Genomic DNA, 56,516 nt, shown 5'->3' with positions numbered 1-56,516 from the left:
GGACAATCCGGGTATTGAGCAGCAACGGCGTGTTGTTATACACCAGCTGAACGCCTACCCCACCGGCGACGTTTTGCGATCCCTGGCCCGTAAGCGCCAGTACGCTGGCGTTGCCGCTGACGTCCGGATTCTGCACGCCTTTCAGCTCGATATTGATGTTGGCGTTCGGGTCGCAGTTCAGCCCCAGGCTCTGCGTATCCGAGCGCGCGGGGATATAGCCCGCCGCCGCGCCAAACTCAGAGGCGCTGACGCTACCGAGATCAAAATTCATCGCCTGGGCCGATAGCGAACAGCTCAGCACGTTGATTTGGGAATTCGCATCCAGCGATATCTGGGTGAAGTAGCTGCCTGGGCTTCCGAACCATGCCTGGGCAATCAGGCCTGGCGCTAATATTCCCGAGGTCATGCGCCCGGTTTTCACCAGCGAGACGGTGTAATAGCCCAGGTTATAAATGCCCCCCGAAGACACGTAGACTGGCAGGGTAAAATCGCCCGGCATCCCCGAAACCTTAATGCCCACGCCGTCCAGGTTGGTCTGGAAAACGCCGCTCATTGAGGACTCCACGCCTCCTGAATAAACCATGGCGTAATTTCCCGGGCACACCTCACCGGTGCTGGAGATCGTTTGCACCTGCGCATAGCCCGGCGATACAGTGGTAGCGAGGGTCGCCCCCACGGGCGTATCGCGCTGGACGCTGACGACGCCAAAGCCGACGGTATTAAATTTTGCCGTGACAATATTGCAGGTGACCGCCCGGCAGCCCAGCGAAATAACGCCTAAAAGCAGGCACAGATATTGCGTAAAATTAAGCATATAACACTCTCATTCAGTGAGCTGACATCGCGAAACGTCAGCGGCAGGAGTAGTTCGCCAGAGAAATCCCGTTGACGACCGCCGCGCTGTCGAGCGCGTACCGCACCTGGCACCGCTGGCCGCCCGCATTTCCCCAGACCACGTTCAGTTGGCCCTGCGCGGCCAGCCCAGATAAATACACCTGCCCCCCTTCATCGACGATGGCGCTGCGTCCTTCGCCGCCGGGCGCGCTGACCAGCGCGCCGAACGGTACCGGCTGGCGATTCGTCTGCTCCAGGGTCAGCAGCGCCCGCAGGCCGACGCTGGCGCTATAGCTGGCGCGCACCACCGCTCCGCGGGTCGGGACGACCGTTTTGTTGGTCAGATCCAGCTCGACGTCATCGGCAAGGGTTGCGGCATTCAGGCCGATATCGTTCTTACGGTACGGCGAGACGTTGCTGGTTACGGTGTAGCCGCGAAAATCGGTTTTCACGCCGTTTTGATTGTTCACGCCAACCCCGGCGGCGCCCGGCGCTTTCACCAGAACGTTAGTTTCACCGAGCGGCTGCGACAGCGTCACGCCGTCCGCATGGGCGAGGATGCCGCCCGCCAGACCGTAGTTCAGCCGCTCGCTGCGCCTGTCGTAGCTGTATCCGCCGCTGGCTTGCGCATAGGTACCCCGGTAGTCGACATTAGCGCTGCCGGTATAGCCGACGCCGTCGCTACCGTACCCTTGCTGCACGCTCCAGTTCAGGGCGCTGCCGTCCAGCGCCATCCCATTGAGCCCCAGCGTCTGTGTGGCGCCGCCGCGGCCGGCGTTCAGCGCATAGCTCGCCCAGCTGTTGCTCAGAAAGCGCTGCAGAGGAATGCTGACGGTGACGGAGATCAGCTGTTCGGCCTCCTGCGTCGGACCGCTGTTCACACCGGCGCCGCCGCCGTTTTTACTCCATGTCCAGCTGATGCCGCCGCTGACGCCTTCCCACGAATTGCTGTAGCTGGCGCCGATCGACGAGGCCGGGCCGCCGCCCTGCCAGTAATCCTCCCTTACCGTGCTCATCATCAGCGATCCCATCCGCGCGCCCAGCGACTGGCTTAGCGTCAGCTCCATGCGGTTGCGCCGCTGCGCGTTCAGCGCGGAGCTGTCTCCCCAGGAGTCGAGCACTTCCTGCATGCCGTAGTAGCCGCGAGTGGCGTAGCGATAGCCGGCGATGGCGAAATGAGTGCCGGTTTCCACGATATTTTTGCTGTAGCGTACGCGCCATGACTGCCCTGACTGCGTCGCCTGCCCCTCGGGATGCGACCAGGCTTCGGTGATATCCGTGGAGATAGCCCCCACGTCCCCGAGGTTTTTACCGCCGCCGACGGCGACCGCCCGGTATTTCGCGGATTCCTGAACACCGCCGTACAGGGTAAATCCGCCAGGCAGCCCGAAGATGCCCGTCATCTGCCCGAAGGGCGTCTTGTCCACGCGGCCGTCGTAAGAACGGTACTGCCCGCCGGTCACCGCGTATTTCAGCCGCCCTTCGCGCTGCAGCACTGGCAACGACGCATAGGGGACGGTAAAGTTCTGCTCGCTGCCGTCCGCCTCTTTGATGGTGACGTCCAGATCGCCTGAACCGCCGGTAGAGTACATATCGTTGATTTCAAAGGCGCCGGGAGCCACGTAGCGCTCGTAGATGGTGTAGCCGTTTTGCCGGATAACCACCTGAGCATGCGTGCGGGCGATACCGCGAACCACCGGGGCGTAACCTTTCATCGATTCCGGCAGCATATTGTCGTCGGAGGCCAGCTGGCCGCCGCGAAACGGCATACTGTCGAACACATCGGCGGGCGCGGAGCTGTCGCCGAGCGTCAGCTGCGCCTTCAGCGGAATAATATTGCGCTGGACGTAGGTATAGACGGTATCCCAGCTGTCCTGGCCGCGGCTGTCGCGGTTCCAGGTCGTGTAGTTGCGCAGACGCCAGGGGCCGACATTAATGCCTGGCCGCAGGTTGGCGTACTGGCCGTTGCTGTTGCCCCCATCGCCGCGCCCCCAGCTGCTGGCGCCGCTCAGCATGTAGTTGAGCATCGCGGCGTTAATGCCTTCATCCCAGAGCTCAGGCGAAACATAGCCCCTGGCGGCAGGCGACAGCGCGGCCTGGGGGATACTGAGGCGCAGCTTTTGCGTATTAAACAAAAACGTCGCTGAGGCCTGGGGGATAGCCGCAAAATTCGCGCAGTCTCCGGCGACGCTGAGCCCGGGAAACTGCGCGGTTTTGACGCCATAGCTTTGCAGCAGCGCGACGGATAAGCAGGGCGCCAGCTGCGGCTCTCCGGCGTCGTCCTTAACGACGTAAAAGGCGATATCCCGTGTATCCACCAGCTGTTCATCAATGATGATATCGACGTGGTAAATTCCCGGCGCCTGCGCGCCGCGTTCAAAAGCGGAGAGATCGGCCCCTTTCATCGCCGGATTATCCAGCTCCAGTAATGCAGGGTTAAAGAAATCCCGACCTTCGGCCTCTGGGATCGGCGGCGATATGGCCAGGGCAATACCCAGGGCAAGCCTGGACTGGCGAAAACGGGCGGTTCGCTTCAATGCTCTCATTCACTGTAAACTCCATGTCGATAGCCGCTATTATTGTTGGTTCGCTATCGCGGCTGCTGCTTTATCTACAACCTGGCGTCATGCGCGTCCCCTATTCCGCCATAGTCATTGATGATTTTAAAATTCAGGCTGCCAGGCGATATTCCCGGCGGTAATAAAAAGGAAGCCGAAGACCGCGGGGCCACAAAGGTGACATCGTCCAGTTTTTTCCCCGACACGCGTATTTCGCTGAAGTTAATATAATAAGCTGAAGGGTTCATAACCTGCAGGCGATTACCGACACGCTGCCATTTCAGCAGACCAGCCTGCTCTTCCGGCCCGGTATTACGCAGCGTCTGCGGACGGTAAATAAGCTTAATGCGTGTTTTCACCGCTATTTGCAGCGTATTATCGCGTGGCGCCACCGAAGGAATAGACTTAATGCTCAGCCAGAATAATGATTCTTTATCCTCGGGCAGCTGCCCGGTTTTTACTATACGCATGACATTCTGCTGGCCTTTATCCAGCCGGTAGAGCGGCGGCGTAATAATAAACGGCGCTTTACGTCCTCCAGGCTCAGGCGTTTCGATCCACGACTGAATAAGATAAGGCAGCGTGTCCGGGTTGCTGATGCTTAAGGCCGCCTCCTTTTTATCACCTTCATAAATTACGCGCGTACCGCCAATAATCACGCCAGCGCGAGCCGCAGAGAGCGTCGCGAGAATCAGCAGCGCGCCTGCTGTCGCGCCGGAAAAAACCTTCATTGCATCCTCCTGGTCAAGGGGCCGGGCGGCGGCCCCGTTCTGCTGCCCGGCCCACGGCTTAGTTGTAATTGACCGTAAAGCTGGCTACCGAATTCGCCAGACCGGCGGTAACGGCGGTCTGGGTAGATTTATAGGCCGCGTAGAAATCGAGATTGTTGTCAGCGGCGCTCACCAGCGGGTAGCTGTAGCTATTGACCTGGTTGAGACCCAGCAGCGTTTTATCCGCCGTCATCAGCTTAATCGCCACGCCGTCGGCCGAGCTGGCGCCCTGGGTGATGGCCAGCAGATCGCTATTGTTCTGGTCGTTCGCGCCATCGAACTTAACCTTCGCCGACGTCACCGTCGCCGGGCAGTTAATCAGTTTGATGGTGAATTTCGTCGAGTCAGATTCATCGCCGGCGCTCTGAAAAGAGGTACGGGCAATGCGGCCCATATCAACCGACATCGTGTTATTGCTGCCAATATCCACCGCGCATGCCTGATCGATAATCTCACCGGTGAAATTAATCGTTCCGTCGGCGGCATTCGCAGTTGTCAGGCACAGCACCGCACTGGCCACAATAGTAGCCGTAATCATATTATTATTTATCATACCATTTCCTTAGTTCTTATTCCCCCACAGGCAGTCGACACGATAAGTATTATTTAATCGTATTTACTTATGGAGGGTTTTCGCTTCATCATCAGAAACTCGGCGTAATAACAATACTACGCATAATACACCTGCAGCTTATGCAGTATTGTTTCTACTGAAATGAATTTTCATATGAATACACACATAATCTCAAGTGATTTTTCGGTGTAATTTTACACCGCTTGTTGTGCTCACTGTTTGAGAATAAATGGTCGATAATCACGGCATTGAACAGACTGAATTATAGATAGTTTATTTTCCTGTAGAAGTGAGATATTTATGCCTGAAGTAAAAAACATCGTGCAAACAAGAATGTATGATGCTCTTGCACATAAACCTATACCGCATATAGAAAATTTAATCTCGCACCTTGAATCTAAATGCAACATTTTTGAAACAAACAACCGACAGATTATCAACTACGAAAAAGATAATTCTCGTAAATGCTATTTACTCCTTGCAGGGACTGTCGCCCTGTTTCGCACTCATGATGGTCTGATGATGAATTCCGAAACCGCCCCCTTCGCTTTTGGGCTGAGCAACCAGTTCGCCACCGCCGATAATATTCATATGCGCACGCTGGAGCGTTCACGCATCGCCAGCCTGCCCCTGAAGACGGCCAACGCAATTATCGCCGGGCAAAATCTGTGGGAGAGCCTGGCGCACCTGCTTATCTATACCGCGGGAAGAGTCTACGATCACTGCACGCGCATCACCGCCGCCAGCTCATATGACATTATTCGCTCCCAGCTGTATGAGCTGATGCAGGAGACGCCCGAGCTGCGCCAGAACATCACGGCGGCGGCCTATATCCAGACCCGAACGTTTCTGTCGCGCAGCAGCATTATGAAGATCCTCGCCGAGCTGAGAAAAGGCGGCTATATCACTACCGAACGCGGTCTTCTGCTGCAGATACAGCGCGGGATCCCGTTACGATATTAAATAACGCGCCATCTTATCTCCGCCGGGGTATCAGCGATCAGAGCCTGTCCATGTCGTCGCTCCACGAAAGCGTATCCTCCACCCAACAAGAGAAGCGGCGCTCGTTGCGCGGCATATCTGGCGCGCCGCCGTTGTCCGGCGTCAAATCGAGCACATACAATGCCCGGCCTACGCCGCGCCGACGGTATTTTCGTTTCAGGGCAGTGACAATTTGATCGCGCCAGGCGCCGAAATTGATGTAGCTGTAGATTTTACCGCTCGCGCGCTTTTTCTCCCCGCGGAAATAGAGCTCCTCTTGCAGAGGAAAATGCGTATGGCCCTCACAATGAAGCCGAAAGCCATAATCCCGGTAATCTTGCAGGAATGCAGGGAAACGGCGCATTTCTCGGTAAGTGGGCGCATCGTCCTGCAACAGCGCCAGTACACGCATCAGGCAGTACATAAAACCCAGCTCTACCCGCACGTCAAAAGGCCGCAAAAGCCGCACCAGCAGCCTGGCGGCCTTCAGTAAGGCTCGCACGGCCGGCCGGGCGCTTTCCAGCGTGAAATCCCAGAACAGCCACTGATAGAGCGAATCGCGCAGCGCTTTCTCCACCGCCTCTCTGGCCCCCTGGGGAGAGGATTCCATCGCTCGCAAGCGCCAGGTTTCTTCGATAACCCGAGTGAATGCCGCGCAGGTCGGGCGATAGAGATCCAGTTCGTCGAGTATTCTCTCCAGCCGCCGCATAATCTGCGCTTCCTCAGGCGTAAGGTCCTGAATCTGGTGTAGCCCTTGCTTTGCGCGATAGATAAACCCGGACAATGCGCCAGCGGCAACAGTATCGCCAAAACAAGGGCCGGTGAACGGCGAATAATTCAGGGACCGCCATGTCATGGGGCGCCAGCCGTCGCTGACTTTCCATCCGCGGTTCGCCTTAGCGGCCTGCGGAGGAATACGCCGACAGTTGTCGGCGTCCCGCCATTGACCATGGGTGACAAACAGCCGGAATCCCCGGTCTCCCCAATAAAATGGCAGCCAGGGCATAGCGTCCGCATCGCGGTAGCGGTCCTTATCAGCAAAATACATTTCGCCCACCCAGCGGCGGTATTCCGCCGACATCGGGTAGACCTGCTGCCCCAGGCAGCGCGTGTAAAACAGCCTCAGCGTTTCGGCATCGGCCAAAATTTCCTTGTCGTGATTCCCGAGCAAAACGACCGTCTGGATATGGGTCACCTGACTGGTTTTCCCTTTGCACCGACAGTGCGGTAAATCGGCATACAGCTGCTGCAGCCAATAGAAAAATCCGCCCGGCTCATGGTGACCGGGTTTTATTGCATGTTTGTCGATAATGCCCTGCATGATGTTTCTCAGGGTCACGCTGAATTCTGGCCTGCTGCGCTCCCACGGATAGACGCCGTTGATGGTCCATTGCGCAGAGCGGATCATATCCACCACGTCGCCGCCTAAGATCAGGTACAGTTCTTTGATGTCGTGCTGTACGCAGGCCTCTTTGATTCGATTAAACAAGCTCTCCCACACGACGGCTTCGCCGCTTTGGTTGCCTGCCGTGCCGTCCGTGCAATGTATATCGCTAAAGCAGACGCACATCCTGTCGGGCCGGCCTTCATCATCCGGGTCGGAGAAACTCGTCTCCTGCAGGCTCAGGAAACCCGGCGGCAGAGCGCCCCGCCCGTTAGCCTCCGCGTTTTGTTCCTTGGGGTCCATAGCCGCTCCTCTTTCAGACAGTCACGAAAGCCAGATACCGGATGAGACAATGAACAACAGTATAGACGCTGATTGTCCACGCCCTGCCCGCTGTATCCTGCCGTCATTTTCCCCTATACTGTGACGAACCCCACACTTCAAACCACGCAGGTGACTGATGGATATTGATCTCGAGAATCTGGTGTTTGCCGGACTGGAAGAAGCGCAAGAGCGCAATGCGGAACGTCTGGACGAGGCCGACAAAAAGGCGCAGGCCGTTGTCGCTGATGATGACTGCGGCGACGCCTGCAAAATCTGACGACGAAAACCGGCCTCGCGCCGGTTTTTTTGTTATGCATAGAAAACCCCCAGCTAGGCTGGGGGTTCAGTAAAGCTTTCAGCTTTGGAGTGGTTCTAAAAACCCCTTTTGATTTGTTAAAACAGGTTGCGGTCTGGCAACTGCAAGCGTTCAACAAGAAATCAAAAGGGGGTCCCAATGAGGGACGAAAAGAGCTTAGCGCACACGCGATGGAACTGTAAATATCACATAGTTTTTGCGCCGAAATACCGAAGGCAGGTGTTCTATGGGGAGAAACACAGAGCGATAGGCAACATCTTAAGGAAGCTATGTGAGTGGAAGAACGTGCGAATTCTGGAAGCGGAATGCTGTGCAGATCATATCCATATGCTTCTGGAAATCCCGCCAAAGATGAGCGTATCGGGCTTCATGGGTTACCTGAAAGGGAAAAGCAGCCTGATGCTCTATGAACAGTTTGGCGATCTGAAATTCAAGTACAGAAACAGAGAGTTCTGGTGCCGTGGTTACTACGTCGATACGGTGGGCAAGAACACGGCGAAGATACAGGAATACATAAAGCACCAGCTTGAAGAGGATAAAATGGGAGAGCAGCTATCGATCCCATATCCGGGCAGCCCGTTTACGGGCCGTAAGTAATCCATGAATGCAAATGTCAGATTGCGATGCGCCTGTTAGGGCGCGGCTGGTAACAGAGCCTTACAGGCGCATTTGAAAAACCTCCGGCTATGCCGGAGGATATTTATTCTGATCTATGCCGGATGCGCGTCGTCGTCCCGCAGCTTATCCAGCTGGGATACCAGCACCGCCAGGCTGGCGGCCGCCATTTTGTCCATCACCCTGGCGCGATGGACCTCAACGGTGCGCAGGGAAACACTGAGCTTATCGGCGATGTCCTTGTTCATCGACCCGCTCACCACCAGCCCCGCCACCTGCTTTTCTTTTGCCGTCAGCGACGCGTAGCGCTGCCTTACCTGTGCGGTTTCCAGCCGTTGCCGCGAGTGCTGGTAGCCCCGCGCGATGGCCGCGCGCAGCGGCTCCTGCGCCACCGGTTTTTGCAGAAAATCCACCGCGCCCAGCTTCATCTCCTCTACCGCCATCCCCACATCGCCATGGCCGGTCAGGAAGACTACCGCAAGGGTGCTGCGCTCACGGCGCAGGTGCGCAAAGATGGCATGCCCGTCCGGCGGCGGCATACGCATATCGAGCAGAGCAACGCCCTCCTGATGCAGCCCGGCCTGCGCCAGAAACGCGCCGCTGTTGTTCCAGCACTGCACCTCGTAGCCCATTGCGGCCAGTAAAAAGCGGCACGCGTCGGTCACCGCCTCGTCATCGTCCACCAGGTGAATCATTGTTCCTCCGTCGGCCGTCGCGGCAACGCCAGCGTGACCCGTAATCCCTGCCGTCCATCCGGCGCTATATGATTTTCCAGCTGAATATCGCCTTTAACGTTGCGCAGCAGACGCTGGCTTATGACCAGCCCCAGCCCCATACCGTCCCGGCGCGTGCTGCGAAAAGGCTGGAAAATCGCCGCCATCTGCGCAGGCGCAATGCCGCCCGCATTATCCGCAAGGGTCAGCGTCAGATGCGCCTCCTCGCGGATAAGCGTGACCCACAGCGACGTTGCTCCGGCCTGCACGGCGTTCAACACCACATTTGCCAGCACCTGCTCCAGCAGCACCGGCGGTAAAGTCACCGTCAGCGCCCGGTCGCCGTCGACGTTCAGCGATACGCCAGGGCAGGTCTGGGTCATCCGCAGCAGCGCCCAGACGCGCGACAGCGTGTCGATAACGCTCGCCGTCACCCACGTCGTCGGCGCGCTATCCGCGCCATTTTCGCCGCTGGCCCACTGGCGCAGGTTGCGAATAATATCGCCGCCGCGCCCGGCCTGTTTTTCTATCTGGTCTATCGCCTCCCGCACCGGCTGCGGCTCCCCGTTATCAGGCAGGCGCAACAGGCAGCCCTGCGCATACATGCGGATCGCCGACAGCGGCTGGTTAAGCTCATGGGCGAAGCCTGACGCCATCTCCCCCAGCAGGCTCATGCGCCGCGCCTGCTCCAGCGCCTGCTGCTGGCTGCGCAGTGCGTCGTTGGCCTTCTCTAATGCCCGCCCGCGACGGTTGACCAGAATCATCACCCAGATGTAGTTGGCCAGCGCGAGCAGCAGGACCGCCAGCAGGATACCCAGCGTCAGCTGATGCTGAATCAGCCAGCTTTTGACCGTCAGGCCCAGCCGCTGCTGCTCCGGATGCTGGTTCAGCTCGCGCAGCAGCGATTCCACCTCGCTGGTGGAGGTCGGCGCGCCCCAGCGGTAAGCATCCCCGGCATGACGGGCGAGCAGCGCCCGCGTGACGGCATCCGCCACCGCGTCGTTCACCCCCGGCAGCGCGCCAAAGGACCAGTCAGGATACAGCGCCGTGCTGACGAGGCACGGCTGCGCGGAAGGCTTCGCCAGCAGCGCGCGAAACCGCCGTTTATCCACCAGCCCCTCTTTATCCATGCTTTCCAGCAGACATACCGGCACGATCGCCGCCGAAATCGCCTCTTCGCGCAGCAGATAAATCAGGGCATCCGCCGGGAATCCGCTAAAGCGCAGGCGAAAATCGTCGCCGGGGCGCAGCCCGGCGTCATGCAGCGCCTTGAACCCCAGCAGATAGCCGCCAAACGCCAGCGGGTCCACCGCGCCGACCGTCGTACCGATAAGATCGTGCGCAGCGGTAATCGCGCTGTCGCGGCGCACCAGAATTACGCTGCCGGTGGCTTTGCTGGTTTCTTCGCCGGCGCTTGCCCCACGCAGCGACGCCAGCCAGCGCAGATGATAGTTGCTGTTGAGCTGCACAAACTGCGCCGGATTGGTGAGCACAAACTGAATGCGCTGCTGGTTGACCGCCTCCCGCATTCCCGCCAGGTCGAGCGGCTGCAGCTGAAAATGTTCGCCGGGGACTGCACGATTGAGCGCGTCCACCAGCGGCTGCCACTGCGTCTGCGTGACAGTGTCACCGCGCAGGGCCAGAATGCCGATCGTCCACTGCGCCGCCGCAAGCGCGGGAGAGAGCAGTAAACAGAGCGTCAGCAGGATGATGTTTTTCATGACGCATTCATACCAGACATGAAACCTCGGCATTTGTTTTAGATCAATCCCCGTCCGTATATGTGGTTAACCACAATAGAGGCTGACCAGAGAGAGTTTTTACACTGTAAATCATAGCGTTTGATTATGCGTTGCCGAGCTTCACCTTTCTCTTAACCGCGAACGCAGCGGAGGTGCCATGGACATCAGTAAACGACAATTTTTACAACAGCTGGGCGTAATTACCGCCGGCGCATCGCTGGTCCCCCTCGCGCAGGCGTCGATTGCCCTGCGGCCCGAACGTCGGGAAGGATCGGAGCAGCATCGCTATGCGATGCTCATCGACCTGCGCCGCTGCATCGGCTGCCAGTCCTGCACCGTCAGCTGCGCCATCGAAAACCAGACGCCGCAGGGCGCGTTTCGCACCACCGTCAACCAGTATCAGGTCAGGCTGGCCGGGCGCGACGAGGTGACGAACGTGCTGCTGCCCCGGCTGTGCAACCACTGCGATTCTCCGCCGTGCGTGCCGGTGTGTCCGGTGCAGGCCACCTTTCAGCGCAAAGACGGGATTGTGGTTATCGACAACACCCGCTGCGTCGGCTGCGCCTACTGCGTACAGGCGTGCCCGTACGATGCGCGCTTTATCAACCACGACACCCAGACCGCGGACAAATGCACCTTTTGCGCGCACCGGCTGGAGGTGGGGCTGCTGCCCGCCTGCGTGGAGTCCTGCGTAGGCGGCGCAAGGATTATCGGCGACCTCAAAGACCCGGACAGCGCCATCAGCAGGCTGCTGGCCCAGCACCACGCGGAGGTAAAGGTGCTCAAGCCGGAGAATAACACGCGGCCGCAGGTGTTTTATCTGGGACTGGACGATGCCTTTGTCACCCCGCTTCAGGGGCATGCCCAGCCGTCGCTCTGGCAGGAGGTGGAACTATGTCACGGATAATGATCGACGAAGTGCTGGCGCAGCCCCAGGCCATTACCTGGCTGCCCTGGGCGGTGCAGTACTTTTTCTTTATCGGTATCGCCGCCTGCGCCGCTCTGCTGGCGGCAGGCGCCCGCTGGATAGCGCGCGACCACAGCCCGCAGCTGCAGCGCCTGTGCCTGTTTATCGCCCTGACCTGCGCCATTACCGCCCCGCTGGCCCTGACGGCGGACCTGCACCAGACCGCCCGCTTCTGGCACTTCTACGCCTGGCCGACGCCGTGGTCATGGATGCCGTGGGGGGCGCTGTTTTTACCCTTGTTTACCCTGCTGCTGGGGATAGAGTTCGTCGGCTTCCACCTCAACGCCCTGACCGGACGGCGCCTGCCGCTGAGCGGCGCCGTCGCGGCAGGCGCGTCGCTCACCGCTATTGGTCTGCTGCTGTATACCGGCCGGGAAGTCTCCGTGGTACTGGCGCGGCCGCTGTGGTTTAGCTACGGGTTCCCGCTCGCCATGTTCGTGAGCGCCCTGCAGGCGCTGCTGGCGATCCTCGCCGCGCTGCTGCGCCAGCATACCGCCCTCGCCAGAACGCTGGCGCGAAGCCACCTTTTCACTCTGGCGCTGCTGGCAGCCGTGATGACGGCATGGATGGCGGGCGACACGCTCTCCGGGCAGAGCCTGCGTCAGTGGTGGCAGCTGAGCGGCGAAGCGCGCACCTACATGACGACGACCGTCGCGCTGTGGCTGCTGGCGACCGGCGGCGCGCTGTATGCAAGTTTCCGCCCCATCGGCGGCGCGACCGCCCTGCTTCTGGCGCTCAGCGCCATGGGGCTGTGCTGGCTGCTGCGCTGGGCTTTTCTTATCGGCGGCCAAACTATCCCCAAATACAGCGCGCTGGCAAACCCGTACCACCTGCCGCCCGGCACAGATGGCCTGCTGGCCATCGTCGGCACCTTCGGTCTGTGGATAGCATTGATGATTACCGTTCACGAGGGCCTGAGCTGGCTCTCAGGGAGACGACAACATGGCTAAATTATCACGTCGGCAGTGGCTGAAAATCGGTCTGGCCGCAGGCGGCTTTGCGGCTTTCGGGCTGAGCTACCGCGATATCGCGAAACGCGCGGTCGAGGGGCTGGTGAACGGCACCTCGGGGAAAATCACCCGCGACCGTATTTTCGGCAACGCGCTGGCGCCTGAGGCGACCGCCCTCGGCCCGTGGCGCGCCAGTCCCGATCAGAGCCTGTCGATGACCCAGTGCTTCGGCTGCTGGACCCAGTGCGGTCTGCGGGTGCGGGTGGACCGTAAAACCAATACCGTGCTGCGCATCGCCGGAAACCCGTGGCACCCGCTCTCCCAGGAGCATCCGTTCGACGCCGCCCTGCCGTTTGCGCAGGCCATGGCGAAACTCGCCGGAGAAAGCGGCCTGGAATCCCGTTCGACGGCCTGCGCCCGCGGCGCGACGCTGCTGGAAAGCCTCTACAGCCCGCACCGCATCCTGACGCCGATGAAGCGGGCGGGAAAACGCGGCGAAGGCAAATGGCGGAGCATCAGCTTTGAGCAGCTGATCGACGAGGTGACGGAAGGCGGTAATCTGTTTGGCGAGGGGCATGTGGACGGTCTGCGCGCTATTCGCGACCTGCAAACGCCGATCGACCCGGCGCACCCGGCGTTTGGTCCGAAGGCCAACCAGCTGCTGGTGACCAACACCAGCGACGAGGGACGCGACGGCTTTCTGCGACGCTTTGCGATCAACAGCTTCGGGTCGAAAAACTTCGGCGCCCACGGCGCGTACTGCGGCCTGTCGTGGCGTGCCGGCTCCGGCGCCACGCTTGGCGATCTGGACAAAAACCCGCACGTTAAGCCCGACTGGGAGCACGTCGAGTTTGCGCTGTTCATCGGCACGTCGCCCGCCCAGTCCGGCAACCCCTTCAAACGTCAGGCGCGACAGCTCGCCAGCGCCAGGCTGCGGGAAAGCTTCAACTACGTGGTGGTCGCCCCGGCGCTTCCGCTGACCACCGTACTGGCGGACGATCGCGGCCACTGGCTGCCGGTGAAGCCCGGCACCGATTCGGCGCTGACGATGGCGATGATCCGCTGGATTATCGAAAACCGCCGCTATCAGGAAAGCTATCTGCGGATACCGCACCCGCAGGCGATGCAGCGCCGCGGCGAGAAGAGCTGGACCAACGCCAGCTGGCTGGTTATCACCGACGACCACCACCCGCTGGCGGGGCAGCACCTCAGGGCCGCGCATCTCGCAGAGATGGACGCCGATGCCGACGACGCGCTGGTGGTTGATATGGACGGCAACCTCGTTCCGGCCAGCCGCTGCGAGCAGGCCATGCTGGAGGTTAATCGCCCGCTGACGCTGAAAGACGGTTCGTCGGTGACGGTAAAAAGCAGCTTTCAGTGCCTGAAGGAGGCGGCGGAAACCTTAACCTACGCCCAGTACAGCGCCCATTGCGGCATCGCGCAGACGCAGATCGTCGCGCTGGCGCAGGCGTTCACCGCCCACGGGCGCAAGGCTGCGGCCATCGCCCACGGCGGAATGATGTCCGGTAACGGCTTCTATAACGCCTGGTCGGTGATGATGCTCAACGTGCTGCTGGGCAATCTGAGCCTGGAAGGCGGCGTTTTTGTCGGCGGCGGGAAGTTCAACGGCCTGACCGACGGTCCCTGCTATAACATGACGCAGTTTCCCGGCAAGGTCGCCCCCAAGGGTCTGAGCATCGCCCGCAGCAAAACCGCCTATGAAACCTCAGAGGAGTTTCGCGAGAAGCAGGCCAGCGGCCGCTCTCCGTGGCCGGCAAAAGCGCCCTGGTACCCGTTCGTCGCCGGGCAGCTCACGGAGCTGCTGCCCTCGGCGCTGGACGGGTATCCCTATCCGCTGAAGGCGTGGATTTCGAACATGACGAACCCGCTGTACGGCGTCCCCGGCCTGAGCCAGACCATCGGCGAGCGGCTGAAAGACCCGCAGCGTCTGCCGCTGTTTATCGCGATCGACGCGTTTATGAACGAAACCACCGCCCTTGCGGACTATCTGATCCCCGATACCCACAACTTTGAGAGCTGGGGGTTTACCGCCCCGTGGGCGGGCGTCGCCAGCAAAACCACCACCGCCCGCTGGCCGATTGTCGCGCCAGCGACGTCCAGGACGGCCAGCGGCGAAGCGGTCTCGATGGAGGCATTCTGCATTGCGGTGGCAAAACGCCTGCAGCTGCCGGGCTTCGGCGATCGGGGGCTGAGCGACAGCCAGGGCAATCCGCAGCCGCTAAACCGGGCGGAGGACTACTATCTGCGGATGGCGGCAAACATCGCGTTCGCCGGGCAAAAACCGCTGCCTGAGGCCAGCCCGCAGGATATCGCGTTCTCCGGCGTCGACCACATCTGGCCGGAGATCGCCCGTACGCTCAAGCGTGAAGAGGCCCTGCGGGTGGCGTTCCTCTACAGCCGCGGCGGACGGTTCGCGCCGGAGGCCGCCGGGCGCCAGGACGGAACGGTGGGCGCGCCCTGGGCGGCGCCGCTGCAAATCTGGAACAGCGAGGTCGCCGTACATCGCTATGCCATGACCGGTGAACGCTACAGCGGCTGTCCGAAATGGTATCCGCCGCGGCTATCCGACGGGCGCGCGCTGGACGAGGTGTACCCGCCCTCTGACTGGCCGATGCAGCTGATGTCGTTTAAATCAAACCTGATGAGCAGCTCAACCACCATGATTGCGCGGCTGCACCACGTTAAACCGTCGAACCTGGTCGCCATCAATCCGGCCGACGGCGCGCGTTTACACCTCCGCCACGGCGATAAGGTGAAGATAACCACGCCCGGCGGCAGCGTCGAGGCGCAGGTAAGCCTGCTGATGGGCGTGATGCCCGGCGTTATCGCCGTTGAACACGGGTACGGACATAAAGAGATGGGCGCGCGCCAGCACTGGCTGGACGGCGAACCGCTGCCCCATCAGCCGCAGATTGCCTCAGGAATCAATATTAACGATCTCGGCTTCCAGGACCCGACCCGGACGGTCGCCGGTACCTGGCTTGACTGGGTCACCGGCGCCTCCGTGCGTCAGGGACTGCCGGCAAAAATAAGCAAATCAGGCTGACCTGCCACGCGCAAATGCGTACCTTTATTTGCCAAAGGTACGCATTATACGTAACGTATTGCGGGTTGCGCCGGGCAAATAAACTTACATTCATCAATGAATAAATAATTATCCGCAGCCATTTACGCCTGCTTAATCATTTACCCGCGACTTCCCTGCTGTAATTCATTACTCTTCTCGCACAGGTTTATTTTCCCTGTTAATGCTTACTTGGTAAAAAAACAATCATCGGGATAGTGAAATGAAAAAGGTCACACTGTTAATTGCTGCATGCACATTTATGGTTTGCGGTATGGCGAACGCGGCGAATGGCCAGGCCGTCGCAAATGCAAAAGCCGCATGCCAGAGCAACCCAACGCAGTGCGCAAACGCAAAATCGCAGGCGAAAAAAGAAGCGCAGGCGGCAAAAGAGGCCTGTTCTAAAAACCAGACCGCCTGTAACAACGCGAAGTCCAAAGCGAAAAAAGCCGTGAGCCAGTAAATAATAAAGGCAGCAGAGCCCCCCTCTACTGCCTTTATTAATAGCCTATCAGGCCGCCAGCTATAGGGTTATTTCCTGCACCTGCAGCTTTCGTTTCAGCGCCAGGTCGTCGGTCACGCCAAATTTGCGCATAATATTACGCTTATGCGAGCTGATCGTTTTTTGGCTGCGAAACAGCGAGCGCGATATTTCCACTCCGCTTTTCCCGTCGCGAAGAAATGCCAGAATTTTTGATTCGGTTTCCGTTAGCGAAACGGGTGCCGGGTCCGGCGTCTGCCCGTCCTTTATCCCCCGCACGAAGGCGCTTAAAAAACGCCTGTGGCGGTGGCTGCATTCAACGATTTCACTCATCGCCAGCTGATGCTCATCGACGCACAGCAGCGAACAGCGGCTTTGCCTCAGCAGATCGGCTATCAGGCGCTTTTGCGTCGCGCGCACCAGCGCCAGCAGCGGGCCCTGAGCGGCGGCCAGCGCGACGATATCAGCGTCCTGCCCGCCGGTCAAATCGATAACCGACAGGTTCGGCGCCGCGTTTTCGTCGTCGGACGACAGCGCTGACCAGCACCATTCCGGGTTAACAGACGCCAGATGACTGAACCCCTGGCTTAACGCGTCGGACCAGACGTTCCGCGGCGATAAATAGCGAACATAGTAGTAATGCATAGGACGATCACCGTTGTTGATAGAGCGTTGAGATCTGGGCTATTTCCGCCAATACCGTTAACCACTGATCCGGCGTTTTAATATCCAGCGACATGCAAATATTGTGTTTCCAGGAGAATACGGTTTTATAACAGCATCCCCGGTGCACAGAGATATCTTTTGCCGATAGCCCCGCAGAGAACAGCAATAAAATATCCAGTTCAGTTTGTGATATATCCGGCACCCGGCGTCGTTTAATTGCCGCATCCCATGGCGCGGCCATTTTTTGTAATGTCGCCGTAAGCTCATTGGTTAAGTTCTCTTCGGTTAAAACCTCATTAACACCTACCGCACGCAGTAATTTTGTCAAATAGAGATAGTCCGCAGGCACCCACGCAACCGTTTTTACCTTCATCATTTTCAAATGCCGAAATAGCCGAAGAAGTTCGGCAAAATTTTGCCCAACCCCGCCAACGCCTACGAGCACGCACATACTTTTATTTGCTGAACTGCGGATATCCGTAATATATGAAGTCGATATCTGATGTGGCCAGAGCGGCCGCGATTTACCATCAATGAGATGCTGAACCAAAGAGCGAAGAAGTACTCTTGGCTCATACAGCAATATTTGCGACACAGACCGATGCCTCTGAATTTACATTTTCAATGCTGCGACCGATCGGTAGAATAAATTAAAAGAGACCAAATACAACCCTTGAGTACGTCCAATCCTGGACCTTACTACCCGGCGGTCGCTCAGCTACGTTTTCAGCAAAATACCTCATCGCGGGAAATCCATGATATCTGCTGCGTTTTTACCGCCGGATAATGCGTACGACGGCGATAAGACCCCAGCGTCTGCGGGCTGCAATAGGTACAGCTCTCCAGCCAGTCGATATGCCCGGCCCGTATTCCCGCCGCCAGCAGGTGCAGTTCGCAAAAGTGCGGCAAATCGAACCACAGGCCGTTGGGCTCCCGGGGAGCCGCGCTGTGCGGGTTGGGACGCTGCGGAGCGTTAAAGAAGAGGCTGTCGCGGTGCGCCTGCGCCAGCGCGCCGCCGGGGGTGGTCAGCAGCAGCGGGAAAAAGCCTGCGGAAACCTCGTAGCAGCAGGCGCGGATATGCGGGCCAACGGCCACAACCACATCGGCGGGCGCGATGCCGTGGCGTATAAACTGCCGGACGCTGTTCTCGACGATCCCCTGGGCAATGCCTTTCCAGCCCGCATGTACCCCGGCGATAAACCGCCCGTCGCGGGACGCCATCAGCAGCGGCAGGCAGTCCGCCGTCGTGATGGCTATCTTCTCCCCGGTCAGATGCGTAAAAACGCCGTCCACCTGCGGGCGGCCCTGCGGACGGCGGCGGTCAAGCGCGAGCAGCTCAGCGCCGTGAACCTGCTTAATGTCCAGCTCGCCGGCGCGGTCGCGCCCGGCGCTTTCCGCCGCGGTGAGAAAAGCATGGCGGATGCCGGGGACCTCCAGCAGCAGTTGTGAATGCAGGGTCATGTTTGCTCCACCCGTTGTACGTTGTCGCAATAACCCTAAGCCAGCCGCGCCGATCCGGCAAGTACGGAGGACGCGGCTGTTCGTCCGGCGTCAGAGCACCTTGCTGAGAAACGCGGCGGTGCGCGGGTTGGTGGGCGCGCCGAAAATCTGCGCCGGCGTGCCCTGCTCCTGAATCACGCCCTGGTCGATAAAGATAACCCGGTCGGCCACCTCGCGGGCAAATCCCATCTCGTGGGTGACGATGACCATCGTCATCCCTTCCCCCGCCAGCGCTTTCATCACCGCCAGCACATCCCCCACCAGCTCGGGGTCAAGCGCGGAGGTGGGCTCGTCAAACAGCATGATCGAAGGCTGCATCGCCAGCGCCCGGGCGATCGCCACGCGCTGCTGCTGGCCGCCGGAGAGACTTGAGGGCCAGGCGTCGCGTTTATCGCTAAGCCCCACCTTTGCCAGCAGGCTTTCCGCCAGCGTCTGCGCCTCGCTGCGCGTCATTCCGCGCAGCGCCATCGGCGCCATCAGCAGGTTTTCCAGTACCGTCATGTGCGGGAACAGGTTGAAGCGCTGAAACACCATCCCGACGCCTTCGCGCAGCTTATTGAGATCGGTCTTCGTATCGTGCACCGCATAGCCGTTGACGATGACCTCGCCTTCGGTGACCGATTCCAGCGCGTTCATGCAGCGCAGAAAGGTACTTTTCCCGGAGCCGGACGGGCCGATGATGCAGACCACCTCCTGCGGCTGAATATTGCAATCGATACCCCGCAGCACGTGGCTGTCGCCAAAGTGCTTATGCAGATTTCTGATCTTAATCACTTTTGCCAAACCTCTTCTCAAGACGGTTAACCAGCTGCGCCAGCAGGAACGTTATCACCCAATACACCACGGAGATGGTCAGGTAGGGTTCCCAGTAGGTGGCATAAGCGCCGGACACCGTACGGGCGGCATAGGCCAGATCCGCCAGACCGATGGCGGAGGCCAGCGAAGAGTCTTTGACAATCGCTATCGCGTTGTTGCCAAGCGGCGGCAGAATCCGGCGAAACGCCTGCGGCAGGATCACCTTGCGCATCGATTTCCACCACGGCATTCCGAGCGCGCACGACGCCTCCATCTGTCCCTTGTCGATGGACTGGATCCCGGCGCGGAAAATCTCTGAAACATAGGCGCCGGCATTGAGCGTAATGGCGACAATACAGGACAAGAACGCGCCGTAATCCGCGCGCAGGGCGCGGGCGAAATCGCTGCTCATCAGGCCGCCGGTTACCAGCAGGCCGTCACGGGGGTTGATAAACAGCGGGATCAGCGCAAAGTGCACCACCATGATTTGCACAAACAGCGGCGTACCGCGAAAGGCGCTGACGTAGAAGCGCACCGGAAACTGCACCAGATAGCGCAGCACGTACTTCCATGGCCCATGTTCGGCTTTCGCCATCCGCCCGAGGCCCAGCGTCAGCCCCCACAGCGTGCCCAGAATCACGCAGATAATGGTGCATTTAATCGTCATCCAGGCGCCTTCCATAAACAGCGGCAGATACTCCTGGATAATCTCCCAACGGAATCCCGTCATACGTTTTCCCTGAAAAAATGCGGCTGGCGCGAAAGCCGCGACAGCCGCGTTAATCCTGACTGCGTATTACTGTGCCGGCAGCGCAGGCACGTTGTCGTCAAACCAGGTCTTATAGATTTTCGCGTAGGTGCCGTCGGCGACGATTTTCTTCAGGCCGTCGTTGATTTTCGCCAGCAGCGCGTCGTTGCCTTTCGCGACCGCAATCCCGAAATACTGACGCTCAAATTTCGCATCCGACACCAGTTTGAACTGCTTTTCCGGGTGCTGTTTGATGTAGTACTTCACCACGCCGACGTCGCCGACCGCCGCGCTGACGCCGTCTTCAAACAGCTCCTGCAGCATCAGCGGCGTGTTATCGAAGCGCTTAATGGCGGTGCTGTTTTTACCAAGGACGTCAGAAACCACGATGTCGCCGGTGCTGGAGTTCACCACGCCGACTTTTTCATCTTTCAGCGACGCCAGCGAGGCGACTTTGGAGGTTGACGGCACCACGATGGACTGCTCTGCCGGGAAATAAGGCGCGGAGAAATCGACCATCTGCTTACGCTTGTCGGTAATGGTGATCCCCGAAATAATGATGTCGCGATCGCCCGCGTTCAGGGTCGCGAAAATCCCCTCCCACGGCGTATTGACCAGCTTAATGTTGAAGTTTTCCGCTTTAGCGATGGCCTTGATGATGTCGATATCAAAACCTTCCAGCTGCTTCTGGTTGTTTTCAAATTCAAACGGACGGTAGGTACCGCCCGCCCCAACCACGTAGGTTTCCTGCGCCGCCTGCGCGCTGCCCGCCAGCGCCGCCAGTAAACACCCTGCTTTAATCCATTTCGTCCACATACAATCACCTTTTTATGCATTTAATATGCATAAAATTACATAATAAGGCGGTTGAGCGCAATGGATATGTGGTCGGTCCTTATCTGCCGCCGGATTTTCCTATCGCCCGGTGCAGCTCGTTGATGCGTTTCATCGACTTCATGGTCTGCTGCGGCCGGGTTGACGCCACCGACAGCACAATCATCTCGAGGCAGATCAGCACCGTACCGTGCAGCGGTACGCGCCCGTTATCGCCGCCGCGCGGCACCTCGACCACCACCTGCGACAGCTGGCTGAAGCGCGAGTCTGGCGCCTGGGTCAGCAGAATCGTCGGGATCCCCAGCCGTTTAGCCTCTCTCAGGGTGGTAAGCCCTTCGCGGTGCGGCGATTTTTGCCCCATCATCACCAGCACATCGCCGCGCTGCAGGTTGATAAGCTGTTCGGCGAGGCTAAACCCGGTGCGGTTGAGCACACACGACGGCAGGCCAATGCGGCTGAACAGCCGGGCGGTATACTCCGCCAGAATACCGGAAGCGCCGATGCCGAAGATGGCGACCTGGCGGGCGTCCGCCAGCAGCGCCACCGCCTGCGCCACCGCGGCCCGGTTCTGCGGGCGCGCCAGAATATCGCAGGCGCGCTGATGCCCTTCCAGCACGAAATCGATGCTGGAGCTGACGTCGCTCGACAGGGCGCTGACCGTCGACAGCATTTTCTCCGAGGAGGTGACCGTGGGGCCAAACCAGCGCTCCATAGTCTGCTTCAGCTCTCGCAGCCCGGCGAATCCCAGCGCCTGAATCGCCCGCACCACGGTGGCGTCCGAGGTGCCGGTCGCCGCGGCTATCTGCATGGCGGTACGCTCCAGCACCACCTCGCGGTTGTCGTTGATGTAGTTCACCACCGCCTGCAGCCGGGGAGACAGCTGGTGCGCGCGGGCGCGGAAGCGATCGCCGAACAGGTCGACCCGCCCCTTTCCTCTGGCGTTCATTGCGCGATCGCCGGAATCGGGCGCCCCGCGATATGCGACTGCACCTGCGCCACCATCAGGCTCAACGCCGCGTAGGAGTTAGAGATAACCTCCTCGCGCGGCAGCAGCACATAGCGCCCGCTGCGGCAGGCCTGCATAAAATCGCACCAGCCGGGCATCACCGCCTCCATGGCCTTTCGCTCATCGTCCGCCCTGCCGCCGGTGTCCGAACGCCAGGTGGCGAAGACAAAATCGGCGTCCAGCTCCGGGAGCCGCTCGGCGCTGACGTCGATGCGCTGGCCGTCCGGGATCTGCTCGATAAGCGGCGGGAAGCGGAACCCGGCATCGCGCAGCACGCGCCCGAGCGCGTGATAGGCGTGGTGAACGGTAACCTTGCCGCCGTTCGCCTGGATAACCGACACGGTGATGCGCTGCGTATCAACCATCGCCTTCAGCTGCGTAATCTCCTCCTGATAGCGTCGGTCAAGAATGGCCAGCCGCGCGCGGGTATCGGTCAGGTCAGCCAGCTGCTGATAAATACGCGGCGCGCTGCCGAGCAAATGATCGATGCTCACCGTCGGGGCGATTTTTTGCAGCTGCTCCACCGGCACATTGCGGTTAGGTTCCGTGATGATAAGGTCGGGCCTGGCGTCGGCGACCGCTTCGAGATCGATATCGGCGCTGCCGATGAACTGGATGGCGCTGTTATCGAAATCAATGCCCGTCAGCGCCGCGCTGGAACGCAGGTAATGGCTGCCGTCCGGCCGGGTGCGGCCGTGGCTGGCGACCGGCGGCACGCCAAGCTCGATAAGCGGGATCGTAATATCCAGATCGTGCAGCGACACAATGCGCAGCGGGCGTACCGGCACCTGAACGGTACGGCCAAGATCGTCGGTAAATGCCCGCATTGGCGCCGCCTGCGCCGTACAGCCGAGCAGTAAAAGGAAGGAACATATCCAGCGCATAGCAACCCTTATTTACAGCGCGTCGCGACGACGCCATAGCAACATTAAAAAGAACGGTCCGCCCACCAGCGCAATGACGATCCCGGCGGGAATTTGCAGCGGCGCGAACGCCAGGCGTCCCAGCGTATCGGTAAGCAGCACCAGCAGCGCGCCGGTTAACGCGCTACCGCACAGCAGCGCCACCTGGCCGCCGCGCAGCAGAAATCGCGCCATGTGCGGCGCCATCAGCCCGACAAAGCCGAGGCTGCCGACGCAGGAAACGCTGGCGGAGGTGAGCAGCACCGGCGCAAAGAACCGCAGCAGCATCAGCGGCGGCAGCCGGACGCCCAGCCCGGTGGCCGCCGCGTCGCCCAGCATGGCGACATCCGCCGCCCGGGCGCTGAGAAACAGCATCAGCGCGCCGGGAATGGCCCAGGCCAGCGCCACCAGCAGCAGCGGCCAGGACGCGGACTGCAGGCTGCCGGCAAGCCACATCATCGCCGTCTGGACATCGCGCACATCGGCGGTGGTCATGAACATCCCCACCACCGCGGCCAGCCCCCACGACACGCCGATACCGATGAGAATAAAGCGCGGGCGCGACAGATCGCGGGCCATCAGCACGACCGCCAGCGCCACCAGCGTCCCGCCGAGCAGCCCAGCCAGCGGCCGCCAGGCCACGCCAAGCGCCGGGAAAAACAGCACCAGCGCCAGCACCACGATGCTGGCCCCCTCCTTCACGCCGATAAGCCCCGGGTCCGCCAGCCCGTTACGGGTAATGCTCTGCATCGCCGCCCCGGCCATACCGAGCATGGCGCCACACAGTAGCGCCATCAGCAGACGCGGCAGCCGGATATCCTGCACCACCAGCGCCTGCTGGGCGCTGAGCGCGCTGGCGTCAAACAGCGCGCGGGCGATGCGGCCCGCCGGTATCGCCAGCGACCCGCTCGCCAGGCCAACGACCAGCAGCGCCAGTATCAGCACGATCATCGCGGCGGCGACCCGCAGCGCTTTGGGGCGCAGCAGCAGCCGCGCGCCCGGCAGCGTCATCGTACGAAAACCGGCCCGCGTCAGCGCACTTTTCATCGCAAACACCTCGCGGCGATAAGAATGAACACCGGCGCGCCCACCAGCGCCGTCACCACGCCGGTCGCCAGCTCCTGCGGGGCCAGCAGCGTGCGGGCGGCAATATCCGCCGCCAGCAGCAGCAGCGCGCCGACCGGCAGGGAGAGCACGACGGCAACCCGCAAATCGTCAGTAATAAACCGCCGGATAAGGTGCGGCACCACCAGGCCGATAAATCCCAGCGGCCCGGCTACCGCCACCGCCGTGCCGCACAGCAGCGCAGTGGCGACCAGGCCGAGCAGCCGGGTGCGCAGCAGATTGACGCCAAGCCCCCGGGCGACGGTATCGCCCAGCGCGAGCACGTTAAGCCGCGGCGCCAGCGCCAGCGCTATCAACAGCCCGGCCAGCGCCGGCCACAGCGCGTGCTGCAGCGTTTCCCGGCCAATCCCCGACAGATCGCCCGCAAGCCAGGTGCGCAGCGCCAGCAGGGTTTGTTCATCCAGGATCAAAATGGCGGCGGTCAGCGAGGAGGCAAACGCCGACAGCGCCACGCCGCACAACGTCACCTTAAGCGGCGTGGCCCCGCCGCGCCCGGAAGAGGCCAGCAGCATCACCAGGCTGAACCAGAGCGCCGCGCCGGCCGCCGCTACCAGAGGTTGCCCGACGCTGCTGAACCCCAGCGCCGAGCCGCAGACCACCGCCAGCGCCGCCCCGGCGTTAAGACCCAGAATATGCGGCTCTCCCAGCGGGTTGCGGATCAGCGTTTGCAGTAGCAGCCCCGCCGCGCCCAGCGCGCCGCCGACCAGCAGCGCGGCCAGCAGCCGACGCAGCCGCAGCTCGACGACGATGCGCTGCGCAAACTGCGTCGGATCATAGTCCACCAGCGCCTCGAGTACGGTCTGCGCCGGGATATAGCGCGCGCCCAGCCCGAGATGCACCAGCGCGCCGCTGGCCAACAGCAGCAGGAGGGCCAATGCGTAGCCAGGCTTCCGGCCGCGCGCGACGCCGGGTAAGGTCCTCACGCGCATGACGGCGCCCCTTCACTGGCGCGAAACGGCATAAAAAAGGGTTTTCCGGTCAGCGGGTTGAGGGTCATATGCACGTCAACGTCAAACACGGTTTTGATAAGCTCCGGGGTACACAGCGCGCTGTCATGAATGACGCCCTGCAGCGCTCCCTGGCGCAGGAACACCAGCGTATCGGCATAGTTGACGGCGAAATTGAGATCGTGCAGCACCACCACCACGGTACGCCCGTGATCGCGGGTGAGCTGCCGGAGAAGCTCGAGGATCTCCACCTGGTAGCGAAGATCGAGCCAGGTGGTCGGCTCATCCAGCAGTATCGTCGGCGTCTCCTGGGCCAGCGCCATGGCTATCCAGCAGCGCTGCCGCTGGCCGCCGGAGAGGCTGTCGACCGGTAAATGCGCCAGCGCCGAGGTGCCGGTGACCGCCAGCGCCTGTTCCACCGCCCGCTCATCGGCCGCCGACCACTGCCTGAGCAGCCCCTGCCACGGATAGCGCCCGCGGGACACCAGCTCAAAAACGGTCAGCCCTTCGGGCGCCGTGGCGCTCTGCGGCAATATCCCGAGCTGGCGCGAGACCGCTTTCGTCGGCTGCTGATGAATCTGCTTGCCGTCGAGCCAGACGCAGCCGCCCAGCGGCTGCAGCAGCCGCGCCATGGTTGAAAGCAGCGTGGATTTCCCTGAGCCGTTGGCGCCGACCAGCGCGGTCAGCTTTCCCTGGGGAATCGAGAGGCTAATCTCATCGATAATTCGCTGCTGTCCGTAGCCCGCGGACAGCGAATCCAGAACCAGTCCTGAAGACGGTGTATCCAGCCGTGGTGGCATGTTCACTCCTGCGCCGCAACGGCAAGTGAAATAAAAATAAATCTCATTCGCATGATCATGCTGCGTAGCGATGTAGTAGTCAAGCGTCGCTATCTTCTCCATTGCTTCACGAATTCCTGACAAAAAACAGGGTTATACCGCTGCCCGCATGAATTTTAAAACCCCGTTAAATCATGATGATAAAACCACACCCCGACGAAAGGCTGCGATACCGGGCGTAAAAATCCTGCCGCTGAAATTTTTCTGCCGCCCGGCGTTTACTACTACATTTTCACATGATTGAATGATTCTCAATTACATATCCGATCGCGTCACAGCGGAAATAACGGATAGATTTTTTGTTCAGGGCAATGATTTCACTGGCTTTTGTTTGTTCACGGGAAAATAACAATGACTCCACATACCCCCTCTTTTGCGGGGATAAAAGGGCGTGCGCTCTTTTCGCTGGCCTGTGCCGGCGTATTGACCTCTCCGGGATTAATGGCGGCGCAGCCCGCCGCGACACAGGATAAGAAAGAGGACGTCATGACCGTTGTGGGCGAGACGGCGCAGGCCGATCTTAGCGCTACCGACGGCTATCAGCCGCTCAGCTCCTCCACGGCGACGCTGACCTCGATGCCGCTGCTCGATATCCCCCAGGTGGTGAATACCGTCAGCGATAAGGTGCTTGAGGATCAGCACGTCACGACGCTTGATGAAGCGCTGTATAACGTGGCAAACGTTGTGCAGACCAACACCCTCGGCGGTACTCAGGATGCGTTCACCCGCCGCGGTTTTGGCGCCAACCGCGATGGCTCAGTGATGACCAACGGCCTTCGCACCGTCCTGCCGCGCAGCTTTAACGCCGCCACCTCGCGCGTGGAGGTGCTGAAGGGGCCCTCCTCGACCCTGTACGGGATCCTTGACCCCGGCGGGCTGATTAACGTCATCACTAAGCGCCCGGAGCAGACCTTCGGCGGCTCGCTCTCCGGCACCTCGAGCAGCTTCGGCGGCGGAAGCGGCCAGTTCGACGTGACCGGACCGATTGACGGGACGCCGCTGGCCTTTCGGCTGATCGGCGAATATCAGAACGAAGATTACTGGCGCAACTTCGGTAATAACCGCAGCAGCTTTATCGCCCCTTCGCTGGCCTGGTTCGGCGAAGACGCGACGGTGAACCTCTCCTGGTCGCATCGCGATTACCACGTTCCGTTCGACCGCGGCACCATTTTCGATCTCAACACCGGGCAGGCGGTGAAGGTCGATCCTAAGGTGCGTTTCGATGAGCCGTTCAATATTACCGACGGCAAATCCGATCTGGCGCAGCTCAACGCCGAATACCGGCTGAACAGCGCCTGGACCGCCCGCGTTGACTACAGCTACAGCCAGGACAAGTACAGCGACAACCAGGCGCGCGTGATGGCGTATGACGCGAAAACCGGCAATCTCACCCGCCGCGTCGACGCCACCCAGGGTTCGACGCAAAAAATGCACGCCGCCCGCGCCGACCTGCAGGGCAACGTGGTCATCGGCGGCATGTATAACGAGATCCTCAGCGGTATCGCCTATGAGAACTACGATCTGCTGCGCACCGATATGATCCGCTGCAAGAACGTGAAGGGGTTTAATATCTACAGCCCGGTCTACGGCACTCTCGATAAGTGTACGACCGTGTCGGCGGCGGACAGCGATCAGCGCATCCAGCAGGAGAGCTACGCCGCCTATGTGCAGGACGCGCTCTACCTGACCGACAGGTGGATTGCCGTTACCGGCGTGCGCTACCAGTACTACACGCAGTACGCCGGCAAGGGGCGCCCGTTCCAGGAAAACACCGACAGTGCCGATCGCAAATGGACGCCGAAGGCGGGCCTGGTGTACAAGCTGACGCCATCCGTGTCGCTGTTCGGCAACTACTCGCAGGCGTTTATGCCGCAGTCCTCTGTCGCCAGCTACATTGGCGATCTGCCGCCGGAGGAGTCCACCGCCTGGGAGCTGGGGGCGAAGTTCGAACTCTTTCGCGGCGTGACCGCGAATATCGCGCTCTTTGATATTCATAAGCGCAACGTGCTGTACAACGAGCAAATTGGCGGGGAAACCATCGCCAAAACCGCCGGTAAGGTGCGCTCCCGGGGCGTGGAGGTCGATCTCGCCGGCGCACTCACCGAAAATCTGAGCGTTATCGCCAGCTATGGCTACACCGACGCCCGGGTCACTGACGACCCGGATTACGCGGGTAAGCCGCTGCCGAACGTGCCGAAACACACCGGATCGCTGTTCCTGACCTACGATATTCATAACGTCTGGAACAGCAACACCCTGACCTTCGGCGCGGGCGGCCACGGCGTTAGCCGCCGCTCCGGCACCAACGGCGCGGACTACTATCTGCCCGGCTACGCCGTCGCCGACGCGTTTGCGGCCTATAGGCTGAAGCTGCAGTATCCGGTGACGCTGCAGGTCAACGTCAAAAACCTGTTCGATAAAACCTACTACACCTCGTCGATCGCCACCAACAACCTCGGCAACCAGATTGGCGACCCGCGCGAAGTGCAGTTCACGGTAAAAATGGACTTCTGATCGCCCGCACCCGCTCTCCCACTTTGGAGGGAGAGCGGGAAACAGCGATTGCATCCCCAATCGCTATATATTCTAATACATATCGCCTCCTTCCCTTTCTTTGAGCGATGCTATGTCCCGTTTGCTACGTACACTTCTGAGCCTTACGCTGGCCTGCGCCTGCCTGCTTACCTTTTCTCCCGCTGGCGCCAGCCGTACGGTCACTGACCAATTGGGCCGCCAGGTAACCCTGCCCGACACCGTCAGCCGGGTCGTGGTGCTGCAGCACCAGACGCTGAACCTGCTGGTGCAGCTCAACGCCGCTGACGATATCGTGGGCGTACTGAGCAGCTGGAAAAAGCAGCTCGGCCCCGGGTTCGCCCGCTTTATGCCGGGCATTGACCACCTGCCGATGCCGGGGGATTTAACCCAGGTCAATATCGAAAGCCTGCTGGCGCTGCATCCCCAGGCGGTGTTTGTCGCCAACTACGCGCCCGCGGCGATGATCCAGCAGATCCAGAGCGCGGGGATTCCGGTGGTGGCGATTTCGCTGCGCCAGGACGCCGCGGGCGAAGAAGATAAAATGAACCCGACGATGGCCAATGAAGAGCAGGCCTATAACGACGGGCTGAAGCAGGGCATCGCGCTGATCGGCGAAGTGATGGGCCGTACGCGCGAGGCGCGCGCGCTCATCGATTACACCTTTGCCGCGCGCGCCAGCGCCAATGCGCCCGTTGCGGAGATTGCCCAGGATAAGCGCGTGCGCGTTTATATGGCCAACCCCGATCTCAACACCTACGGCTCCGGTAAGTACACCGGGCTGATGATGAACCACGCCGGGGCGCTGAACGTGGCGGCCGCGACGGTGAAAGGCGCGCGTCAGGTCTCGCTTGAGCAGGTGCTACAGTGGAACCCGCAGGTGATTTTTGTTCAGGATCGCTACCCGCAGGTGGTTAAAGAGATTGAAAACGATCCCAACTGGCAGGCGATCGACGCGGTGAAAAACCATCGGGTGTGGCTGATGCCGGAATACGCCAAGGCCTGGGGCTATCCGATGCCTGAGGCGCTGGCGATAGGCGAGCTGTGGATGGCGAAGAAGCTCTATCCGCAGCGCTATCAGCACGTTGATGTCGACGCCAAAGCGCAGGACTACTACCAGCGCTTCTACCGCGTCAACTGGAACGCGGATGCACAGCCGTAACCGCTATCGCGCCCTGCAAACGCTGCTGATTCTGCTCACCTGCGCGCTGGCGCTGGGCTCGCTCTGCCTGGGGCAGTACCGCCTTAGCGCGGGCGACGTGATGACGCGCCTGCTCCATCCGGGACAGTTTCCGGACATCACCCGGCAGGTCGTCTGGTCGGTGCGGCTGCCGCGGGTAGTGATGGCGCTACTGGCCGGCGGCGCGCTGGGGCTGTGCGGGGCGACGCTGCAGGGCGTGTTTCGTAACCCGCTGGTCGACCCGCATATTATCGGCGTCACTTCCGGCGCGGCGTTTGGCGGCACGCTCGCGATTCTGCTCGGGCTCGCCCCCGTGCTGATGATGGGTTCGACCTTTGGCTTTGGCCTGGCCGCGCTGGCGCTGGTCTACCTGATTGCGACGCTGCAGGGGCGGGAAAGCACGCTGGCGCTGATCCTCTCCGGGATCGTTCTCAGCGGTTTTTTCGCCGCGCTGGTCAGCCTGATGCAGTACCTGGCCGATACCGAAGAGACGCTGCCGAACATCATTTTCTGGCTGCTGGGCAGCTTTGCCACCGCGAACTGGCATAAGGTGCTGACCCTGGCGCTGCCGGTATGTCTGGCCGCGCTGGCGCTGTACCGGCTACGCTGGCGGATCAACCTGCTGTCGCTGGATGAAAAAGACGCCCGGACGCTGGGGGTGGCGGTAAAGCCGCTGCGCCGCGGCGTACTGCTGTGCTGTGCGCTGCTGGTCGCCGCGCAGGTGGCGGTCAGCGGCAGCATCGCCTGGGTCGGTCTGGTTATCCCGCATCTGGCGCGCCTGCTGGTGGGCGCCGACCACCGTCGCCTGCTGCCTACGGCGTTCTGGCTGGGCGGCGGATTCATGATCATGGTTGACGATATCGCCCGCACGCTGACCGCCGCGGAGATCCCGCTGGGCATCATCACCGCCCTGTTCGGCGCGCCGGTCTTTACCGGGCTGCTGGCGTACAGCAGCCGGAGGCGCGCGCAATGACGGCGCCTTCACTTACCGTCAGCAACCTGCGCTACGGCTATCGCCAGCCGCTGTTTGCGCCGCTGAGCTTTGCGTGTCGTCCCGGCGACGTCTGGGCCATTCTCGGCGCCAACGGGCGGGGGAAAAGTACGCTGCTCGACACCCTTACCGGCACGCTGCCGACGCTTGGCGGCAGCGTGCACGTCAGCGGCGGCGCAAGCGTCGTGCCGCAGTCTTTTCGTCCGGCCTTTGCCTGGCAGGTGCATGATGTGGTGCTGATGGGGCGGGCGCGCCACGTCGCGCTGTTTGCACAACCGTCCGCCGGGGACGACGCGCGGGTTAGCGAGGCGCTACAGCAGCTGAACATTCTGCCGCTGGCCCGTACGCCGTTTAACGGCCTTTCCGGCGGCCAGCAGCAGCTGGTCATGATCGCCCGCGCGCTAGTGAGCGGGAGTCAGAATATCCTGTTGGATGAGCCCTGCTCGGCGCTGGATCTCGCCAATCAGCAGGTGGTGCTGCAGCTCATCAGCAATCTGGCGCATCGCCAGCAGCGAAGCGTGCTGTTTACCACCCACGACCCCACGCACGCGCTGCAGGTCGCCAGCCACGCGCTGCTGCTGCTGCCGCAGGGCCAGTGGCTGGCGGGCGAAACGTCGGCGGTGCTGACGGAGGAAAACCTGCGGCAGGCGTACGGAGTTACGGTGCGTAAAATCACGCTGGCTGACTCGCCCTGCCCGGTGCTGGCGCCGCTATTCAGCCTCGAGCGTTAGAAACCCCATCTGGCGCAGGACGCTCTGCCCGGCGGCGGAGACAATATACTGCGCCAGCCGCCGCGTCGGCTCGTTGTCGTCCAGCAGCGCCATCTGATATTCGCACAGCGGGTTATAGGGCGCGGGAATCGACAGGATCTGCAGATCGTCGGCGCCCGCCAGCGCGCGGCTGTAGTGCGCGTAGCCGATAAACAGCTCGGCACGCCCCGAGCGAATGATCCAGGCGCTGGCCACTTCTGCGGCAGGTACCGTCAGGGTATCGCGCCCGCCCACCAGCGGCAGCGCCCTGTGCTTCAGGGCCGCGCCCAGCCCGGGGTGCCGCGCCTCGATGTTGTCGAACAGCTGCCAGGTGTAGTCTCCGGAGGGATCGCTGCCCGGCGTTGAGGTGGCGAGGCGCAGCGCCGGATCGGCCAGCAGCGCCAGCCAGTCCCGCGGCGGCGCATCCGCCAGGCGGCGGGCGGTGAGGTTCAGGCGATTAAAAGCGAAGGTCTGCGCGCTCAGCGCTTTCCCCTGCCGCAGCAGCGCCTGCGGATGCGCGGTATTCGCGGAGGCGAACAGGCTGCAGCGCTCGCCGGCCTCGATCCGCTCGCGCAACAGCCCTGCCGGACCAAAATCGATATCAACCGTCAGCCCCGTCGTTTGCGCAAACGACGCCGTCAGCGGAAGCAGCGCCCGTTTCAGGCTGCCGGCGGCGAGTACGGAAAGTGTCGCTGTCATCATGTCTCCTGCGTCGTTTTACCGTCCCGACAGCGCGAAAATGACCTTTTCCATCGCCTCGCGGGTCAGCTCTGCGCGCTTAATTTTGGGGTTGGCGAGCGCGGTGCGCAACACGCCGGCAATCACGATATGCTTCGGTTCCTGTCCCAGGTCGCGCATCTCCAGCACCACTTTACCGACCACCCGGCACATTTCCTGATACAGCGCGTCGTCTTTACTCTGATTACCCATCGCCTGGCTCCTGCTAACCTATTAATAATAAAATTATTATTGATAATTATTCACCGCAGATCAAACGGAAGCTGCGTCGACCTGTTACTGTCAAAGATCAAATTACATAAAATTCATTAACGACTTCTAACCTGTTCTGAAACAGCGTTTTTGTTTTCTTTTTTACCCGTAACCTCGTATAATGTTCGCCGATTATCACTTGAATGGTTTCAGCTCGTTGGACTACACACAAAAAAGCGCAAAACTTAACCACCCTTGTAAAGCTGATAACCTGGCTCACTTTCTTCTGCACGCTTATTTGATGTCACCTATCCTTAACGCGTGGCATCACAACATTATTCGTTACATCGGTTTGACTCCGTGGCAGTGCGCCCCCGGAGCGAGATTTCCATATCCTTCTCAACTTAAAGACTAAAACTGTCATGAAAAAGACCAAAATTGTTTGCACCATCGGTCCGAAAACCGAATCTGAAGAGATGCTGACCAAAATGCTGGACGCTGGCATGAACGTCATGCGTCTGAACTTCTCCCACGGTGACTATGCAGAACACGGTCAGCGCATCCAGAACTTGCGCAACGTGATGAGCAGAACCGGTAAGAAAGCGGCGATCCTGCTGGATACCAAAGGTCCAGAAATCCGCACCATCAAGCTGGAAGGCGGTAACGACGTCGCTCTGAAAGCGGGCCAGACCTTCACCTTCACCACCGACAAATCCGTTATCGGCAACAGCGAAATCGTTGCGGTGACCTACGAAGGTTTTACCAGCGATCTGAAAGTCGGCAACACCATCCTGGTTGACGACGGCCTGATCGGCATGGAAGTTACCGCTATCGAAGGTAACAAGGTTATCTGTAAAGTGCTGAACAACGGCGACCTGGGCGAAAACAAAGGCGTTAACCTGCCTGGCGTTTCCATCGCGCTGCCGGCGCTGGCTGAGAAAGACAAGCAGGATCTGATCTTCGGCTGCGAGCAGGGCGTAGACTTCGTTGCGGCCTCCTTTATCCGTAAGCGTTCCGACGTGCTGGAAATCCGTGAGCACCTGAAGGCGCACGGCGGCGAGAACATCCAGATCATCTCCAAAATTGAAAACCAGGAAGGCCTGAACAACTTCGACGAAATCCTCGAAGCGTCCGACGGCATCATGGTTGCCCGTGGCGACATGGGCGTTGAAATTCCGGTTGAAGAAGTTATCTTCGCCCAGAAAATGATCATCGAAAAATGCGTCCGCGCGCGCAAAGTGGTTATCACTGCGACCCAGATGCTGGACTCCATGATCAAGAACCCGCGCCCTACCCGCGCTGAAGCCGGCGACGTTGCCAACGCCATCCTCGACGGCACCGATGCGGTCATGCTGTCTGGCGAATCCGCAAAAGGGAAGTATCCGCTGGAAGCGGTGACCATCATGGCGACCATCTGCGAGCGTACCGACCGCGTGATGACCAGCCGTCTGGACTACAATAACGACAGCCGCAAACTGCGCATCACTGAAGCAGTATGCCGCGGCGCGGTTGAAACGGCTGAGAAACTGGAAGCGCCGCTGATCGTCGTCGCGACCCAGGGCGGTAAATCCGCACGCGCTATCCGTAAGTACTTCCCGGATGCCACCATCCTGGCGCTGACCACCAACGAAGTCACCGCACGTCAGCTGGTGCTCAGCAAAGGCGTTATCCCGCACCTGGTGAAAGAAATCGCCTCTACGGATGATTTCTATCGCCTGGGTAAAGAAGTGGCCCTGCAGCTGGTTGAACGCGGCCTGGCGCAGAAAGGCGACGTCGTGGTGATGGTTTCCGGCGCGCTGGTACCGAGCGGAACCACCAATACGGCCTCTGTGCACGTACTGTAATAATTTACAGCAAATATTAATTTTGCCTGAAAAGCGCCCTGCGGGGCGCTTTTTTTATTCGTATCGATAGACGCTCTCAATAAAAAATCAAATCGGATTTTACTATCTAATAAGAGATTATCTAAGATGAATCCGATGGAAGCGCGCTGTTTTAACACAGTTTTTTTAACCAAAATGTGAAAGTCGGTGCTTCTTTGAGCGAACGATCAAAAATAAGCGTGTTCGCACCAAAAAAATATTCTCAATATAAAAAAGTTTGTGTAATACTTGTAACGCTACATGGAGATTAACTCAATCTAGAGGGTATTAATAATGAATCGTACTAAACTGGTACTGGGCGCGGTAATCCTGGGTTCTACTCTGCTGGCTGGTTGCTCCAGCAACGCTAAAATCGATCAGCTGTCTTCTGACGTTCAGACTCTGAACGCTAAAGTTGACCAGCTGAGCAACGACGTGAACGCAATGCGTTCTGACGTTCAGGCTGCTAAAGACGACGCAGCTCGCGCTAACCAGCGTCTGGACAACCAGGCTCACTCTTACCGTAAGTAAGAGTACCTGTAATGAAAATGGCGCACTCTGTGCGCCATTTTTTTTGCCTGTCGTTTACCCCTGCAACGCCCCTTCCTATTGCGTCACCTTTTCCGCCGCCGTCACCGCCGCGCCGTTTTGCACGGAAAGCACCGACGCGCTTCCGCTTGCCGCGGGCGTAGCGCCTGACGAGACCACTACCGGATACCCGGCACGGCGATACATCGCGCGATCGATCTGCGCCTTATCGCTGGCTTTATCATGGGTGAACTGGGCGAAACCGACCGGCAGCGAGTAGGACATGGTCTGCGTGTTCTGCCCTTCGTCCTGCGACAGCGGGCGATGCACTTCGATATAGCGTTTGCCGTTCGGCTCGACGGAGTACTTCACCGGCTGGTTGATGACCCTGACCGGCGTTCCCACGCCCACCTGCATAAACAGCGCTTTGATATCATCGGGGAACATCCGCATGCAGCCCGAGCTGACGCGAAGCCCGACGCTGCTCGGGGCATTGGTGCCGTGGATCAGGTATTCGCCGCTGCCGTACGCCAGACGCAGCGCATAGCGTCCCAGCGGGTTATTCGGCCCGGCAGGCACGACCGGCGGCAGTGAGACGCCGCGCTCAAGCGAACGCTGGCGAATACCGGGCGTCGGGGTCCAGGTCGGGTTGGGGATCTTCTGCCCGACGCGTGTCGTCATCTCCGGCGTCGCCAGGCCAAGCTGGCCGATACCCAGCGGATAGACCTGCACGCTTCTGCCATCCGGCGGGAAGTAATACAGCCGCAGCTCCGCCAGGTTCACCACAATGCCTTTACGCGGCACGTCCGGCAGCAGCAGCTGCGACGGGATAGTCACCAGGGTACCAGGCTTCGGCACCGGCGCGATGGTGTTATTGGCTTCAAGAATCAGCATAGCGGCGGTGTCAAAACGCCGGGCGATGGTTTGCAGGTTCTTATCGCCTTCCTGCACGGTGTAGGTTTGATTTTGCCCGACCAGGCGGCTGCCGTCCGGGGGTAACGGGTAATCCACGGCCTTTGCGCTTTGTGAAACGCTGAAGGCCCCCATGAAAGCAAGGGTAAAAAGAGACGCGCGTTTCATACTGGTATTCCCTTTATTATTCACTGACCCAACGTCAGGATGCTGAACAAACCGCGAGGCTGGGTTCCTCGCTAACAGAATGAAAGCTGTCTCTTTATTTTAGTCAAGGTTTGCGGCTTGCGTGCGAATTGCGCGAATCATTGCCTCCAGCCCCTGCGAACGCGACGGCGTGAGATGCTGCGCCAGCGCCATTTGCTCGAACCAGGGACGAACGTCAAACGCAATAATATCCTGCGCGGTCATCTGGTGATAAAGAATAAAAACGATAGCGATTAGCCCTTTCACAATTGCCGCATCGCTGTCTCCCTGCAGCTCAATAACGCCGTCGGCGTTTTGCTGCATCACAATCCACACCTGGCTCTGACAGCCCTGGATAATATTCGCCGGGTTATGCTCCGCGTCGCTGAGCGGCGCGAGGCGCTGTCCGAGCTCGATAATATAGAGATACTTTTCTTCCCAGTTTGCGCAGCGGTTAAAGTTGCGCAGCAGCTTTTCTTTATCCGGTAGTACGGCCATGACTCAACCTATCCTAATAAACGATGAATACGCTTCAGGCCGGTCACCAGACGGTCGACCTCTTCGTGCGTGTTGTACATCGCAAGCGACGCGCGACACATGGCGGGCACCTGATAAAACGCCATCAGCGGCATAGCGCAGTGGTGCCCGGTACGCACCGCGACGCCGTAGTTATCGAGAAAGCTACCGACATCAAAGGCGTGATGTTTGCCGAGATTAAACGCCACCACGCCTACGCGCGCCTGTGGACCGTACAGGGTAATATCCGGCACGGTCATCAGCTCGGTCAGCGCGTAATGCATCAGCGTCTGCTCGTAGTCGGCGATATGCTCAAGCCCCAGCGCGCTGACGTACTCCAGCGCCGCGCCGAGCGCAATAATCCCACCGGTATTCGGCGTTCCCGCCTCAAAGCGCCAGGGCGCTTTCGCCCAGGTCGTCCCTTCGGTCAGGCTGACGGTAGCGATCATCGACCCGCCCCCTTCCCACGGCGGCATCGCCTGCAGGAGCGCCTCTTTGACGTACAGAATGCCGATCCCGGTCGGGCCATAGAGCTTGTGGCCAGAGAAGACGTAGAAATCGCAGTCGAGATCCTGCACATCCACCGCCGCGTGCATGACCGCCTGAGCGCCGTCCACCAGCACTTTCGCGCCGTGCTGATGCGCCAGCGCCGCCATCGCTTTTACCGGGTTCTCGGTGCCGAGCACATTGGACACCTGGGTGATGGCCAGCAGCCGCGTGCGCGCATCAAACAGACCCGGCATCGCCTCAAGCTGCAGAGTGCCGTCGACGTTCATCGGGATCACGCGCAGCTCCGCCCCCGCCCGGGCGCAGAGCATCTGCCAGGGGACGATGTTGGCGTGGTGCTCCATCTGGCTGATGATGATATTGTCCCCGGCCTGAACGTTGCTGTTGCCCCAGCTGTTGGCGACCAGGTTTATCCCCTCGGTGGTGCCGCGGACAAACACCAGCTCTTCCGCCGAGCGGGCGTTAAGGAAGTTCGCCGTCTGCTGACGCACGTTCTCCATGCGCGTCGTCGCCTCCGCGCTCAGCGTATGGATGCCGCGATGCACGGCGGCGTAGCCGTGGCGATAGAACGCAGCCTCGGCGTCAATCACCTGATTCGGTTTCTGCGCGCTGGCGGCGCTGTCGAGATACGCCAGCGGCTGTCCGTTGATTTCGCGGGTAAGGACCGGAAAATCCGCCCTGACCCGTTCGACGGCAAAGGTCATGCTCCACCTCCCGGCAGGCGTTGGCCGATACGGGCCAGCACCTGCTGCTTTAGCGCATCGTCGCTGATGGCTTCGGTCAGCTCAGCGGCAAAGGCATAAATGATCATCTGCTGCGCGGCCTGCTGCCCGATGCCGCGGGAACGCAGGTAAAACAGCTGTTCGTCGTCGATACGCCCCACGGTCGCACCGTGGCTGCATTTGACGTCATCGGCATAGATTTCAAGCTGCGGTTTGGTATCCACTTCGGCAAGCCGTCCCAGCAGCAGATTGTTGTTCGTCATCTGCCCGTCAGTTTTGATGGCGTGCTGCGCTACGGTGATAACCCCGTTAAACACCGCGCGCCCCTTATCGCTGACGATGGTTTTATGCAGCTGGCGGCTGTTGCAGTACCCCTTGTTATGCTCAAGCCAGGTACGGGTATCGCACACCTCGCTTTTTACCGGCATCGCCAGGCTGTTGATGCGTAGCGTCGCATTCTCGCCGTTAAGCCGGGCGCTGGTGTTGTGACGCAGCACCGCGCCGCCCAGCAGGAAGCTGTTGCTGAAGGCGGCGGCGTCCTGCCCCAACAGAATATCGTTGTGGGCAAAGTGATGGCTGACGGCATTTTCAAACCCCAACTTGATATGGTGCAGCTGCGCGTTGTCGGCGACCTGCATGGTGAGACGCGAACCGGTGAAGTGGCGCGCCTGGCTCAGGCTGACATAATGCTCGATAACCGTCGCCTCGCTGCCTTCGGCCAGCTCCAGATGGTGACGATAGTGCGCCGTGTTGACGGCGTCCCCGTCGGCGCCCTGCGTGATATGCAGCAGCAGCAGCGGCTTTGCCGGACGCTGATGACGGGCAACGGCGATATGCGTGACGGTGGCCGACAGGCTTTCCGTGAGATGCAAAAACACCTCCGACTGCACGGCGGCAGGCAGCGCGTCACGAAGGTTATCCACCGTGACCGTAAACCCGCTGTGCTGCAGGTTATCGCTCAGCGCCGGGCAAAACTGCCCGTCGACAAACACCAGCCGGAACGCATCCAGCGGCAGCGCCAGGCCATCCCGCTGGGCCGCGCTCAGCGACGTTTGCAGCGCGACAAACGGGCCGTTAAGCAGGCCGTCGAGCGGCGTGTACTTCCAGTCCTCATGCTTACGGGAGGGCAACCCAAGGCGCAGCATCTGCTGCAGGTGCTGCTGCGCCCAGGGCGTGCGGCGCTCGCCGTCGCGCTCAAACAGATGGTGCCACTGCTGCAGCGCGTTACTGCTGTTCGGTAAGCCAGCCATAGCCCTGCTCCTCCAGCTGTTTCACCAGCGTGAAATCTCCGGATTTGACGATTCGCCCCTGGTAAAGCACGTGGACATAATCCGGCCTGATATAGTCGAGGATGCGCTGATAGTGCGTCACGATGATAAACGCGCGCCGGCCATCGCGCAGCGAGTTCACGCCGTCGGCGACGATTTTCAGCGCGTCGATATCCAGACCGGAGTCCGACTCATCGAGAATGCACAGCTCAGGCTCCAGCACCGCCATTTGCAGAATGTCGTTGCGCTTTTTCTCACCGCCGGAGAAGCCGACGTTGACCGAGCGGGTCAGCAAATCTTCCGGCATTTTCAGCAGCTTTATCTTCTCTTCCATCAGGTCCTGGAAATCGAAGCGGTCGAGCGGCTCCTGCCCGCGATAGCCGCGCACCGCATTCAGCGCGGTCTGCAGAAAAAACTGGTTGCTGACGCCGGGGATTTCCACCGGATACTGGAAGGCCATAAAAATGCCTTCGCCCGCGCGGTCTTCCGGCGCCAGCTCAAACAGATCCTTCCCTTTAAAGGTGACCGAACCGCCGGTGACGGTATAATCTTCCCGTCCGGCAAGGGTTGCCGAGAGCGTGCTTTTCCCGGAGCCGTTGGGCCCCATGATGGCGTGGACCTCGCCCGGACGCACCTCAAGGCTCAGCCCGCGCAGAATCGCGTTGTCTTCGACTGCTACCTGTAACTCTTTAATACTTAACATGTCTTATCCCTTAATCCTTAGCCGACGCTGTGTTCGAGGCTGATAGCCAGCAGTTTTTGCGCTTCTACGGCAAACTCCAGCGGCAGCTCTGAAAAAACGTCCTTACAGAAGCCGTTGACGATCATCGAGATAGCGTCGTCTTCGCTGATGCCGCGCTGCAGGCAGTAGAACAGCTGATCTTCGCCGATACGCGAGGTTGTCGCTTCGTGCTCGAGCTGCGCGCTGTTGTTGCGGCACTCGACGTAGGGGAAGGTATGCGCGCCGCAGTCCGGGCCTATCAGCATCGAGTCGCACTGGGTGTAGTTGCGCGCGTTGGTCGCCGTCGGCATGATTTTCACTAAGCCCCGGTAGCTGTTCTGGCTGTGCCCGGCGGAAATGCCTTTTGAGATGATGGTCGAACGGGTATTTTTCCCGATGTGGATCATCTTGGTGCCGGTATCGGCCTGCTGGCGGCCGCTGGTCAGCGCCACGGAGAAAAACTCGCCGATGGAGTTATCGCCGCGCAGGATACAGCTTGGGTATTTCCAGGTGATCGCCGAGCCGGTTTCCGACTGGGTCCAGGACATCTTGCTGTTTTCGCCTTCGCACAGCGCGCGCTTGGTGACAAAGTTCAGGATACCGCCGCTGTTGTCATTGCCGGGAAACCAGTTCTGCACCGTGGAGTATTTGACCTCGGCATCTTTATGAATGATGACCTCCACCACCGCCGCGTGCAGCTGATAGCTGTCGCGGACCGGCGCCGAACACCCCTCGATGTAGCTGACGTAGCTGCCTTCGTCCGCCACCAGGATCGTGCGTTCAAACTGCCCGGTTTTTTCCGCATTGATACGAAAATAGGTGGAGAGCTCCATCGGGCAGCGCACGCCTTTCGGTACATAGATAAAGGTGCCGTCAGACGCTACGGCCGCGTTCAGCGCGGCGAAAAAGTTGTCGTTGCCGGGCACCACGGTGCCCAGGTACTTCTGCACCAGCGCCGGGTGATCGTGGATGGCTTCGCCAAAGGAGCAGAAAATGATGCCCTGCTCCGCCAGCTTCTCGCGGTAGGTCGTGGCGACCGAAACGGAGTCGAATATCGCATCCACCGCCACCTCTTTACCCTCTCTGACCGGTACGCCAAGCTGCTCGAACGCGGCCTCCACCTCTTTACTCAAAAAGGCGTTGCCCGCGGGCTGCTGTACCGCGCCCGGCTGTGCGTCGCAGCTGTCGTCGCAGTTGCCGCACGACGGCGCGGAGTAGTAGCTAAAATCCTGATAGTTGAGCGTGTCGTAGTGCGCCTTGAGCCAGTGCGGTTCCTCCATCTCAAGCCACGCGCGGTAAGCGTTCAGGCGAAACGTCAGCATCCATTCAGGCTCGTTACGTTTTGCCGAGATGGCGCGCACCACCTCTTCATTGATCCCTTTCGCCAGCTCGTCGGTCTGCAGTTGGGTGAAAAACCCTTCCTTATAGTTCAGCTGGCCGCCGGTCCAGGTTTTGACATCGTCAGTTGCTTCAGTATTCCGCGACATAGTTACTCCGCCTGCACGCCGAAACTCTCGCCGCAGCCGCATTCGTGCTGCGCTTTCGGGTTATGAAACTTAAAGATCTGGTTTAATCCTTCACGGACATAATCCACTTCGGTGCCGTCGATAAACGGCATGGCCTTAAGGGATACCCACAGCTTCGCGCCGTCGGATTCAAACAGCAGATCGTCGTCGTGAGGCTCGGTCACCGTGTCCAGTACGTAGGCAAAACCGGCGCAGCCGGACTGCTTAACGCCAAGCCGTATCCCCTGCACGTCCTGCTTTGCCGCCAGCTCGCGGACGTGCGCCGCCGCCGCAGGCGTCAGGTGAATACCGCGCCAGCTGAAGTCGTCGGGGTTAAAGGTTCCTGAATGCAATTCCATAGGTCCACCTCATGTGTTGAAGCCATCTGGGCATAGCATCATGGTAGTGATAACGATTATCACTTCAACCCCTCACCAGCAGGGGCTTTCGCCGTCATGGCCGTTTCTGCACGCTTTTAATAAGCATAGACCCTGCAGAAAGGGTTCACAGGCTGGACGTTTGTTATTTAATCGATTGATAGATATGAAAAATTCGCATATCTAATGCGAAACGTGGTTGAAGAGCAAAAAGATGCATAGAAAATACCTATTTATGAGATAGATTTTTAAATTTTCTATGAATCAATGAATTAGAGGATAATTATTAGCTTATTTTTTTCCGTTTCGCTGTCCGCCAGCCGCTTTATGTGGCATAGCCAGCGTCAAAAACCTGGCGCCAGGCCTGACGCGGCGCCCATCATCTGACGACAAGAAGATCGCTGTACCGCGTCGTATATCGGGGAGATAACATGTTTCTCTTCATCTGCCACTGCTGCTGTATGCCCTGTCCGGCAAAGTACAGCGTCCCCCGCCCCTTGTTTACATTAAGCTGGTCAAGGATCTGCATCAGCGCAGCGCTGTTTTGTCGCGGCGCGTTATCGTCAAACAGGTTCAGCTGAGCGACGCCCTGACTGAAGAAATCGCCAAGCATCACCCCCGCCTTCTGATAACGGTATCCCTCTTTCCATATCGCATCCAGACAGCGCGTCGCCGCGCTGATAATATCCCGGCTGTCCTGCGTCGGCGTCAGTAACTTCACGGCTGAACTGTTGCCATAGTACGGTTCCTGCGATGCAAACGGACTGGTTTTAACAAACGCAGAGATGAAACGGCAAAACTGGTGCTCGCGTCTGAGTTTCTCCGCCGCACGGCTGGCATAGCAGCAGATGGCCTGCCGCATGGACTCATACTCAGCGATGCGTCCGCCAAAAGAACGCGAGCAGATAATTTCCTGTTTCGCCGGAACGAACTCCTCAAGTTCAAGGCACGGTTCACCGCGGAGCTCTCTTACCGTTCTCTCCAGCACCACGCTGAAGTGCTTTCTGATGAAGCGGATATCGGTGTCGGCCAGCTGCAGTACCGTCTTTATCCCCATAGACTCCAGCTTCCTGGAGATTCGACGTCCAACGCCCCACACGTCATCTGCCGGCAGCGCCGCCATCAGCTTCCGCTGCCGTTCCACATTCGATAAATCCACGACGCCGCCGGTCTGTCGTTGCCATTTTTTTGCGGCATGGTTGGCAAGCTTGGCCAGCGTTTTGGTCTGGGCGATGCCAACCCCGACCGTCAGATGCGTTCGTTGTAAAACCGTTTCGCGTATCTCCCGGCCAAAATCAGTAAGATCCCGACAGTTTCGAACTCCGGACAGATCGCAAAAAGCTTCATCGATGGAATAAAGCTCGACGTGAGGTGAGAGCTCCTCCAGCGTCGTCATGACCCTGTTGCTCATATCCGCATACAGCTCGTAATTACTGCTAAATGCAATGACGCCATGGCGTCTGAAAGCGTCCCTTTGGCTGAAATAAGGTTCCCCCATCTTAACGAACGGCTTCGCCTCAGCGTTTCTTGCGATGACGCAACCATCGTTATTTGACAGCACCACAACCGGCCGACCATCCAGGTCCGGGCGAAATACCGTTTCGCAGGAAGCGTAAAAGGCGTTCACATCACAAAGCGCAAACATGGTTAACCCGCGGCCTTAATGATGAATGTCACAACCCCAAAAATGCTGAGCTGCCCTTCACTCTCAATCACAATCGGCTTGTAGGCGCTATTCATGGGGATGAGCTGAACGGTCGGCCTGAGCTGAAGGCGCTTTACGGTAAACTCCCCGTCAACCGCCGCAATCACAATATTGCCATGCTCCGCCGTGAGCGCGCTGTCTACCACCAGCAAATCACCGTCGCCTATTCCAGCCTCTACCATGGAGTCACCCGAGGCTTTAACAAAATAGGTAGCGCTGGGGTGCGATACCAGCAGCTCGTTCAGATCGATACGTTTCTCGACGTAATCCTGCGCAGGAGACGGAAAACCACATGGGACAAGGCTGCTATAGAAGGGAAAAAACGGTACTGAACGGCGTTCTCTTAACGTGAAAAACTGCATCATAATCACCATCAATTAATACTGAACATATATACAGTAGTTTTGACGAAGAAGCAGATCAACCCCTGATTTCTGGCTTTCCCGTAACCCATTATTGGATAGCGATATTTAGTTTTTCGCACGAATGCCCCTGCGGATGACCGTGGCCAAAAAATCAGCGCAGCGCTAAATCGGAGAGCTTAGCCTTTTCACCGAAACTATTTTCGTTTAATGGATAAACGCAAGAACTGGGATATTCGAAATAACATCAGGGGATGAGAAATTCTTTAATAACGCGTTCTGTAAGCCAAATTTATTTTGGCTGTCTGGAGGTTCTCGCAGTAAAGAATAAATATATCTGGTTTCTTTTTTAGCGCAGAATACCGCCTCTTTTCAGCGCGCTTTGCGCGCCAGGGCCCCAGCGGGCCGCCCGCCGCTGGCGTCTGCTCCTCATGGCCTCAGCAAGACATCATCAGGTGCTCTGAAGATCAGCGGGCGCAGGTTTTCATCGCGGAAATAAAAAAGGGCGCGACACCCGGCAATCCGAATATCACGCCCTTACAGGCATCAACAGGAATCAATACAGCGACGATTCACCCAGCGGGCGGGTCTTAAAGCGACGGTGCACCCACAGGTACTGCTCCGGCGCTCGCAGGATTTCTTTCTCAATCACCTTGTTCATATAGCAGGCGGCAAGAAACTCATCTTCCGCCGGGTAATCTTTCATCACGTCGCTGATATGCAGACGGTACCCGCTTCGGTCGGATTTTCTCACCATCGTGACGGTCAGCAGCTTTGCCCCCGACAGGCGCGAAAGGATGCGCGTGCCGTCGGTTGTTGCCGCAGAAGACACGGAGAAGAACGGCGCAAACACGCTGCCTTTACGGCCATAGTCCTGATCGGGCGCAAACCACACCGCTTCTCCCTGCTTCAGCGCATGCACCAGCCCGCGCAGGTTACGGCGGTCGATCATCGCTTTATTGGAGCGCAGGCGTCCTTTCGTCTGCACCCACTCCATCAGCGGGCTGTTGTGCGGACGGTAGGTCGCCATCATCGGGCGGCAAAGCCCCATGGTTCGACCACCCAGCTCAAGCGACATAAAATGCACGCCGACCACCATCACGCCTTTATTCTCCGCCAGCGCGCACTGCAGGTGATCATAACCTTCGACATCGAACCACTTTTTGACTCTGGCATCGCTCCAGAACCATGCCATCCCGGTTTCGATAAGCCCCATTCCCAGGGAGACAAAGTTTTGTTCAATCAGCCGGTTCCTGTCGCTGACGCTCATTTCCGGAAAGCACAGTTCGAGGTTTTTGGCCGCAATGCGCTCACGGCGTTTAAGGAAGGGACGCGCCGCCCGGCCGAGCGAAGAGCCGATGATATAGAGCAGCGGATAGGGTAACTGAACGAGCAACCAGAGAGACCCGAGACCAAACCAGGTCAACCAGTAGCGTGGGCGCAGCAGCGCCGAGTCGAAGGCTTTTGCCATCGTTTTTTTCCTGTGAACGGATGTAGCCTGTAGCGCGTAAGGAAAAAACGAATGATTTCATCAATCTTTATGCGATACGTCTTTTAAGCGATAACGGACTTAACCGACCAGTAGTATAGACGAACCACAGCAAAAGACCCTAAGAGTTAAGGTCCCAGAGTGGATCCTGAAATTGGGGCTCAGGCCTTGAGGAGACTGGCGACCGCAGCATGAGGCATTTCCGTCATGAAAGATAATGAATTAATCTAATGCTAATTAAAAGCGGATTTACATTAATTCAAAATGAATCCGGGTAAGAAAAAGACTAATATTCGTTTGCGTGCGTAATGTTTAATTTAGCAATCATCATTATGTAAACTATATATGCCAGACCACTAATTTCACCCGTTGCCCCCTGCTGCTTTTGATCCTGTCGGGTGTTTTCCCTGACAAAGTGGCGTATTATCGCGTCTCTTCAGCCCTCCCGGGCAACAGCTTCCTTCTGAGTTCAGAGGACTTTTTATGACATGGCAGCACTTCAAACAGGCGTATCTGATCAAATTCTGGTCGCCTGCCCCCGCGGTTATCGCCGCAGGCATTCTCTCTACCTATTATTTTGGCATCACCGGCACCTTCTGGGCCGTCACCGGGGAGTTCACCCGGTGGGGCGGACAGCTGCTGCAGCTCGCGGGCGTACACGCCGAGGAGTGGGGCTATTACAAGCTCATTCATCTTGATGGCTCACCGCTTACCCGTATCGACGGCATGATGATTATCGGCATGTTTGGCGGCTGCTTCGCCGCGGCCCTGTGGGCCAATAACGTCAAGCTCCGCCTGCCGCGCAGCCGCATTCGCATCGCCCAGGCCGTCGCGGGCGGCATGATTGCCGGGTTCGGCGCGCGTCTGGCGATGGGCTGCAACCTCGCCGCTTTTTTCACCGGTATTCCGCAATTCTCGCTGCACGCCTGGTTCTTCGCTATCGCCACGGCGATTGGCACCTGGTTTGGCGCACGCTTTACGCTGCTGCCGATATTCCGTATTCCGGTGAAAATGCAAAAAGTCTCTGCCGCATCGCCGCTCACGCAAAAGCCGGAGCAGGCGAAGCGCCGCTTCCGTCTGGGCATGCTGGTGTTTATCGCCATGGTGGCATGGGCGCTGCTGACCGCGTTTAACCAGCCGAAACTCGGGCTGGCAATGCTGTTTGGCGTCGGCTTCGGCCTGCTTATTGAGCGGGCGCAGATCTGCTTCACCTCGGCGTTTCGCGATATGTGGATTACCGGGCGTACCTACATGGCGAAAGCCATCATCTTTGGTATGGCCGCCAGCGCGATCGGCATTTTTAGCTATGTGCAGCTGGGCATGGAGCCGAAGATTATGTGGGCGGGCCCCAATGCGGTCATCGGCGGCCTGCTGTTTGGTTTTGGCATCGTGCTCGCCGGGGGGTGTGAAACCGGCTGGATGTACCGCGCCGTTGAAGGCCAGGTGCACTACTGGTGGGTCGGGCTTGGCAACGTCCTCGGATCCACCCTTCTGGCCTATTTCTGGGACGACCTTTCTCCGGCGCTGGCCACCCACTGGGACAAAGTGAATCTGCTGGCCGCCTTCGGCCCGCTCGGCGGCCTGCTGGTGACCTACGCGCTGCTGTTTGCGGCGCTGATGCTGGTCATCTTCTGGGAAAAACGCTTCTTCCGCCAGAAAGAGGCCCAACTAATGCGCGCTAAGGAGACCGTATGAAAGCGTACGTACCGGATTACCGCCTGGATATGGTCGGCGAACCCTGCCCTTACCCGGCCGTCGCGACGCTGGAAGCCATGCCGTCGCTGAAAAAAGGGGAGATTCTTGAGGTTGTGAGCGACTGCCCGCAGTCGATTAACAATATCCCGCTGGATGCGAAGAACCACGGCTATACGGTGCTGGATATTCAGCAGGACGGGCCCACCATCCGCTATCTGATCCAGAAATAACCAACGCGCCGGGCGTTATCTCGCCCGGCGCGCTTTATTCTACGGTCAGACCACGGCGGTGGTAAGGCGCGAAGAACAGCACAGCCGCCCCTGCTCGTCGAAAATCTCAATCTGCCACACCTGATGACGCCGTCCGGCGTGCAGCGCCTTACAGACGCCGCGCACGCGACCGCTGCGCACGGAGCGAATATGGTTGGCGTTAACCTCAAGTCCCACCACCCGCTCGTCACCTTCCGTACACAGATAGCCGGCAACCGAGCCCAGCGTTTCCGCCAGCACCACCGAGGCGCCGCCGTGCAATAAGCCAAACGGCTGGTGGGTCCGGCTGTCGACGGGCATGGTGGCCTCAATGCTCTCATCGTCCAGCCTGTCAAAATGGATGTTGAGCAGACCGACCATGTTGCCCTCGCCCATGGCGTTCAGATTGTCCAGCGTCGCGTTACGTTTCCAGATCATCCCATAATCTCCAGTAGTGCCTGCAGAGGGTGGCGCACGCCGCTACCCTCGATACGTTTAACCTGGCTGCGGCAGGAGTAGCCCGTCGCCAGACAGCGGTTGCGGGGAAGCTTCTGCATGGTTTGCTGCCAGGACAGCGCGTAAATCCCCAGCGAATTCGCATGGTTTTTCACCTCATGCCCATAGGTGCCCGCCATACCGCAGCAGCCCACGCTGACGTTTTCCAGCTTCGCGCCAACGCGCGCGAACAGCGACGCCCACTGGCCAGGAGACGCCGGCAGCGCGGTCACTTCGGTACAGTGGCCGAACAGGTACCAGGGCTCGCCGCTCACGTCTCGCGTCTCAACGTCGGCCAACGCCTGCGACAGCCACTCGTGCACCAGCTGAACCTGGAACTCGCCGCGCTTATCGCCCAGCGTCTGCTTATACTCGTCGCGATAGCACAGCACCAGCGCCGGATCGACCCCAACCATCGGCATACCCAGCTGCGAGATGCGGTTGAGGAAATCCGCCGTTTTCGCCGCCGTACGGGCGAAACGCGTCAGGAAACCTTTGATGTGCTGCGCCTTGCCGTTGGGCGAGAACGGCAGCACTACCGGCGTCCAGCCGATTTTCTCCGCCAGGCGGACAAAATCGGCGACCACCTGCGCATCGTAATAGCTGGTAAACGGATCCTGAACCACCAGTACCGTTTTGGCCTTCTGCCCGGCGCTCAGCGCCTCAAGCTGCTCCAGCGTCAGGTTCGCCGAGCGGTGCCCGACCATCTGCTGCTGGAGCGTCGGCGTGGACAACAGCGGCAGATCGATCATGCCGATGTGCTTTTCCGACATCCGCCGCAGCAGCGGCTGACGCAGGAAGAAGTTGAAGGTCTTCGGCGCCCGCGCCATCAGCGGCGCATAGCTCTCCACGGTGGCGACCAGATGGTCACGCACCGGCCGCAGATAACGGGTGTGGTACAGCTGCAGGAAGCGGGACCGAAACTCCGGCACGTCAATTTTGATTGGGCACTGGGTGGAGCAGGCTTTACAGGCCAGACAGCCCGACATCGCCTCTTTCACCTCATGCGAAAAGTCATATTCTCCCCTGCGCGCATGCCACGTGTTGCGGGTGCGTTCGATGAGATGGCGCAGGCTGAGGCCTTTTTCGGGCAGCGCATGCTCCAGTTTCACCGGATCGACGCCGCGGTCGGCAAGCAGGCGCAGCCATTCGCGCACCAGCGTCGCGCGCCCCTTCGGCGAGTGCATGCGGTTGCTGGTGATTTTCATCGACGGGCACATTGGGCTTTTAGCGTCGAAGTTAAAGCACAGGCCGTTGCCGTTGCACTCCATCGCCCCGCGCCAGGAAGAGCGCACGGCGATCGGGATCTGCCGGTCAAACGCCCCGCGGGTGACGCCATCGACCTTCATCATTGGCGCATCGACACCCTCCGGCGGGCATATTTTACCCGGGTTCAGGCGGTTATTCGGGTCAAACGCGGCCTTCACTTTACGCAGCTCGCCGTACAGCGCCTCGCCGAAAAATGCCGGGCTGTACTGCGCGCGGAATCCTTTGCCGTGTTCTCCCCACAGCAGGCCGCCGTATTTCGCCGTCAGCGCCACCACCTCATCGGAAATCTGCTTCATCAGCACTTCCTGCTGCGGGTCGCACATATCCAGCGCCGGGCGCACGTGCAGCACCCCGGCATCCACGTGGCCGAACATTCCGTAGCTCAGGCCGTGTCCGTCAAGCAGCGCGCGAAACTCCGCAATGTAGTCGGCCAGATGCTCCGGCGGCACGCAGGTGTCCTCGACGAACGGGATCGGCTTGGCGGCACCTTTCGCGTTGCCGAGCAGACCAACCGCTTTTTTCCGCATCGCGTAGATACGCTCGATGCCCGCCAGGTCTTCACACAGCTGCCAGCCGATGATCCCGCTTTCGCCTGCCGCCATCTGCGCATCCAGCCGCTGGCACAGCGCAGCGACCTGCCCGTCGATAATCGCCTGGTCATCACCGGCGAATTCCACGATGTTCAGGCCGAGCATTTCTTTTTCCGGCACGTCGGTAATCAGCTCGCTCACCGAATGCCAGACGATATCTTCCCGCGCCAGGTTGAGCACTTTGGAATCGACGGTTTCCACGGACAGCGCGCGCGCCTCCACCATGAACGGCGCATTGCGCAGCGCAGAGTCAAAGGAGTCATATTTGACGTTCACCAGGCGGCGCACCTTCGGCAGACGCGTAATGTCCAGCCGGGCCTCGGTAATAAACGCCAGCGTCCCTTCGGAACCGGTCAGCACGCGCGTGAGGTCAAACGCGGTCATGTCGTCGTTAAAGACGTGACGCAGGTCGTAGCCGGTCAGGAAACGGTTTAGTTTCGGGAATTTATCGAGAATAAGCTGGCGGTTCTCTTTGCAGCGCTGATAGACGGTGCGGTAGATGCGCCCGGAAGCCGACTGCTCTTTCGCCAGCGTTTCGGCAAGCTGAACGGGCACCGGCTGCGTATCGAGAATATCGCCGCCGAGCAGCACCGCGCGCACGCCCAGCACGTGATCGGAGGTTTTACCGTACACCAGCGACCCCTGGCCCGACGCGTCGGTATTGATCATCCCGCCGAGCGTAGCGCGGTTGCTGGTGGAGAGTTCCGGCGCAAAGAAATAGCCGTGCGGCTTCAAAAACTGATTCAGCTGATCTTTGATAACCCCGGCCTCAACCCGCACCCATCCTTCTTCAGGGTTAATCTCAATGATGCGGTTCATGTGGCGGGACATATCGATGACGATGCCCTGGTTCAGGGACTGCCCGTTGGTGCCGGTACCGCCGCCGCGCGGGGTAAAGACCAGCGATGCAAAGCGCTCCTCCGCGGCGATCCGCGCCAGCAGCGCGACGTCCGCCGTGGAACGAGGGAAAACCACGGCATCGGGGAGAAGCTGATAGATACTGTTATCCGTCGCCATCGTCAGCCTGTCGGCATAACGCGTGGCGGTATCACCTGTAAACCCTTGTTGCTCCAGTGCCTGCAAAAAATTCAGCACCAGCTGGACGACACCTGGCGCTTGGGAAATCTGTGGGATCATGACGCTTGACCCTGCCTGACGTTGTTGTGTTATGGAGAATGTTATCGTTTGCGTACTGCCTTCATGTTTGTATCACATTTTGTTCTTATACGCTTACTGGATTTCCGTGCAGAATTTAAGAGGTGAACTGATTGATATTCTTATCAGAGATGGATGTATGATTACCAACAGTAATCTGGTGTTTTAACAAAGGTAAAAAACGTATGACCACTTTTCATCGGCCCCGCGATATACCGCAAATACTGCTGTCGGTGCTGTTTTTAACCCTCATCATTGTGGCCTGCCTGTGGATAGTTCAACCTTTCATTCTGGGATTTGCCTGGGCGAGCACTATCGTTATCGCCACCTGGCCGGTGTTAATCCGCCTGCAGCGGATTCTGTTCGGCAAGCGCGCGCTGGCCGTACTGGTGATGACCCTGCTGCTGTTTTTGCTGTTCGTTATCCCCATTGCGCTGCTCGTTAATAGCCTTGTTGACGGCAGCTTGCCACTGGTGCACGCCATCACCTCTGGTGAGCTGACGCCGCCGGACCTGCCGTGGCTGAACAGTATTCCGCTGATTGGCGCTAAGCTCTACGGCGCCTGGCACGGCCTGCTGGATATGGGCGGCGCGGCAATCATGACGAAGGTGAAACCCTATATCGGCACCACCACGACGTGGTTCGTCGGCCAGGCGGCGCATATCGGCCGCTTTATGCTGCACTGCGGCCTGATGCTGCTGTTCAGCGCCCTGCTGTACTGGCAGGGGGAAAAGGTGGCCTGGGGAGTACGCTATTTCGCAACGCGTCTGGCGGCCAAACGCGGCGATGCCGCGGTGCTGCTCGCCGGACAGGCGATCCGCGCCGTCGCGCTGGGCGTCGTGGTGACGGCGCTGGTGCAGGCGGTGCTGGGCGGTATCGGCCTTGCTATCTCCGGCGTACCCTACGCCACTCTGCTGACCGTGGTGATGATCTTCTCCTGCCTGGTGCAGCTGGGTCCGCTTATCGTTCTGGTGCCGTCCATTATCTGGCTGTACTGGAGCGGGGACACCACCTGGGGCACGGTGCTGCTGGTGTGGAGCTGCGTGGTGGGCACGATGGACAACTTTATCCGCCCTGTGCTCATCCGGATGGGCGCCGACCTGCCGATGATCCTGATAATCTCCGGTGTTATCGGCGGGCTTATCGCCTTTGGCATGATTGGCCTGTTTATCGGACCGGTCCTGCTGGCGGTCACCTGGCGTCTGTTTGACACCTGGATGCGTGAAGTGCCTCCGCCATCGGATAACCCGGAAGAGGTTCTCGAAGAGCTGGAAGCGATTGAGCCCGATCGCGATAATCAGCCGAAATAATCCGCATCTCGTTCTGGCCCGGTAAATCATCCGGGCCAGATAGTTTACGATTCCTGACTATTTCCTCGCACTTTCAGGCTTTCGTCCGATCTATTTTTGCGCGCCGCGTCACCCCGGCGGTTATTTTTCCCTTTCTTATTTATGATTAAGACCAATCCGATCGACGCAAAAAAACTCTCTGCATAATATTAGAGCACGGTTATAAATCAAGGTATTGATTTATATACATGGATATCCCCTGAGTGAAACAACGAATTGCTGTGTGTAGTCTTTGCCCAACTCCCACGTTGGGCTTTTTTTTTATCTCTTTAAATACCGGCAAAAAAAATCCCCGAACAATGTCGGGGATGTTATATAAAGACGAAATTACTTTTTCAGTTCCGCCAGGCTTAGCCAGGTCTGCACGACGGTGTCCGGGTTCAGCGACAGGCTGTCGATCCCCTCTTCCATCAGCCATGCGGCAAAGTCTTCGTGGTCAGACGGACCCTGTCCGCAAATCCCGACGTACTTGCCCTGCTTCTTCGCGGCGCGAATCGACATCGACAGCAGCGCTTTCACCGCCTCGTTACGCTCATCAAACAGCGCCGACACCACGCCGGAGTCGCGGTCCAGACCCAGCGTCAGCTGCGTCATATCGTTAGAGCCGATAGAGAAGCCGTCGAAGTGTTCAAGGAACTGCTCGGCGAGCAGCGCGTTCGACGGGATTTCACACATCATGATGACCTTAAGGCCGTTTTCACCGCGCTTAAGCCCCTGACGCGCCAGCTCGTCAACCACCGCTTTCGCCTGGTCAACGGTGCGTACGAACGGAATCATCACCTCGACGTTGGTCAGACCCATATCGTTACGCACGCGTTTTACCGCCTCGCACTCCAGCGCGAAGCAGTCGCGGAAGCTGTCCGATACGTAGCGTCCCGCCCCGCGGAAGCCGAGCATCGGGTTTTCTTCGTCCGGCTCGTAGCGCTCGCCGCCCACCAGGTTGGCGTACTCGTTGGATTTAAAGTCAGACAGGCGCACGATAACGCGTTTCGGATAAAACGCCGCGCCCAGCGTCGCGATGCCTTCGGTCAGGCGGCCGACGTAAAACTCTTTCGGCGAGTCGTAGCCCTTCATCATCTCGCGGATGTCGTTTTGCAGCTTCGCGTCCTGGTCGTCAAACTCCAGCAGCGCGCGCGGGTGCACGCCAATCATCCGGTTAATGATAAATTCCAGACGCGCCAGGCCGACGCCTTCGTTCGGCAGGCAGGCGAAGTCAAACGCGCGATCCGGGTTGCCGACGTTCATCATTATCTTGAGCGGCAGATCCGGCATGGTATCAACGCTTGAGCTCTTGACGCTGAAGTCGAGCATCTCGGCATAAACATAGCCGGTATCGCCTTCGGCGCAGGAGACGGTGACTTTTTCATCGTCCTTCATACGCTCGGTCGCGTCGCCGCAGCCTACCACCGCCGGGATCCCCAGCTCACGGGCGATGATCGCCGCATGGCAGGTGCGTCCGCCGCGGTTGGTGACGATCGCCGCCGCCTTTTTCATGATAGGCTCCCAGTCCGGGTCGGTCATATCGGTCACCAGAACATCGCCCGGCTCAATGCGGTTCATCTCGCTGATGTCGTGGATAACCTTCACCGGGCCTGCGCCAATGCGGTGGCCGATGGCGCGGCCTTCCGCGATGATTTTGCCCTGGGCGTGCAGCGTATAGCGCTCCATCACCTGGCCGCGAGAACGGACGGTTTCCGGGCGCGCCTGTACGATAAACAGCTTGCCGGTGTGGCCGTCTTTCGCCCACTCGATGTCCATCGGGCGGCCGTAGTGCTGTTCAATCAGCACCGCCTGCTTCGCCAGCTCCTGCACTTCGTCGTTAGTCAGCGAGAAGATATCGCGCTGTTCCTGCGGCACATCTTCAATTCTGACCTGCTTGCCGTGCTCCTGGGTCGGCGCGTAGACCATGCGGATTTTCTTCGATCCCATGGTGCGGCGGACGATCGCCGGGCGGCCTGCGGCCAGCGTCGGCTTGTGCACGTAGAACTCGTCCGGGTTAACGGCGCCCTGCACGACCATTTCGCCAAGACCCCACGCGGAGGTGATGAACACCACCTGGTCAAAGCCGGATTCGGTATCGATGGAGAACATCACGCCGGATGAGGCGAGATCCGAACGCACCATGCGCTGAACGCCCGCCGACAGCGCCACGCCGCGGTGATCGTAGCCCTGGTGAACGCGGTAGGAAATCGCGCGGTCGTTAAACAGCGACGCGAACACGTGTTTCACCGCCACCAGCACGGCATCGTAGCCCTGCACGTTGAGAAAGGTTTCCTGCTGGCCGGCAAAAGAGGCGTCCGGCATATCTTCCGCAGTGGCCGAGGAGCGCACGGCAAAAGAGGCGTTTTTATTGTCAGCGGAGAGCTGGTCATACGCCTGATGAATGGCGGTCTCCAGCTCCGGCTGGAAAGGCGTGTCGATAATCCACTGGCGAATCTGCGCTCCGGCTTTCGCCAGCGCGGAAACGTCATCAATGTCGGTTTCATCCAGCAGCTGATAAATGCGCTGGTTAACCCCGCTTTGGTCAAGGAACTGATTGAAGGCATCAGCCGTTGTGGCAAACCCGTTAGGCACAGAAACGCCCACACCCGACAGGTTAGTAATCATTTCACCCAGGGAGGCATTTTTGCCCCCAACTCTGTCTACATCATTCATGCCGAGTTGGTTGTACCAAAGCACCAGCGGTGACGAGCCATTGTTGGACATCGAACAATCCTTTTATCAATTAAGAACAGGGACCAGACTGATTCTGGCTGCGTTATTTATCCTCGCATAATTGACTCGCTGAAAAAAACGGTGAATCGTTCAAGCAAATTATTTTTTACTTTTTTCGGACAGATCCCCTCCAGACCTTAACTCCATGATTCATCAGCATTCCCACCTAATAGAACGGTTTATAGACAACATTTTGAAAAATGAACCGACCTTTTCATTAAAAATAAAAATAGCGTTTCAATTTAAAATCAAGACAAAGGATGAGAGGATATGTTTAAATTTAATATATGCTTTCAGATAATTAAGCCAATTATACCGGATGGTCAAAATGGAAAATGCTGTCGATCGCCATGTTTTTTATATTTCCGATGGGACGGCGATTACCGCCGAGGTGCTGGGCCATGCGGTGATGTCGCAGTTCCCGGTGTCGATCAATAGCATGACGCTGCCGTTTGTCGAAACCGAGAGCCGGGCCAGAGCGGTGAAAGATCAAATCGACGCCATTTTCCAGCAAACCGGCATACGCCCGCTGGTATTTTACTCCATTGTGCTGCCGGAGATCCGTACCATCATTCTGCAAAGCGAAGGCTTTTGTCAGGATATCGTGCAGGCGCTGGTAGCGCCGCTCCAGCAGGAGCTCCGGCTTGACCCAACCCCCATTGCCCACCGCACCCACGGCCTGACGCCGGGCAACCTCACCAAATATGATGCGCGCATCGCGGCCATTGATTACACCCTCGCCCATGATGACGGTATTTCGCTGCGCAATCTCGATCAGGCGCAGGTCATCCTGCTGGGCGTATCGCGCTGCGGAAAAACGCCGACCAGCCTCTATCTGGCGATGCAGTTCGGCATCCGCGCGGCAAACTACCCGTTTATTGCGGATGATATGGATAACCTGGTGCTCCCCACCGCCCTGAAGCCGCTGCAGCATAAGCTGTTTGGCCTGACGATAAACCCGGAGCGGCTGGCCGCTATTCGTGAAGAGCGCCGGGAAAACAGCCGCTACGCGTCGATGCGTCAGTGCCGGATGGAGGTCACCGAGGTCGAGGCGCTGTACCGCAAAAACCAGATCCCGTGGCTGAACAGCACCAACTATTCGGTGGAAGAGATCGCCACCAAAATCCTCGACATTATGGGACTCAGTCGCCGCATGTACTAACAGGCTAGTACATTGATGCGAAATTAGGTATGATCGCGAACGTGATCTACCGCACATCACGTTCGGCCCTTGAATTCACCAGGGATTGGTTTATCGTGATGCGCATCACTTCCCGGTTTTGTGCCGCGGAAGCAACCCTATTCTGAGAGTCCTGATGAACAAAACTGATGAACTGCGCACCGCGCGGATCGACAGCCTGGTAACGCCGGCGGAGCTGGCCCTGCGTTACCCGGTGACCCCTGGCGTGGCGGCTCACGTCACGGCATCCCGCCGCCGTATTGAAAAAATTCTTAACGGCGAAGACCGCCGTCTGCTGGTGATTATCGGCCCCTGCTCCATCCACGATCTGGATGCGGCGATGGATTACGCCCAGCGCCTGCAGGCCTTACGGGAAAAGCACCAGTCCCGGCTGGAAATCGTCATGCGCACCTATTTTGAAAAACCGCGTACCGTCGTGGGCTGGAAAGGACTCATCTCCGATCCGGACCTCAACGGCAGCTATCGCGTGAATCACGGCCTCGAGCTGGCGCGTAAGCTGCTGCTGCAGGTTAACGAGCTGGGCGTGCCGACCGCCACCGAGTTTCTCGATATGGTGACCGGCCAGTTTATCGCCGATTTAATCAGCTGGGGCGCCATTGGCGCGCGCACTACGGAAAGCCAGATCCACCGCGAAATGGCCTCCGCGCTCTCCTGTCCGGTCGGCTTTAAAAACGGCACCGACGGCAACACCCGCATCGCGGTGGACGCCATTCGCGCCTCCCGCGCCAGCCATATGTTCCTGTCGCCGGACAAAAATGGTCAGATGACCATTTATCAGACCAGCGGCAACCCGTACGGGCACATCATCATGCGCGGGGGCAAAAAGCCGAACTACCACGCGGCGGATATCGCCGCCGCCTGCGACACGCTGCATGAGTTCGACCTGCCGGAGCAGCTGGTGGTCGACTTCAGCCACGGCAACTGCCAGAAGCAGCATCGCCGTCAGCTTGAGGTCTGTGACGATATTTGCCAGCAGATCCGCAATGGATCCACGGCGATTGCCGGGATCATGGCGGAAAGCTTCCTGCGCGAAGGCACGCAGAAAATCGTCGCCGGGCAGCCGCTGCTGTACGGCCAGTCCATTACCGACCCCTGCCTGAG

Annotated in this window: 52 protein-coding genes and 1 other RNA gene (2 of these 53 only partly in view); 20 read left to right on the top strand and 33 right to left on the bottom strand. The window is 59.2% G+C overall.

Going from position 1 to position 56,516, the window contains the following annotated elements; all coding sequences use genetic code 11:
• The 4 genes from ENTCL_RS10765 to ENTCL_RS10750 all read right to left on the bottom strand — a co-directional run.
• A protein-coding gene (locus ENTCL_RS10765) for a fimbrial protein (RefSeq protein ID WP_013366148.1) crosses the window boundary here: on the bottom strand, positions 1–814 show its 5' portion. The gene continues 122 nt to the left of window position 1, outside the view; only the first 814 of its 936 coding nucleotides appear in the window; its start codon is at positions 812–814; the stop codon falls past the left edge of the window.
• Between the two features lie 37 nt (positions 815–851).
• Positions 852–3,380: a fimbria/pilus outer membrane usher protein gene (locus ENTCL_RS10760; RefSeq protein WP_013366147.1), complete on the bottom strand. Its 2,529-nt coding sequence runs from the start codon at positions 3,378–3,380 to the stop codon at positions 852–854.
• Positions 3,381–3,445: 65 nt separating this feature from the next.
• A complete protein-coding gene (locus ENTCL_RS10755; RefSeq protein WP_013366146.1) occupies positions 3,446–4,123 on the bottom strand; it encodes a fimbrial biogenesis chaperone in 678 nt (225 codons plus the stop codon).
• Between the two features lie 58 nt (positions 4,124–4,181).
• The gene (locus ENTCL_RS10750) at positions 4,182–4,715 is read right to left on the bottom strand and encodes a fimbrial protein (RefSeq protein WP_013366145.1); all 534 of its coding nucleotides are present in this window, start codon (positions 4,713–4,715) and stop codon (positions 4,182–4,184) included.
• Positions 4,716–5,036: 321 nt separating this feature from the next.
• Here ENTCL_RS10750 and ENTCL_RS10745 point away from each other — a divergent pair, with 321 nt between their 5' ends.
• Complete coding sequence (locus ENTCL_RS10745; protein WP_013366144.1) at positions 5,037–5,699, top strand: winged helix-turn-helix transcriptional regulator; 663 nt, start codon at positions 5,037–5,039, stop codon at positions 5,697–5,699.
• Between the two features lie 37 nt (positions 5,700–5,736).
• Here the strand turns inward: ENTCL_RS10745 and ENTCL_RS10740 are convergent, their stop codons facing one another.
• Positions 5,737–7,404: a metallophosphoesterase gene (locus ENTCL_RS10740; RefSeq protein WP_013366143.1), complete on the bottom strand. Its 1,668-nt coding sequence runs from the start codon at positions 7,402–7,404 to the stop codon at positions 5,737–5,739.
• Positions 7,405–7,561: 157 nt separating this feature from the next.
• On the opposite strand from ENTCL_RS10740, the gene ENTCL_RS23670 reads away from it, so the two are divergent.
• On the top strand, positions 7,562–7,702 hold the full coding sequence (locus ENTCL_RS23670) for a hypothetical protein (protein WP_013366142.1): 141 nt from the start codon (positions 7,562–7,564) through the stop codon (positions 7,700–7,702).
• 177 nt (positions 7,703–7,879) lie between these two features.
• On the top strand, positions 7,880–8,338 hold the full coding sequence (tnpA, locus tag ENTCL_RS10735; RefSeq protein ID WP_013366141.1) for an IS200/IS605 family transposase: 459 nt from the start codon (positions 7,880–7,882) through the stop codon (positions 8,336–8,338).
• A 113-nt stretch (positions 8,339–8,451) separates the two neighbouring features.
• Here tnpA and ttrR read toward each other — a convergent pair whose 3' ends face one another.
• A complete protein-coding gene (gene ttrR, locus ENTCL_RS10730; protein WP_013366140.1) occupies positions 8,452–9,051 on the bottom strand; it encodes a tetrathionate respiration response regulator TtrR in 600 nt (199 codons plus the stop codon).
• A complete protein-coding gene (gene ttrS / locus ENTCL_RS10725) occupies positions 9,048–10,790 on the bottom strand; it encodes a tetrathionate respiration histidine kinase TtrS (RefSeq protein ID WP_013366139.1) in 1,743 nt (580 codons plus the stop codon). The genes ttrR and ttrS overlap by 4 nt, the downstream gene beginning before the upstream one ends.
• A 178-nt stretch (positions 10,791–10,968) precedes the next feature.
• Between ttrS and ttrB the strand changes: the two genes are divergently transcribed.
• The 4 genes from ttrB to ENTCL_RS10705 all read left to right on the top strand — a co-directional run bounded on the left by ttrB (position 10,969) and on the right by ENTCL_RS10705 (position 16,276).
• Complete coding sequence (gene ttrB / locus ENTCL_RS10720) at positions 10,969–11,718, top strand: tetrathionate reductase subunit TtrB (protein ID WP_013366138.1); 750 nt, start codon at positions 10,969–10,971, stop codon at positions 11,716–11,718.
• Positions 11,706–12,728 (top strand): tetrathionate reductase subunit TtrC, encoded by a 1,023-nt coding sequence (gene ttrC / locus ENTCL_RS10715; protein WP_013366137.1) that lies wholly within the window; start codon positions 11,706–11,708, stop codon positions 12,726–12,728. The genes ttrB and ttrC overlap by 13 nt, the downstream gene beginning before the upstream one ends.
• On the top strand, positions 12,721–15,795 hold the full coding sequence (gene ttrA / locus ENTCL_RS10710) for a tetrathionate reductase subunit TtrA (protein ID WP_013366136.1): 3,075 nt from the start codon (positions 12,721–12,723) through the stop codon (positions 15,793–15,795). Before ttrC ends, ttrA begins: the two co-directional genes overlap by 8 nt.
• Positions 15,796–16,036: 241 nt before the next feature.
• On the top strand, positions 16,037–16,276 hold the full coding sequence (locus ENTCL_RS10705) for a hypothetical protein (RefSeq protein WP_013366135.1): 240 nt from the start codon (positions 16,037–16,039) through the stop codon (positions 16,274–16,276).
• Between the two features lie 60 nt (positions 16,277–16,336).
• On the opposite strand, the gene ENTCL_RS10700 is transcribed toward ENTCL_RS10705, so the two are convergent.
• From ENTCL_RS10700 to ENTCL_RS10650, 11 genes are all read right to left on the bottom strand, one after another.
• The gene (locus ENTCL_RS10700; protein ID WP_013366134.1) at positions 16,337–16,939 is read right to left on the bottom strand and encodes a helix-turn-helix transcriptional regulator; all 603 of its coding nucleotides are present in this window, start codon (positions 16,937–16,939) and stop codon (positions 16,337–16,339) included.
• A 7-nt stretch (positions 16,940–16,946) separates the two neighbouring features.
• Positions 16,947–17,555, bottom strand: a complete 609-nt coding sequence (locus ENTCL_RS10695; protein WP_013366133.1) for a helix-turn-helix domain-containing protein — start codon at positions 17,553–17,555, stop codon at positions 16,947–16,949.
• Between the two features lie 131 nt (positions 17,556–17,686).
• Positions 17,687–18,421: a purine nucleoside phosphorylase YfiH/LACC1 family protein gene (locus ENTCL_RS10690; protein WP_013366132.1), complete on the bottom strand. Its 735-nt coding sequence runs from the start codon at positions 18,419–18,421 to the stop codon at positions 17,687–17,689.
• Positions 18,422–18,511: 90 nt separating this feature from the next.
• Positions 18,512–19,234: an amino acid ABC transporter ATP-binding protein gene (locus tag ENTCL_RS10685; protein ID WP_013366131.1), complete on the bottom strand. Its 723-nt coding sequence runs from the start codon at positions 19,232–19,234 to the stop codon at positions 18,512–18,514.
• On the bottom strand, positions 19,227–19,985 hold the full coding sequence (locus ENTCL_RS10680; protein WP_013366130.1) for an amino acid ABC transporter permease: 759 nt from the start codon (positions 19,983–19,985) through the stop codon (positions 19,227–19,229). Before ENTCL_RS10680 ends, ENTCL_RS10685 begins: the two co-directional genes overlap by 8 nt.
• Before the next feature lie 66 nt (positions 19,986–20,051).
• Positions 20,052–20,819: a basic amino acid ABC transporter substrate-binding protein gene (locus tag ENTCL_RS10675; protein ID WP_013366129.1), complete on the bottom strand. Its 768-nt coding sequence runs from the start codon at positions 20,817–20,819 to the stop codon at positions 20,052–20,054.
• Positions 20,820–20,898: 79 nt separating this feature from the next.
• Positions 20,899–21,783, bottom strand: coding sequence for a MurR/RpiR family transcriptional regulator (locus tag ENTCL_RS10670; RefSeq protein ID WP_013366128.1), 885 nt, complete (start codon positions 21,781–21,783; stop codon positions 20,899–20,901).
• A complete protein-coding gene (locus tag ENTCL_RS10665; RefSeq protein ID WP_013366127.1) occupies positions 21,780–22,727 on the bottom strand; it encodes an ABC transporter substrate-binding protein in 948 nt (315 codons plus the stop codon). Before ENTCL_RS10665 ends, ENTCL_RS10670 begins: the two co-directional genes overlap by 4 nt.
• 12 nt (positions 22,728–22,739) lie before the next feature.
• Positions 22,740–23,792: a FecCD family ABC transporter permease gene (locus ENTCL_RS10660; RefSeq protein ID WP_013366126.1), complete on the bottom strand. Its 1,053-nt coding sequence runs from the start codon at positions 23,790–23,792 to the stop codon at positions 22,740–22,742.
• A complete protein-coding gene (locus tag ENTCL_RS10655) occupies positions 23,789–24,799 on the bottom strand; it encodes a FecCD family ABC transporter permease (RefSeq protein ID WP_013366125.1) in 1,011 nt (336 codons plus the stop codon). The genes ENTCL_RS10660 and ENTCL_RS10655 overlap by 4 nt, the downstream gene beginning before the upstream one ends.
• On the bottom strand, positions 24,790–25,617 hold the full coding sequence (locus ENTCL_RS10650) for an ABC transporter ATP-binding protein (protein ID WP_044612110.1): 828 nt from the start codon (positions 25,615–25,617) through the stop codon (positions 24,790–24,792). The genes ENTCL_RS10655 and ENTCL_RS10650 overlap by 10 nt, the downstream gene beginning before the upstream one ends.
• A 390-nt stretch (positions 25,618–26,007) precedes the next feature.
• Here ENTCL_RS10650 and ENTCL_RS10645 point away from each other — a divergent pair, with 390 nt between their 5' ends.
• The 4 genes from ENTCL_RS10645 (at position 26,008) to ENTCL_RS10630 (ending at position 31,090) form a co-directional block, all read left to right on the top strand.
• The gene (locus ENTCL_RS10645; protein ID WP_013366123.1) at positions 26,008–28,170 is read left to right on the top strand and encodes a TonB-dependent siderophore receptor; all 2,163 of its coding nucleotides are present in this window, start codon (positions 26,008–26,010) and stop codon (positions 28,168–28,170) included.
• A gap of 112 nt (positions 28,171–28,282) precedes the next feature.
• Positions 28,283–29,350 carry an ABC transporter substrate-binding protein gene (locus tag ENTCL_RS10640; RefSeq protein ID WP_013366122.1) on the top strand — a complete coding sequence of 356 codons (1,068 nt, stop codon included), beginning with the start codon at positions 28,283–28,285 and terminating at the stop codon, positions 29,348–29,350.
• Positions 29,337–30,341, top strand: coding sequence for a FecCD family ABC transporter permease (locus tag ENTCL_RS10635; protein WP_013366121.1), 1,005 nt, complete (start codon positions 29,337–29,339; stop codon positions 30,339–30,341). The genes ENTCL_RS10640 and ENTCL_RS10635 overlap by 14 nt, the downstream gene beginning before the upstream one ends.
• Positions 30,338–31,090 (top strand): ABC transporter ATP-binding protein, encoded by a 753-nt coding sequence (locus tag ENTCL_RS10630; protein ID WP_013366120.1) that lies wholly within the window; start codon positions 30,338–30,340, stop codon positions 31,088–31,090. Before ENTCL_RS10635 ends, ENTCL_RS10630 begins: the two co-directional genes overlap by 4 nt.
• Here the strand turns inward: ENTCL_RS10630 and ENTCL_RS10625 are convergent.
• Both ENTCL_RS10625 and fumD read right to left on the bottom strand, forming a co-directional pair.
• A complete protein-coding gene (locus ENTCL_RS10625; RefSeq protein WP_044611944.1) occupies positions 31,070–31,810 on the bottom strand; it encodes a substrate-binding domain-containing protein in 741 nt (246 codons plus the stop codon). The two genes, ENTCL_RS10630 and ENTCL_RS10625, sit on opposite strands and share 21 nt — an antisense overlap.
• A gap of 15 nt (positions 31,811–31,825) precedes the next feature.
• Entirely contained in the window at positions 31,826–32,038 is a 213-nt protein-coding gene (gene fumD / locus ENTCL_RS10620; protein WP_013366118.1) for a fumarate hydratase FumD, read from the bottom strand.
• Positions 32,039–32,219: 181 nt separating this feature from the next.
• On the opposite strand from fumD, the gene ynhH reads away from it, so the two are divergent.
• The 3 genes from ynhH to ENTCL_RS10610 all read left to right on the top strand — a co-directional run bounded on the left by ynhH (position 32,220) and on the right by ENTCL_RS10610 (position 34,431).
• Entirely contained in the window at positions 32,220–32,453 is a 234-nt protein-coding gene (gene ynhH / locus ENTCL_RS24155) for a protein YnhH (RefSeq protein ID WP_420805090.1), read from the top strand.
• A gap of 7 nt (positions 32,454–32,460) precedes the next feature.
• Positions 32,461–33,882 (top strand): pyruvate kinase PykF, encoded by a 1,422-nt coding sequence (pykF, locus tag ENTCL_RS10615; RefSeq protein WP_013366117.1) that lies wholly within the window; start codon positions 32,461–32,463, stop codon positions 33,880–33,882.
• A gap of 312 nt (positions 33,883–34,194) precedes the next feature.
• Complete coding sequence (locus ENTCL_RS10610) at positions 34,195–34,431, top strand: major outer membrane lipoprotein (RefSeq protein ID WP_002908860.1); 237 nt, start codon at positions 34,195–34,197, stop codon at positions 34,429–34,431.
• Positions 34,432–34,506: 75 nt separating this feature from the next.
• Here the strand turns inward: ENTCL_RS10610 and ldtE are convergent, their stop codons facing one another.
• The 10 genes from ldtE to lpxP all read right to left on the bottom strand — a co-directional run bounded on the left by ldtE (position 34,507) and on the right by lpxP (position 44,680).
• Entirely contained in the window at positions 34,507–35,508 is a 1,002-nt protein-coding gene (gene ldtE / locus ENTCL_RS10605; RefSeq protein ID WP_013366116.1) for a L,D-transpeptidase LdtE, read from the bottom strand.
• A gap of 99 nt (positions 35,509–35,607) precedes the next feature.
• Positions 35,608–36,024 (bottom strand): cysteine desulfuration protein SufE, encoded by a 417-nt coding sequence (sufE, locus tag ENTCL_RS10600; RefSeq protein ID WP_013366115.1) that lies wholly within the window; start codon positions 36,022–36,024, stop codon positions 35,608–35,610.
• Positions 36,025–36,032: 8 nt separating this feature from the next.
• Positions 36,033–37,253: a cysteine desulfurase SufS gene (sufS, locus tag ENTCL_RS10595; protein ID WP_013366114.1), complete on the bottom strand. Its 1,221-nt coding sequence runs from the start codon at positions 37,251–37,253 to the stop codon at positions 36,033–36,035.
• On the bottom strand, positions 37,250–38,521 hold the full coding sequence (gene sufD, locus ENTCL_RS10590; RefSeq protein ID WP_013366113.1) for a Fe-S cluster assembly protein SufD: 1,272 nt from the start codon (positions 38,519–38,521) through the stop codon (positions 37,250–37,252). Before sufD ends, sufS begins: the two co-directional genes overlap by 4 nt.
• On the bottom strand, positions 38,496–39,242 hold the full coding sequence (gene sufC / locus ENTCL_RS10585) for a Fe-S cluster assembly ATPase SufC (protein ID WP_013366112.1): 747 nt from the start codon (positions 39,240–39,242) through the stop codon (positions 38,496–38,498). The genes sufD and sufC overlap by 26 nt, the downstream gene beginning before the upstream one ends.
• Positions 39,243–39,259: 17 nt before the next feature.
• Positions 39,260–40,747: a Fe-S cluster assembly protein SufB gene (sufB, locus tag ENTCL_RS10580; RefSeq protein WP_013366111.1), complete on the bottom strand. Its 1,488-nt coding sequence runs from the start codon at positions 40,745–40,747 to the stop codon at positions 39,260–39,262.
• Positions 40,748–40,749: 2 nt separating this feature from the next.
• Complete coding sequence (gene sufA, locus ENTCL_RS10575) at positions 40,750–41,124, bottom strand: Fe-S cluster assembly scaffold SufA (RefSeq protein ID WP_013366110.1); 375 nt, start codon at positions 41,122–41,124, stop codon at positions 40,750–40,752.
• A 397-nt stretch (positions 41,125–41,521) separates the two neighbouring features.
• Complete coding sequence (locus ENTCL_RS10570) at positions 41,522–42,787, bottom strand: Y-family DNA polymerase (protein ID WP_013366109.1); 1,266 nt, start codon at positions 42,785–42,787, stop codon at positions 41,522–41,524.
• A gap of 2 nt (positions 42,788–42,789) precedes the next feature.
• Positions 42,790–43,209 (bottom strand): translesion error-prone DNA polymerase V autoproteolytic subunit, encoded by a 420-nt coding sequence (locus ENTCL_RS10565; protein ID WP_044612109.1) that lies wholly within the window; start codon positions 43,207–43,209, stop codon positions 42,790–42,792.
• A gap of 556 nt (positions 43,210–43,765) precedes the next feature.
• Entirely contained in the window at positions 43,766–44,680 is a 915-nt protein-coding gene (gene lpxP, locus ENTCL_RS10560; protein ID WP_013366107.1) for a kdo(2)-lipid IV(A) palmitoleoyltransferase, read from the bottom strand.
• A gap of 501 nt (positions 44,681–45,181) precedes the next feature.
• Here lpxP and yedE point away from each other — a divergent pair.
• Together yedE and yedF are read left to right on the top strand one after the other, a co-directional pair.
• A complete protein-coding gene (yedE, locus tag ENTCL_RS10555) occupies positions 45,182–46,393 on the top strand; it encodes a selenium metabolism membrane protein YedE/FdhT (protein ID WP_013366106.1) in 1,212 nt (403 codons plus the stop codon).
• Positions 46,390–46,623, top strand: coding sequence for a sulfurtransferase-like selenium metabolism protein YedF (yedF, locus tag ENTCL_RS10550; RefSeq protein WP_013366105.1), 234 nt, complete (start codon positions 46,390–46,392; stop codon positions 46,621–46,623). The genes yedE and yedF overlap by 4 nt, the downstream gene beginning before the upstream one ends.
• Positions 46,624–46,668: 45 nt before the next feature.
• Here the strand turns inward: yedF and menI are convergent, their stop codons facing one another.
• Both menI and ydiJ read right to left on the bottom strand, forming a co-directional pair.
• Entirely contained in the window at positions 46,669–47,079 is a 411-nt protein-coding gene (menI, locus tag ENTCL_RS10545; RefSeq protein WP_013366104.1) for a 1,4-dihydroxy-2-naphthoyl-CoA hydrolase, read from the bottom strand.
• Positions 47,076–50,132 carry a D-2-hydroxyglutarate dehydrogenase YdiJ gene (gene ydiJ, locus ENTCL_RS10540; RefSeq protein WP_013366103.1) on the bottom strand — a complete coding sequence of 1,019 codons (3,057 nt, stop codon included), beginning with the start codon at positions 50,130–50,132 and terminating at the stop codon, positions 47,076–47,078. Before ydiJ ends, menI begins: the two co-directional genes overlap by 4 nt.
• Positions 50,133–50,335: 203 nt before the next feature.
• Here ydiJ and ydiK point away from each other — a divergent pair, with 203 nt between their 5' ends.
• Both ydiK and rprA read left to right on the top strand, forming a co-directional pair.
• Complete coding sequence (gene ydiK / locus ENTCL_RS10535; protein ID WP_013366102.1) at positions 50,336–51,460, top strand: AI-2E family transporter YdiK; 1,125 nt, start codon at positions 50,336–50,338, stop codon at positions 51,458–51,460.
• 195 nt (positions 51,461–51,655) lie between these two features.
• An RNA gene (gene rprA / locus ENTCL_RS22940) (antisense sRNA RprA) lies at positions 51,656–51,763 on the top strand.
• 63 nt (positions 51,764–51,826) lie between these two features.
• Here rprA and ppsA read toward each other — a convergent pair.
• Complete coding sequence (gene ppsA, locus ENTCL_RS10530; protein ID WP_013366101.1) at positions 51,827–54,205, bottom strand: phosphoenolpyruvate synthase; 2,379 nt, start codon at positions 54,203–54,205, stop codon at positions 51,827–51,829.
• Positions 54,206–54,542: 337 nt separating this feature from the next.
• Here ppsA and ppsR point away from each other — a divergent pair, with 337 nt between their 5' ends.
• Positions 54,543–55,376, top strand: a complete 834-nt coding sequence (gene ppsR / locus ENTCL_RS10525) for a posphoenolpyruvate synthetase regulatory kinase/phosphorylase PpsR (RefSeq protein WP_013366100.1) — start codon at positions 54,543–54,545, stop codon at positions 55,374–55,376.
• A 154-nt stretch (positions 55,377–55,530) separates the two neighbouring features.
• On the top strand, positions 55,531–56,516 hold the 5' portion of the coding sequence (gene aroH / locus ENTCL_RS10520; protein ID WP_013366099.1) for a 3-deoxy-7-phosphoheptulonate synthase AroH. Its footprint extends 61 nt past the window's final position; the window shows 986 of its 1,047 coding nt (coding positions 1–986); the start codon lies at positions 55,531–55,533; its stop codon lies beyond the right edge, outside the window.

It is taken from the genome of [Enterobacter] lignolyticus SCF1 (assembly GCF_000164865.1).
GTDB lineage: Bacteria > Pseudomonadota > Gammaproteobacteria > Enterobacterales > Enterobacteriaceae > Enterobacter_B > Enterobacter_B lignolyticus.
The sequence above is the reverse complement of the archived record's forward strand: the minus strand, read 5'-3'. Positions and strand labels throughout refer to the sequence as shown.

Bases quoted from the DNA above. Each gene is read 5' to 3' on its own strand.
- ENTCL_RS10760 (WP_013366147.1), bottom strand. From the start codon at position 3,380: ATGAGAGCATTGAAGCGAACCGCCCGTTTTCGCCAGTCCAGGCTTGCC.
- ydiJ (WP_013366103.1), bottom strand. From the start codon at position 50,132: ATGATCCCACAGATTTCCCAAGCGCCAGGTGTCGTCCAGCTGGTGCTG.
- ENTCL_RS10625 (WP_044611944.1), bottom strand. From the start codon at position 31,810: ATGATGACAGCGACACTTTCCGTACTCGCCGCCGGCAGCCTGAAACGG.
- fumD (WP_013366118.1), bottom strand. From the start codon at position 32,038: ATGGGTAATCAGAGTAAAGACGACGCGCTGTATCAGGAAATGTGCCGG.
- tnpA (WP_013366141.1), top strand. From the start codon at position 7,880: ATGAGGGACGAAAAGAGCTTAGCGCACACGCGATGGAACTGTAAATAT.
- ydiK (WP_013366102.1), top strand. From the start codon at position 50,336: ATGACCACTTTTCATCGGCCCCGCGATATACCGCAAATACTGCTGTCG.
- ENTCL_RS10565 (WP_044612109.1), bottom strand. From the start codon at position 43,209: ATGCAGTTTTTCACGTTAAGAGAACGCCGTTCAGTACCGTTTTTTCCC.
- ENTCL_RS10660 (WP_013366126.1), bottom strand. From the start codon at position 23,792: ATGAAAAGTGCGCTGACGCGGGCCGGTTTTCGTACGATGACGCTGCCG.
- ENTCL_RS23670 (WP_013366142.1), top strand. From the start codon at position 7,562: ATGGATATTGATCTCGAGAATCTGGTGTTTGCCGGACTGGAAGAAGCG.
- ENTCL_RS10745 (WP_013366144.1), top strand. From the start codon at position 5,037: ATGCCTGAAGTAAAAAACATCGTGCAAACAAGAATGTATGATGCTCTT.
- ENTCL_RS10700 (WP_013366134.1), bottom strand. From the start codon at position 16,939: ATGCATTACTACTATGTTCGCTATTTATCGCCGCGGAACGTCTGGTCC.
- ENTCL_RS10750 (WP_013366145.1), bottom strand. From the start codon at position 4,715: ATGATAAATAATAATATGATTACGGCTACTATTGTGGCCAGTGCGGTG.
- ENTCL_RS10570 (WP_013366109.1), bottom strand. From the start codon at position 42,787: ATGTTTGCGCTTTGTGATGTGAACGCCTTTTACGCTTCCTGCGAAACG.
- ENTCL_RS10690 (WP_013366132.1), bottom strand. From the start codon at position 18,421: ATGACCCTGCATTCACAACTGCTGCTGGAGGTCCCCGGCATCCGCCAT.
- ENTCL_RS10610 (WP_002908860.1), top strand. From the start codon at position 34,195: ATGAATCGTACTAAACTGGTACTGGGCGCGGTAATCCTGGGTTCTACT.
- ppsR (WP_013366100.1), top strand. From the start codon at position 54,543: ATGGAAAATGCTGTCGATCGCCATGTTTTTTATATTTCCGATGGGACG.
- ENTCL_RS10740 (WP_013366143.1), bottom strand. From the start codon at position 7,404: ATGGACCCCAAGGAACAAAACGCGGAGGCTAACGGGCGGGGCGCTCTG.
- ppsA (WP_013366101.1), bottom strand. From the start codon at position 54,205: ATGTCCAACAATGGCTCGTCACCGCTGGTGCTTTGGTACAACCAACTC.
- ENTCL_RS10640 (WP_013366122.1), top strand. From the start codon at position 28,283: ATGTCCCGTTTGCTACGTACACTTCTGAGCCTTACGCTGGCCTGCGCC.
- sufC (WP_013366112.1), bottom strand. From the start codon at position 39,242: ATGTTAAGTATTAAAGAGTTACAGGTAGCAGTCGAAGACAACGCGATT.
- ENTCL_RS10665 (WP_013366127.1), bottom strand. From the start codon at position 22,727: ATGCGCTGGATATGTTCCTTCCTTTTACTGCTCGGCTGTACGGCGCAG.
- sufD (WP_013366113.1), bottom strand. From the start codon at position 38,521: ATGGCTGGCTTACCGAACAGCAGTAACGCGCTGCAGCAGTGGCACCAT.
- ENTCL_RS10680 (WP_013366130.1), bottom strand. From the start codon at position 19,985: ATGACGGGATTCCGTTGGGAGATTATCCAGGAGTATCTGCCGCTGTTT.
- sufA (WP_013366110.1), bottom strand. From the start codon at position 41,124: ATGGAATTGCATTCAGGAACCTTTAACCCCGACGACTTCAGCTGGCGC.
- ynhH (WP_420805090.1), top strand. From the start codon at position 32,220: ATGTTCGCCGATTATCACTTGAATGGTTTCAGCTCGTTGGACTACACA.
- ttrC (WP_013366137.1), top strand. From the start codon at position 11,706: ATGTCACGGATAATGATCGACGAAGTGCTGGCGCAGCCCCAGGCCATT.
- ENTCL_RS10655 (WP_013366125.1), bottom strand. From the start codon at position 24,799: ATGCGCGTGAGGACCTTACCCGGCGTCGCGCGCGGCCGGAAGCCTGGC.
- ENTCL_RS10635 (WP_013366121.1), top strand. From the start codon at position 29,337: ATGCACAGCCGTAACCGCTATCGCGCCCTGCAAACGCTGCTGATTCTG.
- ttrS (WP_013366139.1), bottom strand. From the start codon at position 10,790: ATGAAAAACATCATCCTGCTGACGCTCTGTTTACTGCTCTCTCCCGCG.
- pykF (WP_013366117.1), top strand. From the start codon at position 32,461: ATGAAAAAGACCAAAATTGTTTGCACCATCGGTCCGAAAACCGAATCT.
- sufB (WP_013366111.1), bottom strand. From the start codon at position 40,747: ATGTCGCGGAATACTGAAGCAACTGACGATGTCAAAACCTGGACCGGC.
- ENTCL_RS10650 (WP_044612110.1), bottom strand. From the start codon at position 25,617: ATGCCACCACGGCTGGATACACCGTCTTCAGGACTGGTTCTGGATTCG.
- ENTCL_RS10755 (WP_013366146.1), bottom strand. From the start codon at position 4,123: ATGAAGGTTTTTTCCGGCGCGACAGCAGGCGCGCTGCTGATTCTCGCG.
- ENTCL_RS10705 (WP_013366135.1), top strand. From the start codon at position 16,037: ATGAAAAAGGTCACACTGTTAATTGCTGCATGCACATTTATGGTTTGC.
- ttrA (WP_013366136.1), top strand. From the start codon at position 12,721: ATGGCTAAATTATCACGTCGGCAGTGGCTGAAAATCGGTCTGGCCGCA.
- sufS (WP_013366114.1), bottom strand. From the start codon at position 37,253: ATGACCTTTGCCGTCGAACGGGTCAGGGCGGATTTTCCGGTCCTTACC.
- yedF (WP_013366105.1), top strand. From the start codon at position 46,390: ATGAAAGCGTACGTACCGGATTACCGCCTGGATATGGTCGGCGAACCC.
- ttrB (WP_013366138.1), top strand. From the start codon at position 10,969: ATGGACATCAGTAAACGACAATTTTTACAACAGCTGGGCGTAATTACC.
- lpxP (WP_013366107.1), bottom strand. From the start codon at position 44,680: ATGGCAAAAGCCTTCGACTCGGCGCTGCTGCGCCCACGCTACTGGTTG.
- ENTCL_RS10670 (WP_013366128.1), bottom strand. From the start codon at position 21,783: ATGAACGCCAGAGGAAAGGGGCGGGTCGACCTGTTCGGCGATCGCTTC.
- ttrR (WP_013366140.1), bottom strand. From the start codon at position 9,051: ATGATTCACCTGGTGGACGATGACGAGGCGGTGACCGACGCGTGCCGC.
- ENTCL_RS10675 (WP_013366129.1), bottom strand. From the start codon at position 20,819: ATGTGGACGAAATGGATTAAAGCAGGGTGTTTACTGGCGGCGCTGGCG.
- sufE (WP_013366115.1), bottom strand. From the start codon at position 36,024: ATGGCCGTACTACCGGATAAAGAAAAGCTGCTGCGCAACTTTAACCGC.
- ENTCL_RS10630 (WP_013366120.1), top strand. From the start codon at position 30,338: ATGACGGCGCCTTCACTTACCGTCAGCAACCTGCGCTACGGCTATCGC.
- menI (WP_013366104.1), bottom strand. From the start codon at position 47,079: ATGATCTGGAAACGTAACGCGACGCTGGACAATCTGAACGCCATGGGC.
- ldtE (WP_013366116.1), bottom strand. From the start codon at position 35,508: ATGAAACGCGCGTCTCTTTTTACCCTTGCTTTCATGGGGGCCTTCAGC.
- yedE (WP_013366106.1), top strand. From the start codon at position 45,182: ATGACATGGCAGCACTTCAAACAGGCGTATCTGATCAAATTCTGGTCG.
- ENTCL_RS10645 (WP_013366123.1), top strand. From the start codon at position 26,008: ATGACTCCACATACCCCCTCTTTTGCGGGGATAAAAGGGCGTGCGCTC.